A 56,256-nucleotide genomic window follows, 5' to 3' on the forward strand; every position below is an offset into this window, starting at 1 on the left:
ACCCCCGACCCCAGCCATCAGCTCCGGACTTTTTCGACCAAGACGCCGGCGTGTCGGTCGAAGAACTCAGGAGCTGATGGCGACGAACGAAAGGAAACGCGAACGATGGATGGAGCACGACCCGTGAGGGCACCGCGCGGCACGGAGCTCAGCGCGAAGAGCTGGCAGACCGAGGCCCCGCTGCGGATGCTGATGAACAACCTCGACCCCGAGGTGGCCGAGCGGCCCGACGACCTCGTCGTGTACGGGGGGACGGGACGCGCGGCCCGCAGCTGGGAGGCCTTCGACGCGATCGTCGCGACCCTCCGCGACCTCGAGTCGGACGAGACCCTCCTCGTGCAGTCGGGCAAGCCGGTCGGCGTGTTCCGCACGCACCAGTGGGCGCCCCGCGTGCTCATCGCCAACTCGAACCTCGTGGGCGACTGGGCGACGTGGCCCGAGTTCCGCCGGCTCGAGGCGCTCGGGCTCACCATGTACGGCCAGATGACCGCCGGCTCCTGGATCTACATCGGCTCGCAGGGCATCCTGCAGGGCACGTACGAGACGTTCGGCGCCGTGGCCCGGAAGAGGTTCGGCGGCTCGCTCGCCGGCACGCTCACCCTGACCGGCGGCTGCGGCGGGATGGGCGGAGCGCAGCCGCTCGCCGTGACCCTCAACGGCGGCGCCGTTCTGATCGTGGATGTGGACCGCTCCCGCCTGCAGCGCCGCGTCGACCACGGCTACCTGGACGTGCTGGCCGACGACCTCGACGACGCCGTCGCCCGCGCCTTGGCGGCCAAGGATGCGCGCCAGGCGCTCTCGGTCGGCGTCGTCGGCAATGCGGCGGAGGTCTTCCCCGAGCTGCTGCGCCGCAGCGTCCCCATCGACATCGTCACCGACCAGACCAGCGCGCACGACCCGCTCTCCTACCTGCCGATCGGCTACACCGTCGAGGAGTGGCGGGAGCGCGCTGCCGCAGACCCGGACCAGTTCACCGAGGACGCGCGCCGCTCGATGGCCGCCCAGGTGGAGGCGATGGTCGGCTTCCAGGACGCCGGTGCCGAGGTCTTCGACTACGGCAACTCGATCCGCACCGAGGCGCAGCTGGGCGGCTACGGTCGGGCGTTCGACTTCCCCGGCTTCGTGCCCGCCTACATCCGGCCGCTCTTCGCCGAGGGGAAGGGACCGTTCCGCTGGGCGGCCCTCTCCGGCGACCCGGCCGACATCGCCGCGACCGACCGCGCCGTGCTGGAGCTGTTCCCGGAGGACGAGCACCTGCGCCGCTGGATCACCCAGGCGGGCGAGAAGGTGCACTTCGAGGGCCTGCCCGCGCGGATCTGCTGGCTGGGCTACAAGGAGCGACACCTGGCGGGGCTGCGCTTCAACGAGATGGTGGCCTCCGGCGAGCTGTCGGCACCCGTCGTCATCGGCCGGGACCACCTCGACTCCGGCTCGGTCGCGTCGCCGTACCGCGAGACCGAGGCCATGGCGGACGGCTCGGACGCGATCGCCGACTGGCCGCTGCTCAACGCCCTGCTCAACACGGCATCCGGCGCCACCTGGGTGTCGCTGCACCACGGCGGCGGAGTCGGGATCGGGCGCAGCATCCACGCGGGCCAGGTCGTGGTCGCCGACGGGACGCCGCTCGCCGCGGAGAAGATCGAGCGCGTGCTGGTCAACGACCCCGGCACGGGCGTGATGCGTCACGTCGACGCCGGCTACGACCGAGCGGTGGAGGTCGCAGAGGAGCGCGGGCTGCGCATCCCGATGCGCGAGCGGGGAGCCGACCGGCCGTGAGCGCTCTCCTCGTCACCGGGATCGGCGAGCTGGTCACCTTCGATCCGGCGCATGCTGGCCCGGACGGCGTGCTGCACGACGCAGCGCTGCTCGCCGTCGACGGTCGCGTGGCGTGGACGGGACCGACTGCCGCCGCGCCGCACCAGGACGCGGACGAGGTGCTCGACGTCGACGGCGCCGCGGTGATCCCCGGGTTCGTGGACGCGCACACGCACCTCGTCTTCGCCGGCGACCGTGCTGCGGAGTTCGAGGCCCGCATGGAGGGCCGGCCGTATACGGCAGGCGGCATACGGTCGACGGTGGCGGCGACCAGGGCCGCGACCGACGAGGAACTGCGCCGACGGCTCGGCCGGTTCGTGGCCGAGCTGCACGCGCAGGGGACGACGACGTTCGAGGTGAAGAGCGGCTACGGGCTCACCGTCGAGGACGAGGAGCGGCTGCTGCGGCTGGCGGGCGAGGTGACCGCCGAGACCACATTCCTCGGCGCGCATGTGGTGCCGCCGGAGTTCGCGGACGAGCCCGAGGCGTACGTCGACCTGGTCGTGGGGCCGATGCTGGATGCGTGCGCACCGCACGCGCGCTGGATCGACGTGTTCTGCGAGAGGGGAGCGTTCAGCGTCGAGCAGTCGCGTCGCATCCTGACCGCGGGAGCCGCTCGGGGACTGGGTGTCCGCGTCCACGCCTCGCAGCTGGGCCCGGGCGAGGGAGTGGCCCTGGCGGTCGAGTTGGATGCGGCGAGCGTCGACCACTGCACCTACCTCACCGACGACGACGTCGAACGGCTGGCGGCCTCGAACACGGTGGCCGGCCTCCTCCCGGGCGTCGAGTTCTCCACCCGGCACCCGTACCCGTCCGGTCGGCGGCTGCTGGACGCGGGCGCGACGATCGCGCTCGCCAGCGACTGCAACCCGGGATCGTCGTTCACGTCGTCGATGCCGTTCTGCGTCGCCCTCGCCGTGCGCGAGATGGGGCTGACGCCGATGGAGGCGCTGCGCGCCGCGACGCTTGGGGGCGCGGCGGCGCTCCGGCGCGACGACGTCGGCCACCTGCGTCCGGGCGCGCGGGCCGACCTGGTCGTGCTCGACGCGCCCAGCCACATCCACCTCGCCTACCGCCCCGGCGTCCCGCTCGTCGCGCGCACCCTCCGCTCTGCCGCCTGATCCCCTCCGTCGAGTCCGCGAAGACTGCACGCCGCGACGGCGTGTCGCGTGCAGTCTTCGTGGACTCGACGGTGGGGGGGTCGGGTCAGCGCTGGGCGAGGCCGCCGGCGGATTCGAGGATGAGGAGGGCGGCCAGGCGGACCGTGCGCTGGTCGGGGGTGTCGGCCGTGGCGTCCACCTCGGCGATGTCGATCGAGCGCACCCGCGGGGAGGCGGCGGCGAGGCGCGCGAAGCGGCGCAGCTCCCAGGCGGCCAGGCCGCCGGGCACCGACGCCGGGCAGCCGGGCGCAACAGAACGGTCGCACACGTCGACGTCGAGGTCGACGTGCACCGGGCCGCCACCGGCCCCGGCGATCTCCAGCGCCTCCGCCATCACGTCGTCGATCGGGCGGGCGTGGAGCTCGTCGCGCGTCACGACCGTGATCCCGTGGTCGGCCGCCCGCCGCGCGTAGGCGGCCGAGTTGGCGAAGTCGGCGATCCCGATCTGCACCACCCGGCGACCGTCGAGCCCCGCCTCAAGCAGCTCCCGCACCGGGGAGCCGTTCGACCTGCCGTCCCGCAGGTCGTGGTGCGCGTCGAGGGTGATCAGCCCGGCCTGCGGCAGCGCGTCGCCCGCGGCCCCGAGCGCGGCGGGCACGGTGAGGCTGTTGTCGCCGCCGACCGCAACGGTCAGGCGCGAGCCCGCCACCGCCGCAGCGACGGCCGCCCGCGCCCGATCCCGCCCCTCCGGACCGTCGGGCGAGCCGACGTCGCCGGCGTCGGCGAAGCGCAGCGCCTCCACGTCCAGCCCCGGCAGGAAAAGGGAGTAGCGCCGCAGCGCCGCACGCACCGCGGCCGGTGTGGCCTGCGCGCCGGTCGGCGACAGCGACGTCTCGTGCGTCGGGATGCCGAGGATCGTGAGGTCGGAGCCGTCGGGTCCGAGGGGCGGCCAGTCACCCGCTCGAGGCCACAGCGGATCGACGGACAGGCCCTGGTCGCTCATACCCGCGACCCTAGCCGGGCAGCCTCCGACGGCGGACCGGTATCGGCCGGTCCGCCGTCTGGGATCCCGGACGTCAGAGCTGCGAGCCGCCCGCCGGCCGCGGGAAGAGCGGCGGCTCGGGCGTGCGACCCACGGTGCCCGCGGTGCCGACGGGCTCCGGCTCGGCGGCCTTCCCCGGAGCCGGCGTGCCGTCCTGCGGCCCGTCGCCGCCGCCACCCGGCCCCGGCCGACCGCCGGATCCGTCGCCCTCGCCGCCGGCCCGCGCCGCCTTCTTCGCGGCCTTCCGCTCCCGGCGTCCGATCACGAGGTTGTACAGCGTCGGCAGCACGACCAGCGTCAGCACTGTCGAGGAGATCAGACCGCCGATCACGACGATCGCGAGCGGCTGCGAGATGAAACCACCATGGCCGGTCAGCCCGATCGCCATCGGTGTCAGCGCGGCGATCGTCGCCAGCGCCGTCATCAGGATCGGCCGCAGACGGCGGGAGGCTCCGTGCGCCACGGCCTCCGACACCGTCAGCCCACGCCGCCGGTACTGGTTGACCAGGTCGATGAGCACGATGGCGTTCGTGACCACGATGCCGACGAGCATCAGCAGACCGATCATCGAGGCGACGCCGAGCGGGATGCCGGAGGCGATCTGCAGCAGGATCGCGCCGGTCGCCGCGAACGGCACCGACACCAGCAGCAGGATCGGCTGCAGCAGCGACCGGAACGTCGCCACCATCACGATGTAGACGATCAGGATGGCCGCGAGCAGCGCGAGCAGCAGCTGGCTGAACGCGTCCGACTGGCTCGCCGTGACGCCGCCGACCTTGGCGGTCGCCCCGCTGGGCAGCTCGGCAGCCTTGAGGCCGGCCGCGACGTCCGCGTTCGCCGTCGACAGGTTGTCGGTCGCCGGGGTCGCGGTCACGCTCGCTGTGCGCAGCCCACGCTCGGTCGTCACCGTCGCCGGGCCCTTGACCTCCTGCACCGACGCGAGGGTGTCCAGCGGCACCACTCCACCGACGGTCGGGATGCCGAGCTGCGACAGCCCCGCGACGGTCGTCGGCGGGTTCTCCGACTGGAGGTAGATCTTCAGCGTCGTGTTGTCGATCGCCACGGACCCGGCCTGCGTCGGCTGCATCGCCTGCGAGACGAGCGTGCCGACCGCGACCTCGCTCAGCCCCGCCGCCGCCGCCTTCTCGCGGTCGACCTCCACCGCGACGTACGGCAGCGAGGCGCTGAGGTTGTCGGTGACCTGCTTGAGGGACGACTTCTTCCGCAGCTGGGCGACGACCGCGTCGGTCGCCTTCTGGAGGTCCGCGTCGTTGCTGGCGCTCACATCCACCTGGATGTCGGTCGAGCCGCCGAATCCGGACGACGCCGAGAGCGTGATCTCGCCCTGGTCCTTGATGCCGGCCAGCTCGTCCTGGATGGTGTTCTGCAGCTTCTCCTGGTCGGCGTTCGGGTCCGTCGTGATGGAGAACGTGGTGCCTCCGCCGCCGCCGGTGAACGCGTCTCGCAGCGACGAGCCGCTGGAGCCGATGGAGACCTGCACGGTCTTCACGCCGTCCGTGGCGAGCAGCTTCTTCTCGACGACCTTGGCCGCGTCGTCCTTCGACTGCAGGCTCGCGCCGGGGTCCAGTGTCTGCGTCACGGTGAGGGAGTTCTGGCCGCTGGAGCCGAGGAAGTTGGTCTTCACGAACGGCAGCGCGGCGAACGTGAGCACGAGCACGAAGACCGCGGCGAGGATGGTCACCCAGGAGTGCCGGAGCGTCCACCGGATGATGGGCAGGTACCCCTTCTGCAGTCGCGACGGGTGCTCCAGTTCGTCGATGCCCGATGCCGCCGCCTCGTCGACCGAGAGCGCCGACGCGTCGACCTGCTCGACGTCCTCGTGCTTGTGCGCCTTCGGCGCGCGAAGGAACCAGTACGCCAGCACCGGCACGATCGTCAGCGCGACGAGCAGCGACGACAGCAGGGCGATGGTCACCGTCAGCGCGAACGGCCGGAACAGCTCGCCGGTCACGTCGCCGACGAAGGCCAGCGGGAGGAACACGGCGACCGTCGTGATGGTGGAGGCGGTGATCGCGCCCGCCACCTCGCGCACGGCGCGCACGATGGTGACCGCCCGGTCGGCTCCGGGCACCAGCTGCCGTTTGATGTTCTCGATGACGACGATCGAGTCGTCGACGACGCGTCCGATCGCGATGGTCAGCGCGCCCAGGGTGATGATGTTGAGCGTGTAGCCGGTCGCCCACATCACGATGAACGTGATGAGCACGCTGGTCGGGATGGAGATGGCCGTCACGAGGGTGGAACGCACGGAGAGCAGGAACACCAGGATGACGATGACCGCCATCACGAGTCCGAGCAGCCCCTCCTCGGCGAGGGAGTTGATGGACTGGGTGATGAACGGAGCCTGGTCGAACACGACGGTGATCTTGGCGTCCGAGCCGAGCTTCTTCTCCAGCTCCGGGATGAGGGCGTTCACGGCGTGCGAGACGGCGACGGTGTTCGCCGAGGGCAGCTTGGTGACGGCGATCGTGAGCGCCGGTTTGCCGTCGACGCGGGAGAGCGAGGTGATCGGGTCGTCGGTCTCGGCCACGGTCGCAACGGCGCCGATCGTGGTGGGGGTCGCGGGCGCGGCGACGACGGTGCCGCCCCGCGTGCCGGTTGCGCCGGCCGCGGCACCGCCGGCTGCGCCGCTCGATGCGACCAGTGGCAGCGACGCGATGTCCTCCACCGACCCGAGCTGCTTGCCCGACTGGATGGACAGGGTCGAGCCGTTCTCCGTGATGTCGCCGCCCGGGATGAGCACGCCGTTCTGCTGCAGCGCGTCCTTGATCGCGGACGACGAGAGGCCCGCCGCCGCCAGCTTGGCCGGATCCGGGGTGATCGTGATGCGGCGGCCCACCTCGCCGACGAGCTGCGCGTCGTTGACGCCGGTGACGTCCTTGATGTCCGGCAGCGCCAGCTTCGTGATGTCGTCGCCGAGGGTGCGCTGGTCCGTGCCGCCGGTGACGGCGAGCTGGATCACGGGCAGGTCGTCGATGCTGCCGGAGAGCACCTGCGGCTCGACCCCGGACGGAAGGGTCGACTTGATGCGGTTGACCGCTTGGTCGATCTTCTGCTCCGCGGTGGCCAGATCCGTCCCGTAGGTGAACTTCGCGGTGATGATCGACTGGTTCGTGCTGCTCACCGCGGACGTGCTGTCGAGGTCCGGGACGCCCTGGATCGCCGCTTCGACCGGCGTGCTCACGTCGTGGTTGACGACCTCCGGCGACGCGCCGGGGTAGCTGGAGAGCACGACCAGCTGCGGGAAGGAGATCGACGGGGCGAGCTCCTGCTTGAGGTTGGTGAGCGCGAGGCCGCCGAAGAACGCGGCGACGATCGTGATGAGCGCGATCAGGGCGCGGTTCTTCATGCTCAGGACGGCGAGGTTGTGCACAGGAGTTCCCCTCGAGGGCGGATTGCAGGGCGCGCGGCGACGGTGGCGCATCGAAAGTATGTCAGGGCATCATGGGCGGATTCTTCATGCCGTGGTACGACTTCCCGGTACTCCCCGGGGAGTGCCGGGGCGTCAGACGACGCTCGGGAGCGCGCCGGCTTCGAAGTACGGCGCCGGCTCGTTCGCCGCCACTGCCCACGCGCGTTCGAGGGCCGAGAACGCGCGCTCGTACTCCTCCGGCGTGTAGGTGATCGGGATGCGGAGGAACCGCTCGAAGGCGCCGTCGAGCCCGAACCGCGGACCCGCCGCGATGAGCAGGCCCTGGCTCCGGGCGGCGAGGGCGAGCGCCGAACTGACGGGCGCACCGAGTCCGACCCACGCGGTGAGCCCGCCGTGCTGACGCGGGACGGACCACTCGGGGAAGGTCTCGGCGACCAGCGTCCGCACCGTCTCGCGGCCGAGGCGCAGCTGCTCCCGGCGCTCCTCGACGATGGTCTCCAGCTGCGGCATGAGCTTCGCGACCACCAGCTGCTCGAGGATCGGCGTTCCGAGGTCGGTCGAGGGCTTCGCCCCGATCAGGCGCTGGATGTGCGGCCGTTCCGCGCGGATCCAGCCGATGCGCAGCCCGCCCCAGAGCGTCTTGCTGGCGGACCCGATCATGACGATCGGCGCACCGGCCGCATCCGCGTCGGCGTAGCAGGGCAGAGGCAGGTACTCGCCCGGTCGGTCGATGTCGAGTTCCGCGCAGGTCTCGTCGGCGACGAGGATGGTGCCGTGCGCCGCGGCTGCCGCGAGCACCCGGCGCCGGGTGGCCGGCGACATCGTGGCGCCGGTGGGGTTGTGGAAGTCGGGGAGGATGTACGCCAGCGCCGGGTTGGCGCGGCGGAAGGTCTGCTCGATCGCGTCCGCGTCCCAGCCGTCCGGCGCGTCGTCGCCGAGCGGGTGCGGGCGCTCCTCCTGCGCCGTGACCGTCATCGGGACGAGCCGCGCCCCGGCGAGGCGCATGGCCTCGATCGCGTGCGGGTAGGTGGGCACCTCGATCGCGACCCGGTCGCCGCGGCCGAGGAACGTGCGGGCGATGAGCGCGATGGCCTGTTGCGCACCCACGGTGACGAGGATCTGGTCGGCGGTCGTCGGAAGACCGCGCCGGGTGTACCGGGCGGCGATCTCCTCCCGCAGGTGCGGCAGGCCGACCGGGTCGTAGCCGGGGTCGGGGAGGAAGCGCGGCAGCTCCTCCGCGGCGGCGCGGGCGGCGGCGGGCAGGGTCGAGGCCGCGGGCAGCGACGCCTTGGTGAAGTCGAGCATCCCCTCGCCGCCGACGGCCGGGAGCGGCAGGGTGCGGCCGGGCAGCCTGGTCACACTGCCGGAGCCGCGGACGCTGTCGATGAAGCCGCCCTCGCGCAGCTGGCGGTAGGCGGCAGCGACCGTGGTGCGGCTGAGCTCCAGCCGAGCGGCGAGGTCGCGTTCGGCAGGGAGCCGCGTTCCGATCGGGACGCGGCCGTCGAGCACGAGGAGCCGGATGCGGTCGGCGAGGGCCTGGTAGCCGGCCGCCGACGTGCGCCAGGAGCCGAGGAGCTGTTCGAGCGAGCGCGCGGTGAGCTGGGCATCCGACATGCAGGCCACTTTAGGCGAATTGGCATCTTGCCGCCAGTCCAATCGCTGCGATTGGATTGCAGCCATGACCACCCGCCTCCTCCTCACCCGCCGCATCGTGCAGCTGCTGATCGGGCTGTTCCTCTACGGGATCGCCATCTCGCTCATGGTCCGTGCGGGCATCGGGCTGTCGCCGTGGGATGTGCTGGCGCAGGGGGTCTCGCTCAAGACCGGCATCCCGTTCGGGCTCGTCACCAATCTGATCGGCCTGGTGGTGCTGGCGTTCTGGATCCCGCTGCGGCAGAAGCCGGGGCTGGGCACCATCCTGAACGTGCTGCTGGTCGGGCCGAGCGCCCAGCTGGGACTCGACCTGCTGCCGCAGCAGACGGAGCTGTGGGCGCAGGTGCTGTTCTTCGTCGCGGGGCTGGTCCTGCTCGCCGTGGCGACCGGCCTGTACATCGGGCCGCGCCTCGGCCCGGGCCCGCGCGACGGCCTGATGACGGGGCTGCACGCCCGCACCGGCCGGCCGATCTGGATGGTGCGCACCGCCATCGAGGTGACCGTGCTCATCGTCGGGTGGGCCCTCGGCGGCAACGTCGGCATCGGGACGCTGGCGTTCGCGCTGCTCGTCGGCCCGTTGTGCAGCCTCACCCTCCCCTTCTTCGCGATCCGCCTGCCGCAGGACGCTGCAACGGCTGCGGCGGCACTGGAGAGCGAGCTCGAGGGAACGGCCGAGCAGTCGGCCGGCCTCGAGGGCGAGCAGGATGCCGTCCGTTTCGACGTGCGCGACGGCGTCCTGCTCGAGTCCGACCGCGCGGCGCACGACCGCTTCGCCCGGCAGGACTCCCCGTTCGTCCGGGCTCCCCAGCCGGACCGCGAGCCCCCGTCGCCGCGCGACCCGTCCGGATCCCGTGCATCGCGCCCGTCCCGCCCGTCCCGCGTGATCGCCGCCCACTGGCTGGACGACCGCATCACCCGCCGCCCCCGCCACCCCTGACCCCAACCGTCAGCTCCTGAGTTCTTCGAGCGAATCGCCGCGAAACACTCGAAGAACTCAGGAGCTGTTGGCTTGGGAGCGGGTTAGGCGAGGTGGGCGGCGGCGTAGGTGCGGAGGGCGTCGCGCACGAACGCGGCGCCGGAGGCGCCGCCGTAGTTGGCGGCGAAGCGCTCGTCGGCGACGTACATGTCGCCGAGGCCGGTCAGGTACGCCGCGAGCGGCGCGCCGGTGCCGTAGCCCGGGGTGCCCGGGATGTCGGCCAGCCAGTCGGCGTGGCGCTTCGCCAGCGCCTGCGCCTCGGCGGAGTCGGGTGCGACGCCCGAGGCGGCGGCCGCCTGCCAGTCCGCGGCGAGCCGCTCCTGACGCGCCTGCCATTCGGCCCGCTCCTCCGGGGTCTTGCTGCGCCACCAGCGGTCGGATGCCGCGTAGGCGTCCTTCCCCCAGCGCTGCTCGACCTCCTCCTTGTACTGCGTGTGATCGAACCCGTCGAACATCTGCTCAGCCACGAGTTCCTCTCCTTCCTCCACGGCGTGGATCGTCGACTCGACCGACGCGATCTGCCGCGCCAGCCGTTGCCGCTCCGCGCGCAGCCACTGGAGATGGTCGCGCAGCGCGGGCACCGCATCCGTGCGGTCGTCGAGCACGCGGCCGACGGCGTCGAGGCCGAGGCCGAGCTCGCGGAGCAGCAGGATGCGCTGCAGCCGCACAAGGGAGTCGCGGTCGTAGTACCGGTAGCCGTTGCCGCCGACGCGGCTCGGCTTCAGCAGCCCGATGGCGTCGTAGTGGCGCAGCGTGCGGCTGGTGGTGCCGGCGATCCGCGCGATGTCCTGGATGGACCAGTCCATGTTCTCCTCCTGTCGTGCGATGCGTCATCCACGCTAGGAGTTGACGTTACGTCAAGGTCAAGCGCCCGGATACAGTGACCTGGTGACCAGCATCCGCTCGACCACCCGCGTCGCCCCCGGCGTCCTCTTCGTCGAGGGCCCGCTCTCGAACTGGACCGTCTTCCACGGAGACGGCGCCGTCGAGCTGGTCGACTGCGGCTACCCCGCCGACCGGCCGCTGGTCGAGGAGTCGATCCGGATCGCCGGAGCCGACCCCGCCGAGCTGCGGCGCATCCTGATCACCCACGGCCACTCCGACCACCTCGGCGCGAGCGCGTGGTTCGCCGCCGAACGCGGCGTCGTCGTGTCCGCCGCCCTGGAGGAGCTGCCGAACGTGCGCCGCGACGTCACCGAGCAGGTGACCGTGCGCGAACTGCTGCCGTCGATCTTCGCCCGCGGCACCGTGCGCTGGGCGATCGCAGCGCTCCGCGCCGGCGGCAAGGCCGAGGTCGGCGTGCGGGATGCGGTGGCCCTCGACGGCGAGGAGGTGCGGCTGAGCACCGGCCACACCCTCCGGATCGTGCCCGCCCCGGGCCACACCAGCGGGAGTGTGTGCTTCCTGGAGCCGGAGTCGCGCGCCCTGATCACCGGGGACGCGATCGTCAGCGGTCACCCGCTGCTGCGCGAGACCGGCGAGCTGCAGCAGCTGCCCGCGTTCTTCCAGTCGGATGCGGACGAGGCCGCCCGGAGCGCCCGCCGCCTCGTGCTGTGCGACGCCGACCTGATCCTGCCCGGGCATGGCCCGCTGGTCGCCTTCCCCGCGAGCGCTCGGCCCTGACGGCCGCCGGCTCTGACGGAGGCGCGGCCTAGCGCTTGGCGCGCGCCGGTACCCGCTTCTGCTGCGCGCCGGACCCGGCGCCGGCTGCCTCCTGAGGCTCGCGCTCCGGCTCCGGGATCGTCGCGGCGATGTCCTCCGCGGTCTGCTGCGGCTGATCCATCGTGATCGGCACCTCGTGGATGTGGATGCGCGCGTGCGGCCGCGAGGCCGGCACCAGCGGTCGGCGCGCGACGGGGCGCACGGGCTCGCCGCGGCGGTCCTGGCCGGGCAGCGGACGGGACCGGCGGCCGTAGATCAGCGACGAGGAGTCGAGCAGCCACGGCACGAGCGCGACGGTGACGCCGTGGCACAGCATGAGCTGCTTGCTGATGCGGCGGGCGCGGTGGTTGTGCAGCAGCGACTCCCACCAGTGGCCGACGATGTACTGCGGCAGGTACACGGTCACGACCTCGGAGCCGTGCTGCTCGCGGCGGTGCTTGAGGTACTTCACCAGCGGGATTCCGAAGTCGCGGTACGGCGACTCGATGATCGTCAGCGGCACGTGGATGTTCTGCTCCACCCACTGACGCTGCAGCTTCTGCGTCGCCTCCTCCTCGATGGAGACGTGGACGGCCTCGATCGAGTCGTGCCGCGCCGCGATGGCGTAGTCGAGCGCCTTGAGGGCCGGCTTCTGCATCTTGCCGACGAGCACGACCGCGTGGTCGCCGACGGCGCCGAAGGTGGTGACCGGGTCGACCTCGATCTCGCGTTCCACGTCCCGGTAGTACCGGTTCACGCCGAGCATGAGGAACCAGAGGATCGGCATGAAGATGAAGACGAGGTACGCGCCGTGCGTGAACTTCGTGATCGTGACGACGATGAGCACGATGGCCGTCAGGCAGGCGCCGAACGCGTTGATGCACAGCGACCGGACGATGCCGGTGCGCTCCCGGCCGGTCTGCCCGCCGGAGCGCAGCAGCGTGATCCAGTGCTTCACCATCCCGGACTGACCGAGCGTGAACGAGACGAAGACGCCGATGATGTACAGCTGGATGAGCTGGGTCAGGTTGGCCTGGTAGACGACCAGCAGCACCGTGGCCGCGAGGGCCAGGATGATCATGCCGTTCGAGTACACCAGGCGGTCGCCTCGCGTGTTGAGGGCCTTCGGCGCGTAGGAGTCGCGGGCGAGCACCGAGCCGAGCAGCGGGAAGCCGTTGAACGCGGTGTTGGCGGCGAGGAGCAGCACGACGGCCGTCGCGGCCTGCACGAGGAAGAAGAAGAAGGTGTTGTTGCCGAACGTGGCCGCGGCGATCTGGGCGATGAGGCTCCGCTGCGGCGAGGTGGCGCACTGCGCCCAGCCCTGCAGGTCGCAGGGATTCTCGGCGTAGTGCACGCCGCTGATGAGCGCGGTCGCGGTCAGGCCGGCGAACAGCGTGATCGCGATGCCGCCCATGAGGCCGAGGGTGACGCGGGCGTTGCGGATCTTGGGGGTGCGGAAGGCGGGGACGCCGTTGGCGACCGCCTCCACGCCGGTGAGGGCGGAGCAGCCGCTGGAGAACGCGCGCAGCAGCAGGAGGACGACCGCCGCCTGCGTGAGCGAGTCGGCGTGCACCTGGTACCCGGCGGACTCGGCGACGGGAGCGTTGCCGAACGCCGTCCGCACCAGGGCGGTGACGATCATCAGGCCGATGCTGCCGATGAAGATGTAGGTGGGGAGGGCGAACGCCTTCGACGACTCCCGGACGCCGCGCAGGTTGACCGCCGCGATGAGGATGACGCAGAGGATGGCGAGCTCGACCCGCCAGGGTGCGAGGAACGGGAGCGCCGAGATCACGTTGTCGACGCCGGACGCGACCGACACCGCGACGGTGAGCACATAGTCCACCAGAAGCGCGGAGGCGACGATCAGGCCGGCCTTCTCGCCGAGGTTCTTGTGGGCGACCTCGTAGTCGCCGCCGCCCGACGGGTACGCCTTGACCAGCTGGCGGTAGCTGAGCACCACGGTGACGAGCAGCACCACGACGGCTGCGGCGACCCACGGCGCGAAGGTGAGGAACGCCAGTCCGCCGAGCAGCAGGATCATCAGGAGTTCCTGGGGAGCGTAGGCGACGCTCGAGAGTGCATCCGAGGCGAAGATGGGTAGGGCGAGGTGCTTCGGGAGCAGCTGTCCTTCGAGCTTTTCGCTCGGAAGCGGGTCGCCGATCAACCAGCGCTTCGGGGATCTCCCCTCATTTGTCACGAGGTGCGAGCATACTCGCTGGCAATGCACTGTCAAGTCGGCGCGTCGCACCGCCCGATTCCCGGGGATCTGCAAACACTGGGGACTGTTCCGGCGAGGTCGTCTCCGCCGCGGATTGACGCGGAGGCGACACCAGGAGCGGCCTCACTGGGAGCGAGATGAGCATTCGCCGACTCTTCTCCGATGCAGCGACGGCGCCGTCAGCGGCGGCCGATGGCCTCGACGACGGCGCGCCGCACGCGGTCGAGCTCCGACTTCAGGAGCGGCACGACGGACTCGGGGAGCGTCCCGCGCGCGGCTTCCGAGCGCAGGTCGGTCCGCAGCTGCTGACGGAACTCGTTGAGCGCCGCCTCCGCCTCCCGCACCGCCGCAGCCCCGGCCGCGCGCACGTCCCGGCCCGCCTCCCGCGCCTGTTGGCGCGGATCGACCTTCGAGGCGTTGCGCTTGGCCTGCCGCGCCGCGGACGCGAGCTCGGCGCGGAGCGTGCGCATGGCGTCGTCGACGCCGGCCCGCACCTCGTCCGCGAGGCGGCGCACCGAGTCGGTGACCTCCTCCTCGATCGCGTCGAGCTCGGGGCGGCGCGCCTCGAGCTCGGCCCGGCCGGCGTCCGTGATGGCGTACACGGTCTTGCGGCCCTCCGCGGTCTTGGTGACCAGGCCCTCCTCCTCCAGCTTCGCCAGCCGGGGGTAGATGGTGCCGGCGCTCGGGCTGTACGTGCCGCCGAAGCGATCGGTGAGCGCCTGGATCAGCTCGTAGCCGTGCCGGGGCGACTCCTCCAGCAGGCTCAGCAGGTAGAGGCGGAGGCTGCCGTGCGAGAACACGGGACTCACGCGGACGCCTCCTGCGAGCCTGCGCTCGTCGCGGCGCTTCGCAGCACGGCGGCGTCGCCGGAGACGGAGTTGACGTTGATCTCGACCCAGGTGCCGTCGAGGGTTCCCGAGGTGCCGGTGTACCCCTTCCCCATGCCGCCGACCACAGTCATGTTGTCGAGCTGCACCTTGCCGGAGACGGTGTTCACGCGGTACCGGGCCCCGATGGCCTCCGGGATGCGGATGGTCGTGTCGCCGGACACGGTGTTGATCGCGATGTCGTCCGGGGTGCCGGTCACATCCAGCATCACGTCGGCGGAGACGCCGTCGGCCGAGAAGCGGCGGATGGCGCCGGTCGCGGTGACATCGCCCGAGACGGTGTGGGCCGAGATGCGGCCGGTGTGGTCGCGCACCGAGAGCTCGCCGCTGACGGAGTTGAGCTCGATGTCGCCGGTGAGGCCGTCGACGACGATGTCGCCGGAGACCGTGCTGAGGCGCGCATCCGTGTTCAGGCCCGAGACCAGGGCCGTCGCGGAGACGACGCCGAACTTCAGCTCCACGTCGCGCGGGACGAGCACGCTGACGTCGGCGCGGGCGCTCGACCGCATCGACTTGAAGACCTCGATGAAGTTGTCCCAGCGCAGCTGCGGGTGGTCGATCTCCAGCCGGTCGCCGTCGATCACGATCTTGAGGTCGCGCCCGCTGACCGAGTGCACCTCGATGCGGGCGCTCGGCTCGTCATGCCCGACGATGTCGATCTGCCCCCCGATGAAGCCGACCTTGAGCGCGCGGACGACCTCGACGTCGATCGTGCGGCTCTCGCCGGGCTGGATCAGCCACTTCTCCTGTGCCATGTTCGTGCTCCTTGCTCTCCGGTCCGTGCCGGGACCGTCGGTGACTCGCGTTATATCGCGACTGTTGACGGAAATCACGATATATCGCGAGTTGGTACGGCGCAAGCCGTTTTGGCGAAGAACCCCCGGATTCAGGGTGCGCTCAGGGTGAACCCCGAGCGGTCAGCGGCGCAGCCAGGGCTGCAGCAGGCGGGTGACGAACGGCAGCAGCACGTAGGTCATGATCGGGGTGAGGCAGAGGGTCGTGAGGAGCACGGTCGCGAGCGGCCAGAGCGTGTGCCACCCGGGCACGAAGGTCGACGTCAGGTACGCGAAGGCCAGCGACAGCGGGAAGAACCCGAGCCAGATCGTGACCGCCTGCTTCCAGCGCGGCGGCGCGGCGGGAACGCCGGGCTGCGGCTCGTCGAACCAGCCCTCGATGCCGGTGCGGCGCTCCACCCGGGACACCTCCACCAGCTCGCGCCCCTCGTACAGCCAGTCGGCGCGGTCCTCCGACACCTCCCAGGCCTCCAGAGTGTCCGTGTCGGCGAAGCGGTACAGCATGTGCCACTCGTCGGAGTCGGCGTGCGCGCGCACCCAGCCCGAGCCGAGGAAGCCCTCGTGCGTATTGGCGAGGTTGACGCCGGATTGCACCCAGCGGGTCACCTCCGCCAGGCGGTTGCCGTCGACTCGACGGGTGATGGACACGGTGACCGGGAGGCGACGCGCTCGTGACGCGTCCAGCAGAGGCTCTTGTGGAGACATGCCTCCATTGTCTCCGCGTCGCGTTACATGCGGATTTCGCGACGTCGGCCGGTCAGCGGGAGCCGATGAGCGGCGGCCACTCCCGCACGACGAGGTGCGGCGCGACCAGCCGGTGGCGCGTGTCCGGCACCTCGCCCGGCGGCCGCACCCGGCCGCCCTGCTCGCCGGTCAGCAGCTCCAGCACGCCGGCCGCGACCTCGTCGAGCGACTGGGCGACGCTCGAGAAGCCGAGGGAGGCGGCGATCGGGGTGTCGTCGTAGCCGACCACCGGCAGTCGGCCGCCGGTCGCGGTCAGCGCGCCGAGGGCGAGCGAGTCGGAGGTGCAGACCAGTCCGTCGAGCGGACCGGCCGCCGCCTGCAGCCGCCGCACCGCGTCGGCGCCGAGGGTCACCGTGTCCTCGGACGCGACCTCCAGGGTAGAGAGCTCGTCGTCGGAGAGCCCGCTGCCCTCGCGCATGGCCTCCAGCCATCCCGTCCGGCGGTCGTCGCCCGTGCCCGACCCGCTGGGCCAGCCGAGGAAGCCGATGCGGCTGCCCGCCGTCGACAGCAGGTGCCGGGTCGCGTCGCGCAGGCCGGAGCGGCCGTCCACATCCACCCAGAGGTGCTCCGGATCGGTCATGTCGTCGATGCCCCAGGGCCGGCCGAAGGTGACGAACGACCGGCCGTTCTCGATCAGCCACTCCGTGCGCGGGTCGCCGTGGAACGTCGAGGTGAGCACGAACGCGTCGACGTCGGCCCCGTCGGAGAGGCGGCGGAACTGCTCGATCTCGTCCTCCGGGCCCGTGGCCGTGAACAGCAGGACGCGCAGGCCCCGCTGGTCGGCCTGCTCGGTGAGGGCGTGGAGGAAGCGGTCGAGGATGCTGCCGGAGATGCCGTCCTGGGTGATCGGGTCGAGGCGGATCCCGATCGTCGAGCTCCGCTGCGTCCGCAGGCGGCGGGCAGAGGCGTGCGGTCGGTACCCGAGCGAGTGGATGGCGGCCTGGACGCGTTCCCGCGTCTCCGGGCGCACCAGCTCGGGGGCGTTGAGGACGTTGGAGACCGTCTGGCGCGAGACGCCGGCGACGTCGGCGACGTCGCTCACCGTGGGCTGGGCTCCCATCTCGGCTCCTTCCTCGTTCGCCGGATTCGACCCTACTGGTCTGCTTGACACCTTCGGAAGCGCATGGCTAGGGTGGCAGGCATCCCGATTTGATCGTTCAAAGTCACCGTAGCAGGTGTGAATTTGATCGTTCAAACCTTCGGGAGGAGCCACGAGAAGGCCGGACCAGAGGAGGTCGGATGCGCGCATCGCTGCAGAGCACCCCCGCCTCGACCCCGTGTGCCGCTCAGGTGCTCACAGCCGCACCGCCGGACGAGTTCTCCACACTCTCGCCGGCCCTTCACGCGTGCGCCCCACACTGCGGGCACACTCACACCAAGGAGACACGAATGCGCAAGATCACACATCGCTGGCTCGCGGGCGGCGCCGTCGCCGCCGCGGCGGCCCTCACCCTGACCGCCTGCGGTTCCGGCTTCGGCGGCGGCAGCAGCGGCGGCGACACCGGCAAGCTGACCTCGTCAGACAAGGCCCTGACGGTCATGATCGGCTCCTCGGGCGACGCCGAGACGGCGGCGGTCAAGTCCGCGGTCTCCGACTGGTCCAAGAGCTCCGGCACCAAGGCCTCGGTCATCGCGGCGAGCAAGCTCAACGAGCAGCTCGCCCAGGGCTTCGCCGCCAAGAAGCCGGCCGACGTCTTCTACCTCTCCACCGACGCCCTCGCCGGCTACGCCTCCAACGGCTCGCTGCTCGCCTACGGCGACCAGCTGAGCAACAAGAGCGACTTCTACCCGAGCCTGGTCAAGTCGTTCACCTACGACGGCAAGTTCTACTGCGCGCCGAAGGACTTCTCCACGCTGCAGCTCGTCATCAACACCGACGCCTGGAAGGCGGCGGGGCTGACCGACGCCGACATCCCGAAGACGTGGGACCAGCTCGAGGCCGTCTCCAAGAAGCTCACCACCGGCAGCCAGGTCGGCCTCGGCATCTCGGGCGAGTACGCCCGCATCGGCTCCTTCATGGTCCAGGCCGGCGGCAACCTGATGAACGACGACAGCACCAAGGCCACCGCCAACAGCGACGCCAACGTGCAGGCGCTCGACTTCGTCAAGAAGATGCTGAACGGCGGCGAGCTGAAGTACGCGAAGGACCTCGGCGCCGGCTGGGGCGGCGAGGCGTTCGGCAAGGGCCTCGCGGCGATGACCATCGAGGGCAACTGGATCACGGGCGCCCTCAAGTCCGACTTCCCGAACATCAAGTACACGATCGCCGAGCTGCCCAAGGGCCCGGCCGGCCAGGGCACCCTCCAGTTCACCAACTGCTGGGGCATCGCGGCCGACAGCCCCAACCAGGCCGCCGCGCTCAAGCTCGTCGAGAAGCTGACGAGCAAGAGCGACCAGCTCGCCTTCTCCAAGGCCTTCGGCCCGATGCCGTCGATCAAGTCGGCCGCAGACGAGTGGAAGTCCGACAACCCCGACCTGGTGCCGTTCCTGAACGCCGCCGACTACGCCAAGGGCGTCCCGACCGCCAAGGGTTCCGCCGACGTGGTGACCGACCTCAACAGCAAGCTCGAGTCGCTCGCGACGGGCGATCCGAAGAGCATCCTCGACACCACGCAGAAGAACCTCGAAGCGCTCCTCAAGTAAGCGGCGCAGCGGAAGAGTAAGGACCAGCCATGTCTGCAACCACGAGTCGGTCTCGTCGCACCGGAATCCGGCGCGGCGAGACCGCCTCGGGGTGGTTGTTCACCGCCCCGGTCATCCTGCTGCTCGGGGTGTTCCTCGTGATCCCGGTGCTGATGGCGCTGTGGGTGAGCTTCTCCGACTGGGGCGGCCGGGGCAGCCCCTTCTCCTCCGGCGTCCACTTCGTCGGCTTCGACAACTACACGACGCTGCTCGCGGGCGGCGGACTCGCGGAGCAGGACTTCGGCATGTCGCTGAAGAACAACGCCTGGTACGTGGTGCTCGTCGTCCCCATCCAGACGGCCGTGTCGCTCGGCCTCGCGGTGCTCGTGAACCGCGCGGTGCTGCGCGGCCGCGGTTTCTTCCGCACCGCGTTCTACTTCCCGTCGGTGACGAGCTCGGTCGCCATCACCGTGCTCTGGCTGTTCCTGTTCAGCACCAGCGGCGCCGTCAACAAGGTGCTCTCGTGGGTGGGCATCAACGGGCCGAACTGGTTCAACGACCCGAGCGGCGTCGTCCACAATCTGCTCGCCGCCTTCGGCGTGACGCAGGGGCCCGCCGCGCTCACGCAGAACACCGCGCTCGGCGTCTCGTGGTGGGACTGGCTGGGCGGCCCGTCTGTCGCCATGTCGGCATACATCATCATGGCCGTCTTCACGACGAGCGGAACCTTCATGCTGCTGTTCCTCGCCGCCCTGCAGAACCTCGGCGGCGACGTGACCGAGGCGGCGATGATGGACGGCGCGAACGGCTGGCAGCGCTTCTGGCGGATCACCCTCCCCCAGCTGCGCCCGACCCTCTTCACCGTGCTGACGCTCGGCCTGATCGGCTGCTGGCAGGTGTTCGACCAGATCTACACCGGAACGCAGGGAGCACCGGGCAAGACGACCCTGACCCCCGCGTTCCTCAGCTACCAGACCTCGTTCATGAACCAGGAGTGGGGTCAGGGCGCGGCGATCGCGTTCATCCTCTTCGTCATCATCGTCGTGTTCACGCTGTTCCAGCGCTGGGTGCTCCGCGAGCGGCCGGTGTCCAAGCGGCGCATGCGGCTGTACCAGCCGGCGCTCGCGGCCGGCACCGCCGCGGGCGGCGCGCCGAGCAGCGTACCGGCCCAGAAGGAAGACTCTGACAGCAAGGGAGCGCTCCGATGAGCTCGACCACCGTGCAGACCGAGCAGGCCGTCTCCGCGTCCCCCCGCACCGCCCCGGCCCGGCCGGCCAGGCGGCGCCACCGCTCGCGCGGCGCGATCGCCGCGACCTCCGTCACGTACGCGATCCTCGTGGTGCTGGCGGTCGTCTACATCATGCCGTTCCTCATCCAGATCGCCACGTCGTTCAAGACCGACGCCGAGGCAACCGCCAACCCGGTCGCCCTCATCCCGCAGACGTTCACGACGGCCGCGTACGAACGGCTCTTCCTCAACTCCGACTTCCCGGTGTGGTTCGCCAACTCGGCCGTCGTGACGATCGTCGTCACCCTCGGCCGGGTGTTCTTCGACTCGCTCGCGGGCTACGCACTGGCGCGGCTCCGCTTCCGCGGCCGAGGCGTGGTGTTCGCCGCTCTGGTCGCCGTCATGTCGGTGCCGCTGGTCGTGCTGCTCATCCCGAAGTTCCTCGTCATCAACCAGCTGGGCATCTACGACTCGTACACGGGCATGATCGTGCCCTTGCTGACCGATGCGGCCGGCGTCTTCATCATGAAGGGATTCTTCGAGTCGATCCCCGCCAGCGTGGAGGAGCAGGCCCGCATCGACGGCGCAGGCACCTTCCGCGTGTTCTGGTCGATCGTGCTGCCGATGGCGCGGCCCGCCCTGATCACGATCATCATCCTGTCGTTCCAGGGGTCGTGGAACGAGCTCGCCCACTTCATCGTGTCGACGCAGAACCCGGCACTGACCACGCTGACGAAGGGGGTCGCCGGGCTGGCGAGCGGGCAGCTGAGCCAGGGCAGCCAGTACCCGCTGAAGCTGGCGGCCGCGGCCATCATGACCATCCCGGTGGCCGTCCTCTTCTTCGTCTTCCAGCGACGGATCATGAACTCCAGCGACGGGGCGGTGAAGGAGTGACCGCCGCAGAGCCCACCATCCTCGCGACCTGCGGCGGCCTGAACGCGGGAACGTGGACCGACTCGGTCTACGGGCCCCTCCTCCACCACGCGATCGCACTCGCGCGGGTGGAGGGGCGCGCACCCCGCGTCACCCATATCAACACCGCGGGCGGCGACCAGCGCCACGTGGAGGGTGCGGAACTCGAGGCGGCCCGCGCGGCCGGGGTCGAGGCGACGCACCTCCGGTTCTTCCCGCGCCGCAACATCGAGGACGTGCGCGAGCACCTGCTCCGTCAAGACGTCATCTGGGTGAGCGGCGGCAGCGTCGTCAACCTGCTCGCCGTCTGGCGCGCCCACGGGCTCGACGCGCTGCTGGCGGACGCCTGGCGCGCGGGCGTGGTGCTCGCAGGAGGCTCCGCGGGCGCCCTGTGCTGGCACGAGGGCGGCACCACGGCCTCCTTCGGCCCCGGCATCTCCGCCGTCGCCGACGGCCTCGGCTTCGTAAGGGGGTCGCTCGCCGTCCACTACGACTCCGACCCGGCCAGGCGCCCGGCGCACCAGCGCGCGGTCGCCGAAGGCGTCCTGCCCGAGGGCTACGCGCTCGACGAGGGCGTCGGCCTGGTCTACCGCGGCACACGGCTCGACGACATCGTCGCCGAGCGGCCCGGCGTCTCCGCGTGGCGGGTCGCTTGCGGCGACGGGGGCGTCAGCGAGACGCGCCTCGAACCGCGCCTCCTCGACAGGGGCGGGGAGGCGGCATGAGCAGAACGGAGACCTCACCCCCCTCGTCCGGGTCGCCTGGGCCGCCCAACGGCGACCCCGGCATCCGCACCACCGATCCACACCTCCCCGGCGACGCTCCCGCGACGCCGGACCGACACGAAGGCACGACCTCCACGATGACCCAGCCCCTCCAGCCGCTCCTCCACGACAGCGTCGTCGTGCTGACCGCCCCCTCCCAGGCCTGGTCCGCGCCCGACGGGAGGATCGACGGGCACGGCATCCACGGCTTCTACCACTCCGACCTGCGCGTGCTCGACCGCGTGCTGCTGACGGTCGGCGGAGAGACGCCGGAGCACATCGCCACGGCGGGACCGGATGCGGCCACGAGCGTCTTCACGGGCCTCGCGCGAGGGCTGGACGACACGACGGCGGACCCCCGCGTCCGCATCGATCGCACGCGGAGCGTGCGGGCCGGCTCGCTGTCCGAGCGGATCGTGCTGCGCAACGCGCTCCGCACGACCGTGGTCACCACCGTCGAGATGGTGCTCGGCGCCGACTTCAGCCCGATGCAGAGCATCAAGGCCGGGCTGTCCGGGAGCGAGCATCCCGTGACGGTTGAGACCGGTGCGGACGGAGCGGCCGCCGTGCTGCGCAGCGGTCGGGTCGCGGCCCCCATCGTCGCGGAGGGCGCGACCGCGGCCGTCGACGGCGAACGGGTGTCGCTGCGCTGGAGCGTCGAGATCCCCGCGAACGGATCGGCGGAGCTGACCTGGCGCATCGACGTCGACGACCCCACCGCCGTCGTCTCGGGCGCCGAGCCATCCACCGAATGGAGCGCCTTCCGGGCGACCACCGGCGACTCCCGGCTGCAGTCCTGGCTCGGCCGCGCCATCGCCGACCTCCAGGCGCTGCGCATGTCGACCGTCGAGCGCCCGGACGACACGTTCCTCGCGGCGGGCGCCCCCTGGTTCTTCACCCTGTTCGGCCGCGACTCGCTGTGGGCGGCGCGGATGCTGCTTCCGCTCGGCCACGAGATCGCCGCCTCCACCCTGCGGGTGCTCGCGCACTACCAAGGCACGCGGACCGTCGCAGAGACCGCGGAGCAGCCCGGCAAGATCATGCACGAGCTGCGGCCGGCGGCGCTGACGATCCCGGGCGAGGGCGTCGAGCTCCCTCCGCTCTACTACGGCACGGTCGACGCGACCGCGCTGTGGGTCTGCCTGCTGCACGACGCCTGGAAGTGGGGCATGCCGCGCGACGAGGTCGAGCAGCTGCTCCCCCACCTGGAGGCGGCGCTGGCCTGGATGCGCGACGTCGGCGACAGCGACGGCGACGGCTTCCTGGAGTACATCGACACCACCGGGCACGGCCTCGCCAACCAGGGCTGGAAGGACTCCGGCGACTCCATCCAGTGGCGCGACGGCACCCTCGCCGACGGCCCGATCGCGCTGTGCGAGGTGCAGGGCTACGCCTACCAGGCCGCCGTCGGCGGCGCCGAACTGCTGGAGGCGTTCGGGCGCGCGGGCGCTGACGCGTGGCGCACCTGGGCCGCCGACCTCAAGGCGCGCTTCGCCGCGGCCTTCTGGATCGACGAACCGGCGGGCGCGTACCCCGCGGTCGCGCTCGACGCCGCGAAGCGGAAGGTCGACACGGTGACGAGCAACATCGGCCACCTCCTCGGCACCGGCATCCTCGACCCGGAGGAGTCCGCCCTCGTCGCCCGGCGCCTGGTCTCGCCGGAACTGTCGTCGGGCTACGGGCTCCGCACGATGTCCACCGACTCCGCCGGCTACTGGCCGCTCAGCTACCACGGCGGCAGCGTCTGGGCGCACGACACCGCCATCGCGATCTCGGGCCTTGCGGCCGAGGGGTTCCGAGAGGAGGCCGGGCAGCTCGCCGACGGCCTGCTGGCCGCCGCGCAGGGGTTCGCCTACCGGATGCCCGAGCTTCACTCCGGCGACAGCGCCGAGCAGAGCAGCTCGCCCATCCCCTACCCGGCGGCGTGCCGCCCGCAGGCCTGGTCGGCCGCCGCCGCGGTCGCCGTGCTCTCGGCCCGTCTCGGTCTCCGCGCCGACGCCCCCGCCGGGCGACTGGAGGTCGACCCCGACCCGGGTGCCGGCAGCATCCGAGTCGAGGGCCTGCGCTTCGCCGGGTCGCCGCGCGACCTCACCGCGTGAGCGACGGTGCTCGGGGCGAACGCCGCCCCGAGCACCGTCGCTACAGCTGCGCCATGATCTGCCGGGCGATGATACGCCCGGCACGGTTGGCGCCGATCGTCGACGCCTGGGGGCCATACCCCGCGAGGAATATGCGGGAGTCCTGCCAGGACGCCCCCGAGCCGACGGTCAGGCCGCCGGCCTTCTCCCGCAGCTTCAGCGGCGCCAGGTGACGGAGCTCCGGCCGGAACCCCGTCGCCCAGATGATCGCGTCGGCGTGGGTGAACGACCCGTCGGGCCAGCGCACGCCGCGCTCCTCGACCCGCCTGAACATCGGCCGCTCGACCAGCAGCCCCCGCTCGATACCCGCCGCGATGCGGCGCGTGCGGGGCACCCCCGTGCCGCTGACGATCGACGGGAGCGCCTCTCCGGCCCGTGCCGCGGCATCCTGCATCGCGACCGCCGCAACGCCGCCTTCGATCGTCAGCTCCGACTCGTCGCGGAAGTCCACCGGTCGCCTGGTCGCCCAGGTGAGCGACGCCGCGATATCCTCCAGCTCCAGGAGGAAGCCGATCGCGCTCGTCCCGCCGCCCACCACGACGACCGACTGCCCCTCGAATTCCTGAGCCGAGACGTAGGTCGAGGTGTGCACATGCCGCCCGGCGAATGTGTTGACGCCCGGGTAGTACGGGATGAAGGGCGAGCCCCAGGTTCCGGACGCGTTCACCACCACCCGGGTGGCGGTCTCGCCCTCGCTGTGCTGCACGATGAGGTCCGCCCCACGGTCGAAGACGTGCTCGACCGTCACGGGACGCTGCACCTGCAGCCCGAAATGCTCCTCGTAGCGGCGGTAGTAGCCGGCGACGATGTCCCGCGCGGGGAGCGACCGGTCGGCCCTGTCGAAGCTGAGACCGAGCTCCGACATTCCCGGCAGATCGTTCACGTGGTGGGCGCTGCCCAGCTTCAGGGCATCCCAGCGGTGCTGCCACGCCCCGCCGGTGATCGGACCGCGGTCGTAGACGATGAAATCGACGCCGGGAGTGAGCTCGAACCGGCGGAGGTAATAGGCGACGGCGAGGCCCGCCTGGCCCGCACCGATCACCACCACCTGGGTCTCGGTCCTCGTCGTGGTCACGCGCTCATCCCATCACTCCTCGCTGTGCGCGAACTCGGGGGCGGTGGAAGTCAGCATGCTAAACTCCATGCTAGTTTTCACTGTTTCTATTCGATCCCCGGGAAGCCTTTCCTACCCGGGCTGGGACCAAAAGGGGGTCACGCATGGGGCGCGGCCGTCAAAAGGCAAAGCACACCAAGATCGCTCGTCAGTTGAAGTCGTTCAGTCCGAACGTGAACTACGACGCGCTCGAGCGTGAGCTGACCTCTCACTCCCACGATGAAGACGACCAGTACGCGAAGTGGGCCGACTACGAGCCCGAGGACGCGAGCGAGTCCGACGACGCGTACGACTACGAGGACGAGGACGAGGAGACGGGCACGCCGAAGCGCGCCTAGCGATCCGCTGCTCAGAGCCAGCCCTGCCGCGTCGCGATGGCGACGGCGTCCGAACGGTTGCGAGCGCCCGTCTTCCCGATCGCGCTCGACAGGTGGTTGCGCACCGTCCCCTCGCTGAGGTGGACCCGGCGCGCGATGTCGCCGATCGTCCCCCCTTCGCCCGCCACCGCGAGCACCTCCGCCTCGCGTGCGGTCAGCGGCGACGCGCCGGAGGCGAGCGACTCCGCGGCCAGTGCGGGGTCGACGACCCGCAGTCCGGAGGCCACCCGGCGGACCGCGTCCGCCAACTGGCCGGACGGAGTGTCCTTGACCACGAAGCCGGACGCCCCCGCCTCCATCGCGCGCCGCAGGTAGCCCGGCCGGCCGAACGTCGTCACGATGAGCGACCGGCAGGCGGGCAGCGCCGAACGCAGCTGGGCGGCCGCCTGGATACCGTCCGCTCCCGGCATCTCCACGTCGAGCAGCGCGACGTCGGCCCGGGAGGAGCGGGCCGCCTCCACGACCTCGTCGCCGCGGCCCACCTGCGCGACCACGTCGAGGTCCGGCTCCAGGTCGAGCAGCGCAGCCAGGGCGCCGCGGACCAGCGCCTGGTCGTCGGCGAGCAGCAGGCGTATCGGTTCGGTCACTCGTTCCTCCGAACGGTCAGCAGCGTCCCGCCGCGCGTGCCCTGCCCGACCGCGATGCTCGCGCCCGCCTGAGCGGCCCTGGCCCGCAGCCCGGCGAGGCCGGAGCCGGGCGTCCGCGCGGGCGCGACCGACGACCCGACCGGCGCGGGCGTGCCCGCGAACCCCGTCCCCCGCCCGTCGTCCTCGATGTCGAGCCGGTCCGGGCCGACGGTCACCCAGCAGTTCCGCGAGCCGGAATGGCGGATGACGTTGGTCACCCCCTCGCGCAGCACCCAGCCGAACAGCTCGCGCAGGTCGGGATCGACCTCCTCGCCGTTGCGCGGGAGGTGCGCCTCGATGTCGGCGGCGGCCAGGCTCGCCTGCGCGGACGCGAGCTCGGTCGACAGGCTCATCTCGCGGTAGCCGGCCACGGCCGCGCGCAGGTCCGCGAGGGCGGACCGGCTGAGCCGCTCGATGTCGGCGATCTCCTCGGTCGCGCGGGCCGGATCCACGGGGACGAGCCGGCGCGCCAGCTCCGACTTCACCGTGACCACCGTGAGCGAGTGGCCGAGCACGTCGTGCATGTCGCGCGAGAACCGTGCCCGCTCCTCGATCACGGCGAGCCGCGCGATCTCGCCCTGCGCGTTCCGCAGCCGCCGCAGGGCGTCGATCTGACGGGCGAACGCGCTCATCATCACCCCGATGGAGACGGTGACCAGCGCGACGAACCAGTAGTCCTCGACCGTGCCGCCGATCGTGAAGATCACGAGTTGGAGCGCACCGAGCGCCCCGATGATCCCGAACGCCACGGCCGTCCGCGCCACGACCATCCCGGCGACGCACGCGACGTAGACCCAGGTCCAGCACGCGACCGTTCCGAGCAGCGGGAACAGCGCCAGGGTGAGCGCGAAGTAGAGCGCGAGGCCGATCAGCCGGGTCCGCTCCCGCTCCCACCACAGCAGCGGCGGGAGGATCAGGAAGCCGACGTAGACCACGGCGAGCAGTCCGGTGGCGAGCAGCTTCTGCGCGAGCGGGAGGTCGGAGGTCCACAGCCCGACCAGCACCGACACCTGGTACAGCAGGCCGATCGCCGCGCCGGGATACCAGCGGTACGCCGAGGGGTGGACGAGGCGGGCGAGCGGTCCGGCCGGCCGGACCTCCTGCACCTCGCTCGAGAACACGTTGCCCACCTTAGATCAGCCGGGCCCGGCGGATCAGCCGCGGGCCGCGTCGCGCCGGTAGCGCCACACGATGAGGCCGCCGAGGGCGAGCGTCCACGCCGCCAGCACGATCGCCGGAGTGATCGCGTCCCCGCTCTGCAGCGCACCCAACTGGCCGACCCGGTTGAGCCAGTACGACGGCACCGCCTTCGCGACATCCGCCACCCAGGCGGGGAAGAGCTGCAGCGGGACCCACAGTCCGCCCAGCACCGCCATGCCCATGAACACCGCCATGAACAGCGGCTGCGCGAACTCCGGCTTGGCCAGCTGGCCGACCAGGATGCCGAGCAGCGCGAACGGGATGACGCCGCACCAGATCCCGAGCCCGGCGAGCACCCAGCTGCCCATCGGAAGGTCCGGATGGTACAGCGCGATCGAGACGGCGACGATGACCAGGATGCTGAACAGCGCGAGCGCGAGGGCCGCGACGAGCTTCGACACCAGGTAGCCGGTGCCGCTCAGCGGGGTGATCCGCAACTGGCGGTTCCAGCCGATCGAGCGCTCCGTGACGATCTGGAACGCCTGCGACAGCGCGGCCATCATGCCGCCGTACGCGGCGACCTGGATGGTGGTGACGACGATCCACGGCAGGCGCGTGGCCGCATCCACCTGTCCCGCCCCTCCGAACGTGCCGCCGAACGCGAGCAGCATGACGAGCGGCACGGCGAGGGTGAAGATCATGGACCGCATGTTCTTCAGCTGGCGGAGGGACTCCCGCCCCAGGTAGGCGATGCTCATGAGAGGGCTCCTTCGGTGTCGCGCGCCTCGGTGAGGGCGAGGAAGGCCTCGTCCATGGTGTGCGCGGTCACTTCGATGTCGTGCAGGTCGGGATGGGCGGTCAGCAGGGCGCGCAGGGTCGCGTCGGAGTCGTCGCTGACCAGGGTGATCCGGTCGCCGTGCCGCTCCGCGCTGCGCACGCCGGGGAGCGCGAGCAGCTCCGCGCGGGCCGACGGCGTCGCCGGCGAGTCGGAGGTCGCCCGGATGCGTCGCCCGGAGACGACCGCCTTCACCTCGGCCGGGGTGCCGTCGGCGACGATGCGCCCGCGGGCCATCATGACGATCCGGTCGGCGTACTCGTCGGCCTCGTCGAGGTAGTGGGTGGCGAAGACGACGGTGCGGCCGGCGTCGGTGAACTCGCGCATCGACTGCCAGAACGTGCGCCGCGCCTCCACGTCCATGGCGGCGGTCGGCTCGTCCAGGAAGAGCAGGTCGGGGTCGGAGACGACCGCGACGGCGAAGCGGGCGCGCTGGAGTTGGCCGCCGGAGAGCTTCGCGACCCGCTGGCGGGCGATCTCGGTGCAGCGGGCGCGCTCCAGCGCCTCGGCGACGGTCAGCGGATGCCGGTGCGCCGACGCGACAAGGGCGACAGACTCGGCCACGGTGAGGGTCGGCAGCAGCGCGCCGCCCTGCAGCATCGCGCCGACGCGTCCCTCGCGGACCGCGGCGATCGGCGGCGCCCCGAAGAGCTCCGCGTCGCCCGAGGTGGGCCGGGCGAGGCCCAGCGCGAGGTCGATGGTGGTGGACTTGCCGGCGCCGTTGGGTCCGAGCAGGGCGACGACCTCGCCCCGGTGGATGGTCAGGTCGACGCCGTCGACGGCCGTGAGCGCGCCGAAGGTCTTGCGCAGGCCGGTGAGGCGGATGGCGGGTGTCGTGTTCACCCTCTCAGCGTGGCGGCGGCACGCACCGGGTGAGCAGACCGGGTGTCAGGATCCGGGGGTGACGTTTGTCACGGGCGCGGATCAGGGGCGCGCGCCGCGCATCCCCGCTGCCCGGACCAGGCCGAGGATGCCCGCGATGCCGCCGCCGGTGACGAGCACGCCGCCCAGGAGGAACGCGAGGTCCTGTCCTACGTTCGTGAGCGTGCCGGTGGCGGTGGCCGTCGGATCGTCCGCCGGGAGCGCGGAGGACGCGCTCGTCCCGCTCGCGCCGCCTCCGACGCGAGGAGTCCCGGCGGGGGCCGCCGCAGGCGTGGTCGCGGGCACCGCGGGCAGCACGACCGTCGCGGATGCGGTCGCGACGGCGGCGGACGCGCGCTGCAGCAGCACGAAGAAGGTCGCTGCGGGCGAGCCGGCCGGTCGCACGGCCAGCGGCACGCGCACCGTGGCGGAGGTCTGCCCGTCGGCCAGGATCACGGTGATGGCGACGGCGGTGTAGTCCGTGCCGGCGCGGGCCGATCCGTCGGCCGTCATCACGTCGACCGTCACCGAGCCCTCGGCCGTGGCCCGGGAGACGGTGATCAGGACGCTGCTGCTGCCCGTGACGACCGAGTCGGCGGCGACCGTGAGCGGTGCGCTCGATGCCGCGGCCGTGAACGTCGCGGTGGCGGACGAGGCGAGCAGGGCGGAGCCCTGGGTCGGCTGGTAGGTCGCGGTGACCGTGTGCGTGCCCGAGCCGCCGACCGGAAGCTCCGCGCGTGCGACGCCGGCCGCCGAGACCGGCGAGGTCACGGGAGCGGCGCCGTCCAGCCAGAACGCGACCGTTCCGGTGTCCGGAGCGGCGAGCATCATCCGGGAGACCGTTGCGGAGACGACGGCCGTGCCGCCGGAGGCGACCGTGTCGGGAACGCTCAGCGTGACGGAGGTGGCCGCGGTGCAGGCGGGCGCGCCCGCGAAGTCGGCGACGCCGTCGCCGAGGCGCCAGGCGAGGTCGGGCTCGGCCGCGCCGTCCACGGTCAGCAACCAGACACCGTGGTGCTCCCCCGGCGCGAACGAGGTCGGCTGGCCGCGATCCGCGGCACCGGCGGTGAGGTCGTTGCTGCCCGACGCGGCCGGGATGTCGACGGGAGCGGATGCGGTGGACCGGTACCCGAGCACGACGGTGCGGGAGGTGACGGCGCCGAGCGGCGCATCCTGGACGCAGTCGACCAGCGGCACCAGGGCGCTGGCCACCGCGGTTGCGGGCGCTGCGGCCGCGGGTGTCGCGGTCGCGGGTGTCGCGGTCGCGGGTGTTGCGGCCGCGGGGGCGACGCCGAGCAGCGTCGCGATTCCCGCGAGGGTGAGCGAGCACGCCAGGCGGAGGCGGGCGTGCGGTCGGCTCACAGCGTCACTCTAGCGACGACGGGCCCGCGCCGCCCCGCCCAGAAAGGGTGACGCGCCGGATCCGTGGGACGCGACACGCCGCGAGCCGCCGCGCCGGACGGCGTGTTGCGACCCTTCGAGCGTCAGGCGGCGTACGCGCCAACCAGGCGGACCGCCCCGCCGTCGACGCCCTTCGCCCCCTGCTCGAAACCGGTCAGGTCGCGTGCGGCGGTCGAGACCGTTCCCGCACGCCAGGTCGGGATGCCGTCGGCCGTGATCGCGGCAGCCACCGCGTCCGCGGCCTCCGGGGCGACGACCGCGAACATCCCGATGCCGAGGTTCCAGGTGCCCTCGCTCGACTCCAGGCTCGTGCCGGCGAGGCCGCTCAGGATGCGGAACACCGGGGTGGGCGACCACGTCGAGCGGTCCACCTCGACCCACGAGCCGACCGGGAGGACGCGAGCGAGGTTCGCCGCGATGCCGCCGCCGGTGACGTGGCTGAGCGAGTGGACGGCGCCCGCGAGCGACGGGTCCTGCAGCACGCGCAGCAGCGGCGCGGTGTAGAGGCGGGTCGGCTCCAGCAGCGCCTCGCCGACGGTGCCGCCGAAGTCGTCGGAGTGGTCGGTGAAGCCGATGCCGCGGGCGGCGAGGATGTGGCGCACCAGCGAGAAGCCGTTCGAGTGGAGGCCGGACGACGCGAGCGCGAGCACGACGTCCCCGTCCGTCACGCGGTCGGCGCCGAGCACCGCATCCGCCTCGACGGCGCCCACCGCGGCTCCCGCGACGTCGTAGTCGTCCGGGCCCAGAAGGCCGGGGTGCTCCGCCGTCTCGCCGCCGACCAGGGCGGTGCCGGTCTGCTCGCACGCCCGCGCGATGCCCTCGACGATCGCCGCGATCCGCTCCGGCACGACCTTGCCGCAGGCGATGTAGTCGGTCATGAACAGCGGCCGGGCGCCCACGACGACGATGTCGTCGACGACCATCCCCACCAGGTCCTGGCCGATGGTGTCGTGCTTGTCGAGCGCCTGCGCGATGGCGACCTTGGTGCCGACGCCGTCGGTGGACGTGGCCAGCAGCGGGCGCCGGAAGTCGCGCAGAAAGGACACGTCGAACAGCCCCGCGAACCCGCCGACGCCGCCCAGCACCTCCGGGCCGTGCGTGCGGCCGACCGCGGCCTTCATCAGCTCGACGGCGCGGTCACCGGCCGCGGTGTCGACGCCGGCTGCGGCGTAGGAGGCGGAGGAGGAAGCGGTGGAGTCGGTCACCGCTCCATCGTATCGGGGGAGGCTACTCCTGGCGGCCGGGGTCGCCGAAGGAGAGCAGCGGCTCGAGCTCGGCGTCCGGGCCGGGCTCGCACCCGTCGGACGTGGCGTCGGAGCCGTCGTCGGTGGGGGCCACGACCGGGCGCTCGAGCAGGTTCTTGCCGAGGTGGTGCGCGTCGGGAAGCTCGATCGGGTACTTGCCCGTGAAGCACGCGGTGCACAGGCGTTCGCGCGGCTGCTCGGTCGCGTCGATCATCCCGTCTTCGGAGAGGTAGCCGAGGCTGTCGGCGCCGATCGACTGGCGCACCTCCTCGACGCCCAGACCGGTTGCGATCAGCTCGGCGCGGGAGGCGAAGTCGATGCCGTAGAAGCACGGCCAGGTGATGGGCGGGCTGGAGATGCGCACGTGCACCTCGGCGGCGCCGGCCTCCCGCAGCATGGAGACCAGGGCGCGCTGCGTGTTGCCGCGGACGATGGAGTCGTCGACGACCACGAGCCGCTTGCCCTTGATGACCTCCTTCAGCGGGTTCAACTTCAGCTTGATGCCGCGCTGGCGGATGGTCTGCGACGGCTGGATGAAGGTGCGGCCGACGTAGGAGTTCTTGACCAGGCCCTGCCCGAACGGGATGCCGGACGCCTGGGCGTACCCGATCGCCGCCGGGGTGCCGGACTCGGGGGTCGGGATGACGAGGTCGGCCTCGACGGCGTGCTCGCGCGCCAGCTGGCGGCCCATCTCGACCCGGGCCTCGTACACGCCACGGCCCGCGATGGTGGTGTCGGGACGGGCGAGGTAGACGTACTCGAAGACGCATCCGGCGCGCTTCTCGGTGGCGAAGCGCTGCGAGCGCAGGCCGTTCTCGTCGATGGCGATCAGTTCGCCCGGCTCGACCTCGCGCACGAAGCTCGCGCCGACGATGTCGAGCGCCGCCGTCTCGGACGCGACGACCCAGCCGCGCTCCAGGCGGCCGAGCACCAGCGGGCGGACGCCCTGCGGGTCGCGCGCGGCGTACAGGGTGTGCTCGTCCATGAAGACGAGGCAGAAGGCGCCGCGCAGCTTGGGCAGCACCTCCAGAGCGGTCGACTCGAGCGTGTGGTCGAGGTCGCCGGTGAGCAGCGCCGTCACGACCGCGGTGTCGGTCGTGTTGCCGCGGGAGAGCTCGCCGTCGTGCTGCGGGTAGCGCTCGTGGACCAGCTGCATGAGCTCGGCGGTGTTGGTCAGGTTGCCGTTGTGGCCGAGGGCGACGGTACCGCTGGCCGTCGAGCCGAGCGTCGGCTGCGCGTTCTGCCAGCTGGAGGCGCCGGTCGTCGAGTAGCGCGCGTGGCCGACGGCGATGTGGCCGGGCAGCGAATTCAGCGCGTTCTCGTTGAAGACCTGCGAGACCAGCCCCATGTCTTTATAGATGAGGATCTTGTCGCCGTCGCTCGTCGCGATGCCGGCCGACTCCTGCCCGCGGTGCTGCAGAGCGTAGAGGCCGAAGTAGCTGAGCTTCGCGACCTCCTCGCCCGGAGCCCAGACGCCGAAGACGCCGCAGGCGTCCTGCGGCCCCTTCTCGCCGGGAAGAAGATCGTGACTGAGAAGACCGTCGCCTCCGGCCACAGCGGACCCCTTTCAGGAATCGGGATGTTCAGCTCTGCGTGTCGCTCGGGGTGGTGCTGGTGCCGGGCTCCGGCTGCGAGCCGTCCTGCCGCGCGGGCGGCTCGGCGGTCTCGGGGATGCGCACGTCGATTCTATCCGCCTGCACGGTGCGCGCCCGACGGCCGGTGGCCCGGTCGACCAGCAGCGCGACGACGGAGCCGACGGCGACGCCCACGGCCACGCCGATGGCCAGCAGGAACCCGAAGACCGAACCGCGGTCGTACGTCGGGTTCTCCGGGAACGCGAACGTCAGGATGAGCGCGACGATCGCGAAGAGCACGGCCCCGGTGATCATGAAGCGGAAGTACCGCGGCGAGCGCCGCACCCGCACCTCGGCCGGGGTGACCGTCTCCTCCAGCCCGTCGGGCTGCGGCGTCTGCTCCGGGTCGGCCGGGCTGTCATTCATGGGCCCATTTTCCCAGATCGAAACTGAACGCTCGTCGGGCGTCATGGAAGCGGGGGTGCTGCGTCTGTAGGGATAAAGGGGCAATTGGAGGGGACCGGGGTGGCGATGTGTCGGCGGGTTGTCGTGGTGCGCTCGTCGTGGCGCTTGCCGCGGGGGTTACGAGCAGTCTGAGTGGCTGTTGGGTTTTTCGAGGCGTAGTGAACCAGCAGCTGACCACGAAGGAGAACTTAGTGAATCAGCGGAAGGTGGCCGAGCAGATCATCCCGGACTACCCCAATCCGGCGCTCGAATCCATCCGGTTCACGAATGCGGGCCACATCAATGGCAGCGGCGGGTGGTCCGCAAACGCGGTCGTGACGATCGATGGAAAGGAATACCAAGAGATTCTTGGAACGCTCGTTTCCGGAGGCGACGTCTTCCCGACGATTCCGCCGGGGTCGAAACCCGATCCGGTCACGGTCATCTACAGCGACGGCACATCGGAGGTATTGAAGTGACGCACCGCTATCTGTACGGGCGATTAGTCGCGGCAGTGCTTGCCGTAACCATCGCCGCAGGAGCCACGAGCGGCCTGAGCGGCTGTTCGGTCTTTGGAGGAATCGTGAACCAACAGCTATCCACGGAGGGCAACCTCGCGAACCAGCGGAAGGTGGCCGAGCAGACCATCCGCGACTACCCGAGTCCCGAGTTGGAATCCATCCGATTCACAAGTGAGGGGCACGTCAACGGTGCTGGCGACTGGAACGCCAACGCTATCGTCACGATCGAGGGGAAGGAGTATCGAGAACTTCTCGGAATCCACCTGTCCGGGGGCGACATCTTTCCGACACTTCCCCCGGGCTCAATGGCCGGACCGGTCACCGTCACGTATAGCGATGGCACGTCGGAGGTGATGAAATGACCACCGACAAAGACTTCGGCGATATAGCCAATGGTGCTTACAACGCAGACCCTCTTTGGACGAACCCTCCCTGGGAGAAAGGGCAGGGCATTCCTCCGTCCAATCCACGATTTCAGATCGTGGAGGAGCCGGTGAGTGATCCGGTGACGGGTTTTCAGGCGATCACCGTGGCGCCCCTGCTGCCGGATGGGAGGCCTGACCTCTCGCAGATCTACGTCTCCTTCGCCGGGACGAATCCTGCCCATCATGCCGACCTCAACAGCGACGCGCAGACGGTCATCGCGGGCAAGCTGTCGGCGACGCAGGTGGAGCAGGCGTTGAAGTACGCCGAGGCGATACGCGCCCAGTATCCCGGAGCGGACTTCACGGCGGTGGGTCACTCCCTGGGTGGCTTCCTGGCGATGCTGGTCGCCGCGGAGAAGCGATGGTCGTGCACCAGCTTCAACGGCCCCGACCCGTGGGATCAGCTGTCCCCTGAGGCGAGGAAGTGGTTGAAGGAGTTGATCGCCGCGAATCCGGACGCGTTCCGCAACTTCGTGAACGAGTGGGATGCGATCGGCAACTCCCACGGCAACGGCACCGGCGCTGCCATCTATGTCACAGGCAAGCCCTTCCAGGGTCTGTTCGATAACCACAATCTCTCCTCCGGATTCGACTTCGACGAGACCGGCCGGATCGAGGGAGCCGGCGTGGCCGCCCGGAACGGGTACGAGATCATGGAGAACCTCCTCCACGGGGTCCCGCAGAGGCTTCGGGAACCACTCGCCGCCCTCGGCGCCGGGGCCATGGCCGCCCTCCAGATCCCGGTGATCGGGGAAGGCGTCGGCCGGTCCGTGTCCACGGTCATGGTCATGATCGACACCATGGCGGCGACGTCCTTGGCCTCCACCATCGTCAGCGCCGCCGACATCCTGACCAGCATCAAGTCCGTGAACGAGGGACTGGCCGCACGGCTGCAGCTGAACCTGCTGGAGGCCAAGAGCAACGCCTACACGATCCCGTATCTCACCGAGGCCGACATCGAGAACTGCGTCGCCGTCGAACGGCTCCGCGTGGAGGACAACCTCGACCACCAGGCCGTCGACGCGGTCAACCGCCGCCTCGACGACCACGTGGACACCATCCACAAGCTCTACGACGGCATCACCAAAGCGCTCCTCCACGCCGGCGAACAAGACGCACGCTGGGCAAACGCATTCGGCGGACGATAGGAAGACGAGGAACCGACGATGTCCGACTTCACAGACCAGGGCGAACTCGCGCGCCAGAACCTGGAAGACCTGATCGCCGGAATCGGCGAGGGCCTGGAAGGAGCCGCAGAGGCCGTGAGGGCGGGGATCGACGGCCTGATCCATTCCGCCGCGGTAGGAATGCTGCACGCGATGCTGCCGCCGATGGTCCACTTCAAGAACGCCACGACAAGGGCCACCGCGTGGACGGCAGTGCAGGCGCTCACGGCGGAGGCCGCTCTCACCGTGACCGGCGCGCGCGTGCACAACGCCATCCTCGCCGGGCAGGTCGCCCAGAAGGTGGAGCAGGGCGTGGAGCACATCACCGCGAACCTTGACTACGCCGGTGGGGTGAACAGCATCACATGACCGAGCACACCACTTTCCGCGAGCTCGAAGACGCTCACGACCGCGAGGCTTCGGCAGCGCGCGACCGGATCGAGCAGGCGGAGGAGCACATCCACTACTACCGCTCGCAGATGATCCGCATGCAGGAGCACTTCTACGACATCGCACGCTCCGCGGGCGTCCAGGACGACCCCCGGTTCCAGCACGAACTGCGGCGTGTAACCACTCAGATCGATGACAACGTGTCGGAGGCGACCCGGGTGGTCATCCGCTTCGACGATGAACGCACGGAGATGACCACTCGGCACCGGCGAGAACGGGAGGAGCTCCGGGAACGCCTGCGACAGACCGGCGCGGCTCAGTAGCGCAGCGGCACCAGGCCCTCGAGGGAGGCGCGCTGACCCGACGCGTGGATGCTGCCGGTGGCGACCCCCTCGTCCCACGTCAGCGCGCCCGACGCCAGCGCGAGGAATGTCGCGGCGTCGGTCTCGATGACGTTGGGCGGCGTCCCGCGCGTGTGCCGGGGACCGGGGATGCACTGCACGGCGCCGAACGGCGGCACGCGCACCTCGACGGTGTTGCCGGGGGCGCGTTCCGCCAGCAGCTGCAGGAGGTAGCGCACGGCGGTCGCCGTGGTGTTCCGGTCGGCTCCGCCCGCGACGGCGGCGCGCACGGCGGGGCCGCCGACCTCGTCCGCGATCTTCGCTCTGGCCATGTGGACCATCCTTCCACGCGCGAGTTCTCTACCATGGGGGGCGTGAAGATCCTCATCCTCGGTTCCGGTGCCCGTGAGCACGCCATCATCACCGCGCTGCTGGCCGAGGAGGAGCAGCACGACATCGTCGCGGCGCCCGGCAACGCCGGCATCGCGCAGGACGTGCGCGTGGAGCCGGCGCTCGACCCGCTCGACGGCCAGGCGGTGACCGAGTACGCGATCGAGAACGGCATCGAGCTGGTCGTGATCGGCCCGGAGGCCCCACTGGTCACCGGCGTCGCCGACCCGCTGCGCACGCGCGGCATCCCGGTGTTCGGTCCGGGCAAGGCGGCGGCGCAGCTGGAGGGGTCGAAAGCGTTCGCGAAGCGGATCATGGACGCCGCCGGCGTCCCCACGGGCCGTGCGGTGCGCGCGGAGACGCTCGCCGAGGCGGAGCGCGCGCTCGACGAGTTCGGCGCCCCGTACGTGGTTAAGGCCGACGGGCTGGCCGCCGGGAAGGGAGTGCTGGTCACGGAGGAGCGCTCAGCCGCGGTGGAGCACGCGACGCACTGGCTGCGGCACGGCGGCGTGCTGGTGGAGGAGTTCCTCGACGGCCAGGAGGTGTCGCTCTTCCTGGTCAGCGACGGGCACGACGTCCTCCCGCTGTCCCCGGCGCAGGACTACAAGCGGCTGCTCGACGGCGACGCCGGACCCAACACCGGCGGGATGGGCGCCTACTCGCCGCTTCCCTGGCTGCCCGACACCTTCGTCGACGAGGTGATCGAGACCATCGCGCTGCCGACCGTCCGCACCCTGGCGAAGGAGCAGACGCCGTTCATCGGGCTGCTCTACTGCGGCCTCATCGTCACCGACCGCGGCATCCGGGTGATCGAGTTCAACGCGCGCTTCGGGGACCCGGAGACGCAGGTCGTCCTCCCGCGCCTGGTCACCCCGCTGTCGTCGCTGCTGTACGCGGCGGCGACCGGCGGCCTCGGCGGGATGCCGCGTCCCGAGTTCGCACTCGACACCGCGGTCACCGTGGTGCTGGCCAGCGAGGGCTACCCGGAGGCGCCGATCACCGGGCGGCCGATCACGGGCCTCGCCGAGGCGGCAGGCGTTCCCGAAGTGACGATCGCGCACGCCGCGACCGCGCGCGACGAGAACGGCGCACTCATCGCGACCGGCGGCCGCGTGCTGTCGGTCGTCGCCCGCGGCACCGGCTTCGCCGAGGCCCGAGCGCGCGCCTACGAGGCGCTGCACCACATCCACCTCGAGGGCGCCCACTACCGCACCGACATCGCCGCCCGCGTCTCGTGAGCCCTCCCCCGCCGCCGACAGCTCCTGAGTTCTTCGAGCGAAACGCCGCGTGCGGCTCGAAGAACTCAGGAGCTGTTGGCTTGGGGATCAGGCGAGGAGGCGGGTGAGGTACGGGTTGCGGAAGCGGGCGGCGGGGTCGAAGCGCTCGGTGAGGGCGCGGAAGTCGGCCAGGCGCGGGTAGAGGGTCGGGACGACGCGGTCGCGGTCGACGAAGAGCTTTCCCCAGTGCGGCCGCGCGCCGAGCGGGAGGAGCTCCGCCTCGAGCTGCGGGAGCACCGCCTCGACGCCCTGCTGGTCGCGCACCCAGGTGAAGTGGAGGCCGACCACGTCGGTCTCGTAGGCGCTCGACAGCCACAGCTCGTCCGCGGCGACGGTGCGGATCTCGGAGATCTGCAGCAGCGGGGCCACCACGGGCGCGAGCCGGCGCACCGCCTCGATCGCCTCCACCGCCCGCGCCCGCGGCACCAGGTACTCGGACTGGATCTCCTCGCCGTTCGACGGGGTGAACGCGAAGCGGAAGTGCGCCAGCCGCTCGCTCCACGGGCCCACGATGCCGAGCTGATCCGTGGTGTTGCGCACGTCCATCGTCGGGATCATGTGGCGCGGCTCGGTCAGGGCGGGAGCGCCGAAGAAGTCGTCGCCGACGAGCGGCTCGACGCCGTCGAGCTCCTTCAGCCAGGCGAGCGAGACGGCGGGCTCGTCCCACGTCGTGAACAGGCTCACGCTGTACGCGGCCGACGTGACCTCGTCGAAGCGGCCGAGCACGGCATCCCACGGGACACCGCCGAACAGCCGCTGCCGCGCGTCGTAGGTGGGCCGGATGTCCAGGGTCACCTCGGTCACGACGCCGAGCGCGCCGAGACCGACCACCGCGCCGTCGAAGCCCTCGTCGCCGCGTCGCAGGTCGACCAGTTCGCCCGTGCCGTCCAGGATGCGGAGGCCGGAGACCGCGGTCGCCAAGTTGCCGTTGCGGTCGCCCGACCCGTGCGTCGCCGTGGCGATCGCGCCGGCGACCGAGATGTGCGGGAGCGAGGCGAGGTTGTGCAGGGCCCAGCCGGCTTCCTGCAGCCCGTGGGCGAGGTCGCCGTAGCGCACGCCGCCGCCGACGGTCACCGTGCGCGCGGTCTCGTCGATGCGGATCCCGCCGGGCAGGTCGGCCGTGCTGACCAGCAGCCCCGGCGTGTCCGCGAGGTCGTTGAACGAGTGCCGGCTGCCGAGCGCCCGCACCTCCGGGGCGCCGAGGACGAGGTCGCGCAGCTCTTCCACCGACCGCGGCCTCGCGAGTGACGCCGCCCGGTACTCGTAGTTGCCCGCCCAGTTCATCGTAGCCATCGGTCCTCCTCGATCCGCCCGGGAAGCGGCGGTCCGCCTCCTGTCGACTCGTCCCAGTCTAGGGAGGCGGCGGGCGCGGCACGGGCCGTCCGGCGCCTGCGAAAGAGTGCGTAGCCAGGCCCGCCGGGCCCGCAGTATGGTGCCCGTGAACAGCGGGGTGGACCGCGGGAAAGGGGCAGAGATGGCCGAATTCGAGTACGGTCCGGCGGAGTTCATGGTCGCGCAGTTCGACACGGACAGACCGTCGGCGGGGGTCGTGGATGCGATCCTCGAACTGGTCGACAGCGGCACGGTCCGCCTGCTCGACCTGGTCTTCATCGAGCGGCACGCCGACGGCGGTGTCGACATCATCGAGCTGGATGAGATGGACGGCGACATCGGGCTGAGCGACATCACCCTCGACGCGAGCGGCATCGCGGGCGACGAGGACGTGCAGGAGATCGCCCAACTGCTCCAGCCGGGTTCGACGGGCGCGATCCTCGTGATCGAGCACCGGTGGGCGAAGGAGCTGGCGAGCCGCTTCTTCGAGTCGGGCGGCGTCGTCCTGCACAGCGAGCGCATCCCCGCGCCCGTGCTGAACGCGGTCGCCGCGGAGGCGTACGACGAGCTCGAGAGCGACGAGCTCGAGACCACGGAGAGCTGAGGAGGAGACCATGCCGTTGAGACGGATCGGACGCCCGGGATTGATCGGGATGGCGGCGCGCACGGCGGTCGTCGCGGGAACGGCCTCGGCTGTGGCCGGCGGTGTGCAGCACCATCAGCAGCAGAAGTACCAGGCACAGGCCGACCAGCAGGCGGCGGAACAGCAGCAGGCGTACGAGCAGCAGCAGGCCGCGGCCCAGCAGCAGCAGTACGAGCAGCAACAGCAGCAGGCGAAGATGCAGCAGATGGCCCAGGAGGCCGCGGCCCAGCAGCTCGCCGCACAGCAGCAGGCCGCGCCTGCGGCCGGCGGCGGCGACGACATGATGGCCCAGCTGCAGCAGCTCGCCACCCTGCACACGCAGGGCGTGCTCACCGACGACGAGTTCGCCGCCGCCAAGGCGAAGCTGCTCGGCTGACGGCTGCGGCGCCCGCGCGCCCGACGGGCCCCTGCCCGGCGGGCGCCGCTCTGCGCCCGGCCGCACACGGCCGCACACGGCCGCACCGTACGATGGTCGGGTGAGCGAACTTCCGGGATGGGTCCACGTCTACTCGGGCAAGGTGCGCGACCTGTACGTGCCCGAGGGCGCGACGGGCTTGGCCGACACCGACAGCGTCCTCGTCGTCGCCAGCGACCGGGTGAGCGCGTTCGACCACGTGCTCGAGCCGGGCATCCCGGGCAAGGGCGAGCTGCTCACCACGCTGAGCCTGTGGTGGTTCGACCAGCTCGACGACGTCCCGAACCACCTCGTCCCCGACCACGTGCTGGACGGCGAGCAGGTCGTGGAGCGCATCCCGGCCGAGGTCTCGGGACGCTCGATGCTGGTGAAGCCGCTCGACATGTTCCCGATCGAGTGCGTCGTGCGCGGGTACCTGACCGGCAGCGGCTGGGCGGAGTACCGGGCGTCGCAGAGCGTGTGCGGCATCCCGCTGCCGTCCGGCCTGCAGAACGGAGACCGCCTCCCCGAGCCGATCTACACGCCGGCGTGGAAGGCCCCGCTCGGCGAGCACGACGAGAACATCAGCTTCGAACGCACCGTCGAGCTGGTCGGGCCCGACATCGCCGACGAGCTGCGCCGTCTCTCGCTGCACGTGTACGAGCGCGGCGCCGCCATCGCCGAGCGGCGCGGCGTCATCATCGCAGACACGAAGTTCGAGTTCGGGGCCGACCGTGCCACCGGTGAGATCACCCTCGCCGACGAGGTGCTGACCAGCGACTCCAGCCGGTACTGGGATGCGGCCGCGTACGCCGCCGGGGCGACGCCCGAGGAGCGCATGGCGAGCTTCGACAAGCAGATCGTGCGCGACTGGCTGGCGGCGAACTGGGACAAGACCGGCACCCCGCCGCAGCTGCCCACCGAGGTCGTGGAGCGCACCGCGGCACGTTACCGCGAGCTCCTGGAGCGCCTGACCGGGGACTGACCCGGGCGCACCCGCCGCATGCCGAGTTGCGCATACCGGGCGGTATAGCGTCGCGTCATGGCCGCCGAATCCACCACCGAACCCTCCGCAGTGCCCGCCACCGCTGCGATCGCCGACGCCGCCGTGCGTCTCGGGATCGCCGTGCACACGGCTCCCGTGAGCCTGGTCGCGCTGCTCCCGGGCCGCCCGTTCGCCGGGCCGGCCGCCCCGGTCACGCACCTCGGCAGCGTGGATGTGCTGCTGGAGACGATCGACGACGCCCCGCCCGGCGCGGTGCTGGTGGTCGACAACGGCGGCCGCGACGACGAAGCCTGCGTCGGCGACCTCATGCTGCTGGAGGCGCGCGAGGCCGGGATGGCCGGCGCCGTCATCTGGGGCCGTCACCGCGACAGTGCGCAGCTGCGCGAGATCGGGCTGCCCGTGTTCAGCCGAGGGTCGCACCCGTTCGGACCGCGGCGGGTACCGCCCGCCGGCACCGCGATGCGGTCCGCGTTCCTCGACGGGGTGACCGTGACCGCCGACCATTGGGTGGTCGGGGACGACGACGGAGTGCTCGTGCTGGCCGCGGGCGACCGCGAGCAGCTGTTCGCGGAAGCCCTTCGCATCCAGACGGTCGAAGGCGCGCAGGCCGAGCGCATGCGCACGGGATCGTCGTTGCGCGACCAGCTCGACTTCGCCCGCTACCGCCACCGCCAGGCCGAGGACCCGACGCTCACCCTCCGCCGCTACCTCGCCGAGACCGGCGGCGCGATCGAGACATGAAATAGTCCCGGTCGGGCGGGTGTTCTGCTCTACATGTCCGATCTCCTGCCCGCCGACTCCGCCATGGGCGCCGTCACCCTCCGCGTCGCCGACCTCGACGCCATGACCCGCTACTACCGCGACGCCGTCACGCTGAGCGTGCTCGCCGCCGAGGGCGACCGGGTCATCCTGGGCCGCGGCGCGACGCCCGCGGTGATCCTGGTGCACGCGCCGGAGCTGCGGCACGCGTCGCCCGGCCAGGCGGGACTCTTCCACACCGCGATCCTGTTCGACACGCAGGAGGCCCTGGCGGCCGCGGTGTACTCGGTGGCCCGGCGCGCGCCCGGCACCTTCACCGGCAGCGCCGACCACCTGGTGAGCACGGCGTTCTACTTCACCGACCCGGAGGGGAACGGCGTCGAGCTGTACTGGGACCGCGACCGCAGCCAATGGAGCTGGACGCACGGCCAGGTCGAGATGGCGACGCTCTACCTCGACCCCAACGGCTTCCTCGAGGAGCACCTCACCGAGCGCGCGCTCGCCCTCGCCCAGGAGGACGGCGCCACCCCGTTCGGCGACGCGGGCGTCGGCCACGTGCACCTCTCCGTGGGCGACGTCGAGTCGGCCCGCACGTTCTACGTCGACCGGCTCGGCTTCGAGACGACGGCCGCGCTCGGCGGGAGCGCCCTGTTCGTGAGCGCGGGCGGCTACCACCACCACATGGCGATGAACACGTGGAACAGCCGCGGCGCGGGGCGCCGGCAGCTGGCGCTCGGGCTCGGCGAGGTGGAGATCCGGGTGCCGTCCTCGGACGACGTCGGCGAGCTGAGCGAGCGGATGAAGCACTACGGCATCGCGTCGCGCGACGACGGGAGGTCGGTCACGTTCGACGATCCGTGGGCGAACGCGGTAAGGGTGGTCTCGGCGGCCTGAGACGCGGAGGAGGTCGCAGCCGGTTCGGCTGCGACCTCCTTTTCGTGTGCGGGTCAGTCCGCGACGGGTGCGGCGTGCACGCCGTGCGGCGGCTCCTCCCCCGGGGCGGCGTCGGTCGCGGGCGCGATGTCCGCGGCGTGCGATCCGTGCGCGACGGCGTCCACCGGCACCGGGGCGGCGTGCGCGCCGTGCGTCGGCTCGGCGGCCCCGGCAGCGGCGGCTGCCTCCGCCGGAGCACCGGCGGCGGCGGGCTTGGCCCACGCCGGCGGCTTCGGCCGCTCCCACCACACCACGACGAGCGCACCCAGGAACGCGACGGCCGCGGGCAGCAGCAGCGCCTCCGACATCGCCTGCGTGAAGCCGGCGTGCAGGAACTGCGGCAGCTCCGTACCCGCCGCGGCCTCGCTGGCGTTGGCCGCGCCGCCCGGCGCCTTGGGCAGGTCGACGGCGAGGCGGCCCGAGATGAGGGCGGCGATGGATGCGCTTCCCAGCACCGCGCCGATCTGGCGCGTGGTGTTGAAGACCCCCGAACCGGCTCCGGCCTGGTTCATCGGCAGGTTGCGGGTCGCGGTGGTGGAGATCGGTCCCCAGACGCCCGACATCGCGATGCCCATGAGGGCGCTCGGGATGAGCAGCAGGAAGATGTTCACATCCGGCGACAGCATCCTGGAGTAGAGGAACAGCGCGAACGCGAACAGCACCAGTGCAGGGGTGGCGATGTTGCGCGGGTTCACGCGGTCGATCAGGCGGCCGACGAACGGCGCGAGCACGCCGGAGAAGATCGCCGTGGGGGCGAGCATCAGCGCGGACTCGGTCGGGGTCAGGCCTCGCACGGTCTGGAAGTAGAACACCAGCGGGAGCGCCATACAGGTGACGGCGAAGCCGACCGTGGTGATCGCACCGTTCGAGAGCGAGAAGTTGCGGTCGCGGAACAGCGGCAGCGGGAGCAGCGGCTCCTTCTTGTTGAACGCCTGCCAGACGACGAACGCGGCGAGCACCACGATGCCGGCGATGATGAGCCCCCACACCGAGATCGGGCCCCAGATGACGCCCCAGTCGTAGGTGCTGCCCTCCTGGATGCCGAACACCAGCAGGAACATGCCGACGGCCGAGAGGACGACGCCGAGGATGTCGAAGCTGTGGGTGTGCGTCGGCAGCTTCGGCACCAGGCGCATCGCCAGGATGAACGCCACGATGCCGACGGGCACGTTGATGAAGAAGATCCACTCCCATCCCAGGCTGTCGACGAGAACGCCGCCGAGCAGCGGGCCGACCAGGGTGGCGACACCGGCCACGGCGCCCCACAGGCCCATGGCCGCACCGCGGCGCTCGGGCGGGAAGATGCGGGTGATGACGGCCATCGTCTGCGGCGTCATCAGCGCCGCGCCGAGGCCCTGCACGACGCGGGCCGCGATCAGGATGCCGATGTGGCCGGCGAAACCGCACCAGGCGGAGGCCGCGGTGAAGATGACGAGGCCGATCAGGTAGAGGTTCTTCGGGCCGAACCGGTCGCCGAGCCGCCCGGTGATGAGCAGCGGGACGGCGTAGGCGAGCAGGTAGGCGCTCGTCACCCAGATGACGGAGTTGTAGTCGGTGCCGAGGTTCAGGCCCTTCATGATCGACGGGTTCGCGACGGACACGATGGTCGTGTCGATCAGGATCATGAAGAACCCGATGACGAGGGCCCAGAGGGCCGGCCAGGGCTTCAGTTGACGTTCCATGGTTCTTCTCTCAGTGCTCGTCCTCGGACCAGGACACTACGCCCGATTCGAGGTCTGCGATCAGGGATTCCAGCAGATCGGCGTCCGCCGCCGCCAGCGCGCGCTGGTAGCGGACGTCGACCCAGTACTTGGCGGGGACACCGCGCTGGGTGAGGTGCTCGACGGCGTCCTCCAGGACCGCCGTGTCGGCCCGGATGAGCGAGACCCGCTTGCGCAGGAGCGCGACGACGGTCTCGAGCGGGAGGTTGTGCGCCTCGCCCAGACCGAGCGGGAACTCGGGGTACTCGTTGACGGGCGTGCCGATGATCTCGGTGATCCGCTCGCCGAGGGAACGCGTGCCCTCGTCCGTGATCTCGTAGGTGGTGCGCTCGGGCCGGTTGCCCTCGCGTTCGGTGCCGGTCGCGCGGACGAGGCCGTGGGCCTCCAGCCGGTCGACCGTGTGGTACAGCGAGCCGGGGCGCACTTTGACCAGGCGGTCCTCCGAGCGCTGCATGAGCGTCTGGTACATCTCGTACGGATGCGACGGACGCTCGGCCAGCAGCGCGAGCGCGGCGACGGCGAGGGGGGTGAGGGTGTGTGGTTCGGCCATCTCGACTTCCAGTTCGATTATTCCAAGAGGAATATACGGTACGGAACAGTGAACGGTCAAGGGCGGTAGCGTGACATCCGTCCGACAGGAAAGGAATCGCCGATGCTTCTCTCACTCCCCGGAGACCGCGCGCCGCGCGTCGCGGACGACGCCTGGGTTGCACCGAACGCGACCGTCGTCGGCGACGTCACGCTGGCACCGGGCTCGAGCGTCTGGTACGGCGCGGTGGTGCGGGCCGACAACGCGCCCATCGTCATCGGGCGCGACTCCAACCTCCAGGACAACGTGTCGGCGCACGTCGATCCCGCGTTCCCGCTGACGGTCGGGGAGCGGGTGTCGGTCGGTCACAACGCGGTGCTGCACGGCTGCACGATCGAGGACGACGTGCTGATCGGGATGAGCGCGACCGTCCTCAACGGAGCCTGCATCGGTACCGGGTCGCTGGTGGCCGCCGGCGCCGTCGTGACGCAGGGAGCCGACATCCCGCCGCGCTCACTGGTCGCCGGGGTGCCGGCCAAGGTGCGCCGCGAGCTCACCGACGAGGAGCTGCGCGGCATCGCCCAGAACGCCGCCGTCTACCTGGACAAGGTGGCCCAGCACCGCCAGGCCACCCCCCTCGGCTGAGCGGCCGCCCGCCGAGTTGCGACATCTTGTCCCCACTCGGCGAAGATTGCCGCGATTACTCACGTGTCGGCGTCGGGGGCGGGGGTCAGGAATCGCGCATGGCCCGGTTCAGGGCGAGGAGCTGATCGGTGAACATCCGCGCTCCGCCCTGGGCGGGGTGGCGGATCGCCGGCGCCTCGATGCCGGCCTCGGCGAGCGCGCCCTGCGCCTTCCGGCCGACGGCGACCACGGTCTCGATGCCGAGCGACTCGATGAGCTCCAGGGCGACAGGGCCGCCCGCGCGCACCTCGGAGGAGCGCGGCGTTCGGTTCGTCTGCGGCTTCCCCGCCACGAACGGGTGGTGCGGGTAGACCGGCCACGACAGCGGGAGGGGGCCCCGCCACTGCGCCATGGTCTGCCAGAAGACGCGGCTCGACGCCTCCCACGGTGCCTGCGGCTCCGGCGGCAGCTCCAGCCCCGGCAGCACCCCGGCCTCCACCTCGCGGACGGAGGTGAACGGCACGCCGGTGACGGTCATCCCGCGCCAGCCGGGCGCCTCCCCGAGCAGCAGGACGGGCGCGTGCGGCCCCTCCAGGTAGCGCCGGAGGTTGCGCTCCCGCAGCCGCCCGAGCTCGTCGTCGCCGTACAGCAGCTCGGCGTCCGCGGGCTCCGGCACGGCCCGGATGAGATCGAAGAAGCGGTCGAACACCACCCCAGGCTACGGCCGCACCGCGACCCGCGGGTGCGTCGTCGCGGCGAGCGCCCGATCCACCTCGGCCAGCGGGAAGGTCTCCCCGACCTGCTCGGCGAACGGGTAGCGCTGCCACGTCTCGGCGAGGAAGCGGACCGCCTGCTCCAGGTGGCGCGGCGCATAGTTGTGGACGCCGCGGATCGTGAGCAGGCGCCGCACGAGCTGCTCCGGCACGATCCCGAGCTCCGGCCCGGGGCAGACCGACCCCACGAGCACGAGCACCCCGCCGACGTCGACCGCGGCGAGCAGGGAGCGGACGGCGGAGGGGTTGCCGGAGAGCTCCAGCGCGATCGTCGGCGCCGGCGCCCGGCCGCCCGCCTTCGCCAGCACGGAGGCGAGACCGGAGGGGGAGCCGGCGGCGGCGCGCGGGTCGGCCACGCCGATGGCGCCGAAGGCGAGCGCCGCCTCCCTGCGCTCGGGCAGCGGCTCGCTCACGACGACGCGGGCGCCGGCCTCCGTCGCCATCGCGGTCGCGGTGAGGCCGAGCATCCCGGCGCCGGCGACGAGCACGAGCGCGCCCTCAAGCGGGACGATGACGGACGCGGCCTCCAGGGCTGCGGCCACGGTCGCCGTCGAGCAGGAGGCCGGGGCGAGCACCTCCGCCGGGATGTCGTCCGGGACCCGCACGAGCGGGGTCCCGTCGAGGATGTGGGTGTGCGTGGCGAAGCCGCCGGACAGCTCCCAGCCGCGGCGCATCCGCTCGTGGCCGTACTTCTGGAGGCCTGCGCACTTCTGCGGAAGGCCGCGTCGGCAGCGGGCGCAGCGCCCGCACGGCACCGCGACCGACCAGACGACGCGCTCGCCCAGCGAGACGCGGTGTCCGTCGGTCGTCTTCGCGCCGCCGCGGCCGAGCGCGACGACGCGGCCGACCTGCTCGTGGCCGAGCACCAGCGGCGCCTGCGCCTGCCGGTGGCCGAGCACAGTGTGCACGTCGGAGCCGCAGACGGTCGCGAGCTCCACCTCCACGAGCACGTCCCCCGGCGCCAGGCGCACGCCGGGCACGGCGACCGCCTCGTGGGCGTGCCCCTCCCCCGGCCACACCATGGCGGTGGCGGACGGATACACGCTGACCCCCATCCCCAGGCGCGCCGGCGGCTCCACGACGCGCGGGGTCACCGCCTTGACCGTCACCGGGCGCCGAGCCCGGCGAGGTCGTGGTAGCCGAGGAGCTCGGGGAGGTCGGCAACACTGGGCAGCACGGCGTCGGCCCCGGCATCCAGCAGGGTGCGTTCGTCGTGCGCACCGGTCAGCACGCCGACGACGAGCCCGGCACCGGCGGCGATGCCCGACGCGATGTCGGCCGGGGTGTCGCCGACGACGACCATCCCCTCGACGCTGGAGGTGCCGGTGCGCAGCAGGGCCGTCAGAGGGAGATCGGGGAATGGCCGGGCGCGGCCCGCGTCGTCCGCGCTCAGCGCCACGTCGGCGACGTCACGCCAGCCGACGGCGGCGAGCACCGCGTCCTGGGCGGTCTGCGACAGGCCGGTCACGAGGGCGACCTTGACGCCGGTGGCGCGGAGGAGCCGGATGACGTCCTCGGCGCCCGGGACGGCTCCGAGGCCGCCGACGGCGGCGATGTCTGCATATGCGGACGAGAACACGGCGGCGGCGTGCTGCGCCTGGTCGTCGTCGCCCGTCAGGGTGCGGAACACCGCGAGAGGCGACCGGACGACGGCCTGGCGCGCGAAGTCCAGGGCGTCCTGACGGGCGGCCGGGGCCGGAGCGATCCCTGCAGCGTCGGCCGCGCGCTCGAAGGCGCGCTCCACCAGCCCGTCGTCGAGCAGGGTCGTGCCCGCGAGGGAGAGCACGACGAGCTCCAGGTCGGCGAGGTCGTCGTCCCGGCCGTCGTCGCCGCGGTCCTCCGCCCGCACGGCCGCGTCGTCGTCGAGGCCGTCGTCGAAGGCGTCCCAGTCCTCGTCGTCGGTGGATTCCGTCCCGAAGCCCGTCGCCTCCACGGTCACGTCGTCGAACTCGCTGGTGATGCGGCCGTCAGGGGTCATGGTGGTGCCTTTCGTGCGGTGCGGCTAGCGGGCGCGGGCTGCGGAGCCCGCGGAGGTGAGGGACCCGAGGGCGCCGGCGAACAGCTCGTCGACGACCCGGTCGGCGAGGCCGAGACCGGTGGTCATGCCGATGCCCGCCGTCACCGAGACGACACGGACGGCCGGAGCGGGTGAGGCGACGAGGAACTCGTCGGGCGCCGACGCGTACACGCCCTGCCAGCGCTCCCGGACGCGCAAGTCCGCCGTCCCGAATAGCTCCCGTGCCTGCTCCAGCAGCAGGTCGAACGCGCCTTCGAGCTGGAACGGCGACACGTCCTCGCTCCGGTGCTGCGTTCCGCCGATCAGGAGCGCGCCGTCGGCGCGCTGCGTGTACAGCTGGTTCGCGTCGAGCGCGGCGAGCGCCGGGTGCTCGGCCGCGAGCCGGTCGTGCAGGGCGGAGGCGCTCGGCGTGCGCGCGAAGCCGGCGTAGCGCAGGAGCGACCAGCCGGTGAGCAGCGGCGAGGTGAGCGGACGGTCGAGCTCCGCCTCCAGCAGCATCATGTCGACCGCGCAGCGCCGGATCCCGTGATCGTCGGCGAGGCCGGGGAACAGCTGATCGAGGTCGTGATCGACCGCGACGACCACGGCGTCCCCGGCGAGCCGGCCGCGGGTGGTGTGGACGCGTCCCGTCTCGACGCCGACCACAGCCGTCTGCCAGAAGAAGTCGACACCGTGCGCGTCGAGCCACCGGCCGATCGCGGTGGGCGCTTCCCGCGGGTCGACCTGGAGGTCGGCGGGCAGGAACGCACCGCCGACTGCGACGCCGTCGGCGACCGGCACCCGGTCACGCACCTCGGCAGGAGTCAGGATGCGGGCGTCCTGGCCGCCGCGGCGCTCTCGGAACTCCTCCAGCACCGCCAGCTCGTCCTCCGCCCGGGCCACGACCATGGTGCCGGTCTCGCCCAGCCAGAATCCCGCCTCCGGCGCGAGCGTCAGCCACAGCTCGCGCGCCAGCTCCGCGTACGCGCGGGCCTCGCCCTCCTGGCCCGTGACGCAGAGGTGGCCGGAGTTGCGGACGGAGGCTCCGGTGATCCCGGACGCGCGGTCCACCACGGCGACGGTGAGCCCACGGCGGAGTGCGGCGACGGCGTGCCCGAGACCGACGATGCCCGCGCCGACCACGACGAGGTCGTAATGCCTGCCCATCCCGAGCCCCTCTCTCCGCTCCCTGCGACGCCGCAGCACCGCCCGACCGGGGTCGACGGGCTCCGACGTGCACGCTACGCACCGCGCCCAACCCCCCGGTTACGCGCGGGTGAACGTTCGTCCCGCGCCCGGCCCGTTTCGTGGTGCCGCGAGGTGCTCGCAAGTGCGGGCGACACGCCGGGAGGGACAGCAACGGCGAGCACCTCGGCGAAGGGTGTTGCACTTTTCGGGCGGTCGGCGGAAGATTGCAGCATGGTGGATGGCGACAACACCCGCGAGTTCGACCCCGACATCGTCACCGACTTCCGCGAGCGGATGTCGTACGGCTCCTACCTGGACCTCGGGACGCTGCTCAGCGCGCAGCGACCGGTGAGCCGTCCGCCGCACCACGACGAGCTGCTGTTCATCATCCAGCACCAGACCACCGAGCTCTGGCTGAAGCTGGTACTTCACGAGCTGGAGTCGGCCCGCGACCTGCTGCGCGCGGACGACCTCTCGCCCGCCCTCAAGCGCATCGCCCGCGTGAAGCACATCCAGCGCACCCTGACCGAGCAGTGGTCGGTGCTGGCGACTCTGACGCCGACCGAATACGCGGAGTTCCGCGGGTTCCTCGGCAACTCGTCGGGCTTCCAGTCGTACCAGTACCGCGCGGTCGAGTTCGTGCTCGGCAACAAGAACCGCCGCATGCTGAGCGTCTTCGAGAGCGACCCGGACGCGCACGCCCTGCTGGCCGCGCTGCTGGAGGCTCCCAGCATCTACGACGAGTTCCTGCGGTACCTCGCCCGGGCCGGCTTCGCCGTGCCGCGCGCTCTGCTGGAGCGGGACGTCACCCAGGCCCACGTCTTCACACCGGAGCTCGTGCCGGTGTTCCGCGAGATCTACGAGCACGCCGCGGACCACTGGCGCGAGTACGAGGCCTGCGAGGAGTTCGTCGATCTGGAGGACAACTTCCAGCTCTGGCGCTTCCGCCACTTGAAGACCGTTCAGCGCACGATCGGGATGAAGACGGGAACCGGCGGATCCTCCGGAGCCGGCTTCCTCCAGAAGGCACTCGAGCTGACCTTCTTCCCCGAGCTGTACGCCGTCCGCACCGAGATCGGGACACCCGCATGAGCACGCCGGAGCCCACTCCCGCCACACCGCCCGGCGCGACCACACCGTCCGGCGCGACCACACCGCCCGGCGCCGACACCTACCTCACAGTCGACGCCGTCTGGACCGGCCACCGCTTCCTCGGCGAGACCACCTTCCGCTGCGACGGCGAGCGCTTGCATCCACTCGACGACGACCGCGTCCCCGCACGGGCGGCCGCGGACGGCCGCCACCTGCGCATCGACGGCACGCTCTTCCCGCGCCTGACCGACCACCACGTCCACCTCGGCCTGACCGACCAGCACGCGGTCTTCGCCGGCGGCGTGACGCACGCGATCGACCTCGGCTGGGTGCCGGCGGTGGCCGCCGGCTGGCTGACGGACGACCTCACCCGCCCGTCCGTCGCGATCGTCGGCTCGCTCCTCACCTGCCGGGGCGGTTACCCGGTCAATGCCGGGTGGGGACCGCCGGGCTCCTCGACGGAGGTCGGCGGCGAGCGGGAGGCGCGGCTGGCGGTGCGGGCGAATGTCATGCTGGGAGCCTCCCGCATCAAGGTCACCCTCAACACCGAGGCCGGCGAAACTGTGGATGACCGCGTCCTTCTCGGAATTGTGAGGGAGTCGCACGCCCAGGGCGTCCCCGTGACGGTGCACGTCCAGGGCGAGGGCCAGACCGCGCGGGCGGTCGCCGCCGGCGCCGACCAGCTCGCCCACACCCCGTTCACCGAGCGGGTCGGCGACGACCTGATCGCCGAGTGCGTCCGCCGCGGCGTCACCTGGGTCAGCACGCTCGACATCCACGGCTGGGGCGAGCCGACCGAGCAGCACGCCATCGCCTCCGACAACCTCGGCCGGTTCGCCCGCGCCGGCGGACACGTGCTCTACGGCACCGACCTCGGCAACGGCCCACTCCCCGTCGGCGTGAACGCCCGGGAGCTGCGCGGGATGCTCGACGCCGCCGTCCCGGCGCACGCGCTGCTGCGGTCGATCGCCGGCCTCCGGCGTCCCGACGACGGCACCCCGCCGACCATCGGAGCGCGCCTGGCGCTCGTCCCCTCCGCCCCGCCGTCCGACCCGGACGCGCTGCCCGACTGGCTGGCGACCGCCCGCGGCCTGACGGTCGCGCGCCTCGCCGCCGGCGCCGCTCGCCCATGACCCGTCCGACCACCACCGGAGCACGCGCATGACCGACTTCGACCCCGCCCCGCCCGCCTCGCTCTCCCCCGACCCGCTCACCGCCGCGCGGGCGCGGGACGCGGCCGACCCGCTCGCCGCCTACCGACGCCGCTTCGCCGGGATCGACGACGGCAGCAGCTCCGTCGTCGCCTACTTCGACGGCAACTCGCTGGGGCGCCCGACCCGTGCGAGCATCGAGCGCATCCACGAGTTCCTGGTGAACGGCTGGGGCGGCCGCCTCATCCGCGGCTGGGACGAGGAATGGATGGAGCTGCCCTTCGCGATCGGCGACGAGCTCGGCCGTGTGGCGCTCGGTGCCGCCCCCGGGCAGACGTTCATCGGGGACTCGACGACCGTCCTGCTCTACAAGCTGGCGCGCGCGGCGGTCGACAGCCTCCCGGAGCGCAGCGAGATCGTGCTGGACACCGACAACTTCCCGACCGACCGCTACCTGCTCGACGGCATCGCGCGCGAGCGCGGACTGCGCCTGGTCTGGATCGAGGCCGACACCGAAGCCGGGGTCACCCCCGAGCAGGTCGCCGCCGCGGTCGGCCCGCACACCGCCCTGGTGGTGCTGAGCCACGTCGCGTACCGGTCCGGATTCCTCGCCGACCTCGCCACGATCACCCGCATCGTCCACGACGCCGGCGCGCTCGTGCTGTGGGACCTCTGCCACTCCGCGGGCTCGGTCCCGGTCGAGCTGGACGCGGCGGACGTCGACCTCGCCGTCGGCTGCACCTACAAGTACCTCAACGGCGGCCCCGGCTCCCCGGCGCTCGGCTACGTGAACGCGCGGCTCATCCCGGAACTCACCCAGCCGATCCAGGGCTGGATGGGCGTGCGCGACGTCTTCCTGATGGGACCCGAGTACGTCCCCGCCGACGGTGTCCGGCGCTTCCTCAGCGGCACGCCGCCGGTGGTCGGGATGCTCGCCATGCGCGACACCGTCGACATGATCGGCGAGGCGGGCATCGACGCGGTGCGGGCGAAGTCGGTCGCACTGACGGAGTTCGCCATCGCGCTCGCCGACGAGTGGCTGACGCCGCTCGGGGTGACCCTCGCCAGCCCGCGCGACCCGGAGCGGCGCGGCGGCCACATCACCCTCAGCCACCCGGCCATGCGCCGGGTGACGGAGCTGCTCTGGCAGCGCGACGTCATCCCGGACTACCGCGACCCCGACGGCCTGCGCGTCGGCTTGTCGCCGCTGAGCACGAGCTTCGAGGAGGTCTGCGCCGGGATGGCCGCCGTGCGCGATGTCCTGGGCGAGCTCCTCACGCATGACTGACGGGCCGGCCCGCGACGACCTGGAGGCGAGCAGCGGCAGCGCCGCGGCGCTCCTGCGGACCGTCGTCGGCAGCGTTCTGCGGCCCATCGGCGGGTGGATGAGCGCGGCCGGGGCGGTCCGGCTGATGGATGCGCTCGGCGTTCCCGCGGCGACCGCACGCTCCGGCCTCGCCCGGTTGTGCTCGCGCGGGGTGCTCCGGCGCGAGCCGCGCGATGGCGTCGCCGGGTACGCGATAGACCCCGCCGCCCACGCGATGCTGGAGCGCGGGGACGCGCGCATCTTCGGCGAGCGCGTGGAGGCGCCCACGTGGTGCCTGCTGTCGCTGTCGTTCCCGGAGCACGGGCGCGGTGCTCGCGACCGGCTGCGCCGCCGGCTCGCCTCGCTGGGCTGCGGCGCCGTCGCCGACGGGCTCTGGATCGCACCGTCCGCACTGGAGGACGAGCTCGCGTCGGTGGTAGCCGGCCTCGGGGGCGCCATCCAGGGCGCGGGGGCACCGGCCGTCGCGCTCTTCTCGGGCGCGCTCCCGCACGGCGATCTCGCCGCGGGGCTGGCGCGCTGGTACGACCTCCCCGCGATCCGGGCGGCGCACGACGGCTTCCTCGCCCGGTTCGGCGCGGCGGCCGAGACACCTCCCGCCGACGACGCCGCCGCGTTCGCCCTGTGGATCCGCGTGCTCGACGAGTGGCGCATCATCCCGTACCGCGACCCGGGCCTGCCCTCTGCAGCCCTCCCCGCCGACTGGCCCGGCGCCGCCTCCTCCGCCCTGTTCCGGAGGCTGCGGGCGGCGCTCGAGGACCGCGCCGTCGCGCACGCCGCCGCGGTCGCCGCACCGGAACCGGCCACCGTCTCCGCACGGTAGAATCGTCGGGAAACCCCACCCTTGTCGCCCGAGTGAGCGGAGTGTCCCCGTGCCGACCATCGTTGTTGAAGTGATGCCGAAGGCCGAGCTGCTCGACCCTCAGGGCAAGGCCGTCGCGGGCGCGCTCGCCCGGACCGGCCGCGGCCGGGTCACCGGCGTCCGCGTCGGCAAGCGCTTCGAGCTGACCGTCGACGGGCCGATCGACGACGAGGTGCGCGCGACGGTCGAGGAGATCGCGGGCGAGATCCTCTCCAACTCCGTGATCGAGGACGTGGTGGGCATCCACTACCCCGCCGAGGTCGACGCCTGATGCGCATCGGCGTCATCACCTTCCCCGGTTCGCTCGACGACCGCGACGCGCTCCGCGCCGTCCGGCTCGCCGGCGCCGAGCCGGTCGCGCTGTGGCACGGCGAGCACGACCTGAAGGGCGTCGACGCCCTGGTGCTCCCCGGGGGCTTCTCCTACGGCGACTACCTGCGCTGCGGCGCCATCGCCTCCCTCTCGCCGATCATGACCGAGGTCGTGGACGCGGCGGGCAAGGGCATGCCGGTGCTCGGCATCTGCAACGGCTTCCAGATGCTCGCCGAGGCGCACCTCGTCGCCGGCGGCCTGATCCGCAACGACCACGGCAACTTCATCCGCCGCGACCAGCACCTGACCGTCGAGAACGCCGCCACCCCGTGGACGACCGGGTTCGAGCAGGGCCAGGAGATCGTCATCCCGCTGAAGAACGGCGAGGGCGGCTTCATCGCGTCGGCCGAAGAGCTCGACCGGCTCGAGGGCGAGGGGATGGTCGTCTTCCGCTACAAGGACGTCAACCCGAACGGCTCCCTGAACGACATCGCGGGCGTCCGCAACGAGCGGGGCAACGTGGTCGGCCTCATGCCGCACCCCGAGCACGCGGTGGAGCCGGGTTTCGGCCCCGACACCCACGACGCGATGCGCTCCGGCACCGACGGCCTCACCTTCTTCACCTCGGTCATCCGCTCCGCTCTCGTCGAGGCCTGACCCGGCCCCCAGCCAACAGCTCCTGAGTTCTTCGAGTCACGCCCGGCGTGTCGGTCGAAGAACTCAGGAGCTGTTGGCGTCGGGGGCGGGGACGCACGACTTCGTAGAGTTTGGGAACCGGTCGCCCGGCCCGGGACACTACAGAGTGTGAGGGGAATCCAAATCGATGAGCCGGCGGTGCTCGAACGCGTTCGCGACGGTGACGCGGACGCGTTCGGCGCCCTGTTCGACCTGCACCACGACCGCGTGTTCCGGCAGGCGATGCGGCTGACCGCGTCGCTGCACGACGCCGAGGACATCGTCGCCGTCGTCTTCCTGGAGGCCTGGCGGCGCCGGGACGCGATGCGCGTCGTCGACGACTCGGTCGTCGCCTGGCTGCTGGTCACGACGAACTTCGTGTTCCGCAACTTCGTGCGTGCCTCCCGGCGCTACCGGGAGGGGCTGCAGCAGCTGCCGCCCCCGGAGAATGCGCCGGACCACGCGGACGTCGTGGACGACCGCATCGACCGCGACGCGCGCCGCACCGCGCTGCGCGCCGCGCTCGCGCGACTGCCGAAACGCGACCAGGACATCGTCACCCTCTGCGTGCTGGAGGAGCTCAGCACCACCGAGGCCGCCGCTGCGCTCGGCGTCGCCCCCGGGACCGTGAAATCGCGCCTGTCCCGCGCCAAGGCGCGCCTGACCGAACTCATGAACGCCGACCCGATCAACGAAGGAGGAGAGCGATGACCGAGCCCACCTTCGACCCGCGCCGGAAGGCCGCCATCCGAGACCTGATGGTCGCCAACGCCGAGGCGCACCCCGGCCGGGCCACCGGACGCAAGCGGACCGCACTCATCGCCACGCTCGTCGTGCTGGCTGTGTCGATCTCCGGCGGCAGCGTCGCCTACGCTCTGGGCACCG

The 56,256-nt window shown here is 71.7% G+C and carries 56 protein-coding genes (1 of these 56 only partly in view); 30 read left to right on the plus strand and 26 right to left on the minus strand.

Annotated elements, in window-relative coordinates; all coding sequences use genetic code 11:
* Positions 1 to 105: 105 nt before the first annotated feature.
* Together hutU and hutI are read left to right on the plus strand one after the other, a co-directional pair.
* On the plus strand, positions 106 to 1,776 hold the full coding sequence (gene hutU / locus HNO83_RS06545; RefSeq protein ID WP_175336726.1) for a urocanate hydratase: 1,671 nt from the start codon (positions 106 to 108) through the stop codon (positions 1,774 to 1,776).
* Positions 1,773 to 2,936 carry an imidazolonepropionase gene (gene hutI / locus HNO83_RS06550; RefSeq protein WP_175336727.1) on the plus strand — a complete coding sequence of 388 codons (1,164 nt, stop codon included), beginning with the start codon at positions 1,773 to 1,775 and terminating at the stop codon, positions 2,934 to 2,936. Before hutU ends, hutI begins: the two co-directional genes overlap by 4 nt.
* A gap of 85 nt (positions 2,937 to 3,021) precedes the next feature.
* On the opposite strand, the gene HNO83_RS06555 is transcribed toward hutI, so the two are convergent.
* The 3 genes from HNO83_RS06555 to yczR form a co-directional block, all read right to left on the minus strand.
* Entirely contained in the window at positions 3,022 to 3,918 is an 897-nt protein-coding gene (locus HNO83_RS06555; protein ID WP_175336728.1) for an arginase family protein, read from the minus strand.
* Between the two features lie 73 nt (positions 3,919 to 3,991).
* The gene (locus HNO83_RS06560) at positions 3,992 to 7,351 is read right to left on the minus strand and encodes an efflux RND transporter permease subunit (RefSeq protein ID WP_175336729.1); all 3,360 of its coding nucleotides are present in this window, start codon (positions 7,349 to 7,351) and stop codon (positions 3,992 to 3,994) included.
* A gap of 132 nt (positions 7,352 to 7,483) precedes the next feature.
* Positions 7,484 to 8,965, minus strand: a complete 1,482-nt coding sequence (gene yczR, locus HNO83_RS06565; protein WP_175336730.1) for a MocR-like transcription factor YczR — start codon at positions 8,963 to 8,965, stop codon at positions 7,484 to 7,486.
* A 64-nt stretch (positions 8,966 to 9,029) separates the two neighbouring features.
* Here yczR and yczE point away from each other — a divergent pair, with 64 nt between their 5' ends.
* Positions 9,030 to 9,941 (plus strand): membrane protein YczE, encoded by a 912-nt coding sequence (yczE, locus tag HNO83_RS06570; RefSeq protein ID WP_175336731.1) that lies wholly within the window; start codon positions 9,030 to 9,032, stop codon positions 9,939 to 9,941.
* 83 nt (positions 9,942 to 10,024) lie between these two features.
* On the opposite strand, the gene HNO83_RS06575 is transcribed toward yczE, so the two are convergent.
* Positions 10,025 to 10,786 carry a MerR family transcriptional regulator gene (locus HNO83_RS06575; RefSeq protein WP_175336732.1) on the minus strand — a complete coding sequence of 254 codons (762 nt, stop codon included), beginning with the start codon at positions 10,784 to 10,786 and terminating at the stop codon, positions 10,025 to 10,027.
* 82 nt (positions 10,787 to 10,868) lie between these two features.
* Here HNO83_RS06575 and HNO83_RS06580 point away from each other — a divergent pair, with 82 nt between their 5' ends.
* A complete protein-coding gene (locus HNO83_RS06580; protein WP_175336733.1) occupies positions 10,869 to 11,603 on the plus strand; it encodes an MBL fold metallo-hydrolase in 735 nt (244 codons plus the stop codon).
* Between the two features lie 28 nt (positions 11,604 to 11,631).
* Here HNO83_RS06580 and HNO83_RS06585 read toward each other — a convergent pair whose 3' ends face one another.
* From HNO83_RS06585 to HNO83_RS06605, 5 genes are all read right to left on the minus strand, one after another.
* Positions 11,632 to 13,788: an APC family permease gene (locus HNO83_RS06585; RefSeq protein WP_175337006.1), complete on the minus strand. Its 2,157-nt coding sequence runs from the start codon at positions 13,786 to 13,788 to the stop codon at positions 11,632 to 11,634.
* Positions 13,789 to 14,021: 233 nt separating this feature from the next.
* Positions 14,022 to 14,651 (minus strand): PadR family transcriptional regulator, encoded by a 630-nt coding sequence (locus tag HNO83_RS06590; protein WP_175336734.1) that lies wholly within the window; start codon positions 14,649 to 14,651, stop codon positions 14,022 to 14,024.
* Positions 14,648 to 15,484, minus strand: a complete 837-nt coding sequence (locus HNO83_RS06595) for a DUF4097 family beta strand repeat-containing protein (protein WP_175336735.1) — start codon at positions 15,482 to 15,484, stop codon at positions 14,648 to 14,650. The genes HNO83_RS06590 and HNO83_RS06595 overlap by 4 nt, the downstream gene beginning before the upstream one ends.
* A 162-nt stretch (positions 15,485 to 15,646) precedes the next feature.
* Positions 15,647 to 16,228: an antibiotic biosynthesis monooxygenase gene (locus tag HNO83_RS06600; RefSeq protein WP_175336736.1), complete on the minus strand. Its 582-nt coding sequence runs from the start codon at positions 16,226 to 16,228 to the stop codon at positions 15,647 to 15,649.
* A 52-nt stretch (positions 16,229 to 16,280) separates the two neighbouring features.
* Complete coding sequence (locus HNO83_RS06605; RefSeq protein ID WP_175336737.1) at positions 16,281 to 17,327, minus strand: LacI family DNA-binding transcriptional regulator; 1,047 nt, start codon at positions 17,325 to 17,327, stop codon at positions 16,281 to 16,283.
* Between the two features lie 329 nt (positions 17,328 to 17,656).
* On the opposite strand from HNO83_RS06605, the gene HNO83_RS06610 reads away from it, so the two are divergent.
* From HNO83_RS06610 to HNO83_RS06630, 5 genes are all read left to right on the plus strand, one after another.
* Positions 17,657 to 18,910: a sugar ABC transporter substrate-binding protein gene (locus tag HNO83_RS06610; RefSeq protein ID WP_175336738.1), complete on the plus strand. Its 1,254-nt coding sequence runs from the start codon at positions 17,657 to 17,659 to the stop codon at positions 18,908 to 18,910.
* 29 nt (positions 18,911 to 18,939) lie between these two features.
* Positions 18,940 to 20,097 (plus strand): carbohydrate ABC transporter permease, encoded by a 1,158-nt coding sequence (locus tag HNO83_RS06615; protein ID WP_175336739.1) that lies wholly within the window; start codon positions 18,940 to 18,942, stop codon positions 20,095 to 20,097.
* Complete coding sequence (locus tag HNO83_RS06620) at positions 20,094 to 21,011, plus strand: carbohydrate ABC transporter permease (RefSeq protein WP_175336740.1); 918 nt, start codon at positions 20,094 to 20,096, stop codon at positions 21,009 to 21,011. Before HNO83_RS06615 ends, HNO83_RS06620 begins: the two co-directional genes overlap by 4 nt.
* A complete protein-coding gene (locus HNO83_RS06625; RefSeq protein ID WP_175336741.1) occupies positions 21,008 to 21,754 on the plus strand; it encodes a Type 1 glutamine amidotransferase-like domain-containing protein in 747 nt (248 codons plus the stop codon). Before HNO83_RS06620 ends, HNO83_RS06625 begins: the two co-directional genes overlap by 4 nt.
* Positions 21,755 to 21,891: 137 nt before the next feature.
* Positions 21,892 to 23,892 (plus strand): glycogen debranching N-terminal domain-containing protein, encoded by a 2,001-nt coding sequence (locus tag HNO83_RS06630; protein ID WP_249776555.1) that lies wholly within the window; start codon positions 21,892 to 21,894, stop codon positions 23,890 to 23,892.
* Between the two features lie 40 nt (positions 23,893 to 23,932).
* Here the strand turns inward: HNO83_RS06630 and HNO83_RS06635 are convergent, their stop codons facing one another.
* The gene (locus HNO83_RS06635; RefSeq protein WP_175336743.1) at positions 23,933 to 25,006 is read right to left on the minus strand and encodes an NAD(P)-binding domain-containing protein; all 1,074 of its coding nucleotides are present in this window, start codon (positions 25,004 to 25,006) and stop codon (positions 23,933 to 23,935) included.
* Positions 25,007 to 25,149: 143 nt separating this feature from the next.
* On the opposite strand from HNO83_RS06635, the gene HNO83_RS06640 reads away from it, so the two are divergent.
* Positions 25,150 to 25,383 (plus strand): DUF3073 domain-containing protein, encoded by a 234-nt coding sequence (locus HNO83_RS06640; RefSeq protein WP_175336744.1) that lies wholly within the window; start codon positions 25,150 to 25,152, stop codon positions 25,381 to 25,383.
* A gap of 11 nt (positions 25,384 to 25,394) precedes the next feature.
* Here the strand turns inward: HNO83_RS06640 and HNO83_RS06645 are convergent, their stop codons facing one another.
* The 8 genes from HNO83_RS06645 to HNO83_RS06680 form a co-directional block, all read right to left on the minus strand.
* Positions 25,395 to 26,009: a response regulator gene (locus HNO83_RS06645; protein ID WP_175336745.1), complete on the minus strand. Its 615-nt coding sequence runs from the start codon at positions 26,007 to 26,009 to the stop codon at positions 25,395 to 25,397.
* Positions 26,006 to 27,169, minus strand: a complete 1,164-nt coding sequence (locus HNO83_RS20710; protein ID WP_175336746.1) for a sensor histidine kinase — start codon at positions 27,167 to 27,169, stop codon at positions 26,006 to 26,008. The genes HNO83_RS06645 and HNO83_RS20710 overlap by 4 nt, the downstream gene beginning before the upstream one ends.
* 33 nt (positions 27,170 to 27,202) lie before the next feature.
* The gene (locus HNO83_RS06655) at positions 27,203 to 27,946 is read right to left on the minus strand and encodes an ABC transporter permease (protein ID WP_175336747.1); all 744 of its coding nucleotides are present in this window, start codon (positions 27,944 to 27,946) and stop codon (positions 27,203 to 27,205) included.
* Positions 27,943 to 28,866, minus strand: coding sequence for an ABC transporter ATP-binding protein (locus HNO83_RS06660; protein ID WP_175336748.1), 924 nt, complete (start codon positions 28,864 to 28,866; stop codon positions 27,943 to 27,945). The genes HNO83_RS06655 and HNO83_RS06660 overlap by 4 nt, the downstream gene beginning before the upstream one ends.
* Positions 28,867 to 28,947: 81 nt before the next feature.
* On the minus strand, positions 28,948 to 30,246 hold the full coding sequence (locus tag HNO83_RS20715; protein WP_175336749.1) for a Calx-beta domain-containing protein: 1,299 nt from the start codon (positions 30,244 to 30,246) through the stop codon (positions 28,948 to 28,950).
* A gap of 122 nt (positions 30,247 to 30,368) precedes the next feature.
* The gene (gene purM / locus HNO83_RS06670; RefSeq protein WP_175336750.1) at positions 30,369 to 31,490 is read right to left on the minus strand and encodes a phosphoribosylformylglycinamidine cyclo-ligase; all 1,122 of its coding nucleotides are present in this window, start codon (positions 31,488 to 31,490) and stop codon (positions 30,369 to 30,371) included.
* Between the two features lie 22 nt (positions 31,491 to 31,512).
* The gene (gene purF, locus HNO83_RS06675; RefSeq protein ID WP_175336751.1) at positions 31,513 to 33,084 is read right to left on the minus strand and encodes an amidophosphoribosyltransferase; all 1,572 of its coding nucleotides are present in this window, start codon (positions 33,082 to 33,084) and stop codon (positions 31,513 to 31,515) included.
* Between the two features lie 28 nt (positions 33,085 to 33,112).
* Positions 33,113 to 33,529 (minus strand): hypothetical protein, encoded by a 417-nt coding sequence (locus HNO83_RS06680; RefSeq protein ID WP_249776556.1) that lies wholly within the window; start codon positions 33,527 to 33,529, stop codon positions 33,113 to 33,115.
* Positions 33,530 to 33,726: 197 nt separating this feature from the next.
* Between HNO83_RS06680 and HNO83_RS06685 the strand changes: the two genes are divergently transcribed.
* Genes HNO83_RS06685 through HNO83_RS06705 form a run of 5 tightly spaced genes read left to right on the plus strand, consistent with a single transcriptional unit; the run spans position 33,727 to position 36,372 of the window.
* Positions 33,727 to 34,026: a hypothetical protein gene (locus HNO83_RS06685; protein ID WP_175336753.1), complete on the plus strand. Its 300-nt coding sequence runs from the start codon at positions 33,727 to 33,729 to the stop codon at positions 34,024 to 34,026.
* Positions 34,023 to 34,430 (plus strand): hypothetical protein, encoded by a 408-nt coding sequence (locus HNO83_RS06690; protein ID WP_249776557.1) that lies wholly within the window; start codon positions 34,023 to 34,025, stop codon positions 34,428 to 34,430. Before HNO83_RS06685 ends, HNO83_RS06690 begins: the two co-directional genes overlap by 4 nt.
* The gene (locus HNO83_RS06695) at positions 34,427 to 35,641 is read left to right on the plus strand and encodes an alpha/beta hydrolase (protein WP_217498799.1); all 1,215 of its coding nucleotides are present in this window, start codon (positions 34,427 to 34,429) and stop codon (positions 35,639 to 35,641) included. Before HNO83_RS06690 ends, HNO83_RS06695 begins: the two co-directional genes overlap by 4 nt.
* Before the next feature lie 18 nt (positions 35,642 to 35,659).
* Positions 35,660 to 36,028, plus strand: coding sequence for a hypothetical protein (locus HNO83_RS06700; protein ID WP_175336754.1), 369 nt, complete (start codon positions 35,660 to 35,662; stop codon positions 36,026 to 36,028).
* Positions 36,025 to 36,372, plus strand: a complete 348-nt coding sequence (locus HNO83_RS06705) for a hypothetical protein (RefSeq protein ID WP_175336755.1) — start codon at positions 36,025 to 36,027, stop codon at positions 36,370 to 36,372. Before HNO83_RS06700 ends, HNO83_RS06705 begins: the two co-directional genes overlap by 4 nt.
* Here the strand turns inward: HNO83_RS06705 and HNO83_RS06710 are convergent.
* On the minus strand, positions 36,366 to 36,722 hold the full coding sequence (locus tag HNO83_RS06710; RefSeq protein WP_175336756.1) for a sterol carrier family protein: 357 nt from the start codon (positions 36,720 to 36,722) through the stop codon (positions 36,366 to 36,368). The two genes, HNO83_RS06705 and HNO83_RS06710, sit on opposite strands and share 7 nt — an antisense overlap.
* A 42-nt stretch (positions 36,723 to 36,764) precedes the next feature.
* On the opposite strand from HNO83_RS06710, the gene purD reads away from it, so the two are divergent.
* Positions 36,765 to 38,018, plus strand: coding sequence for a phosphoribosylamine--glycine ligase (gene purD / locus HNO83_RS06715; protein WP_175336757.1), 1,254 nt, complete (start codon positions 36,765 to 36,767; stop codon positions 38,016 to 38,018).
* 87 nt (positions 38,019 to 38,105) lie between these two features.
* Here purD and HNO83_RS06720 read toward each other — a convergent pair whose 3' ends face one another.
* Complete coding sequence (locus HNO83_RS06720; RefSeq protein WP_175336758.1) at positions 38,106 to 39,350, minus strand: FAD-binding protein; 1,245 nt, start codon at positions 39,348 to 39,350, stop codon at positions 38,106 to 38,108.
* A 181-nt stretch (positions 39,351 to 39,531) separates the two neighbouring features.
* On the opposite strand from HNO83_RS06720, the gene HNO83_RS06725 reads away from it, so the two are divergent.
* The 5 genes from HNO83_RS06725 (at position 39,532) to HNO83_RS06745 (ending at position 43,085) form a co-directional block, all read left to right on the plus strand.
* The gene (locus HNO83_RS06725; protein ID WP_175336759.1) at positions 39,532 to 39,993 is read left to right on the plus strand and encodes a DUF6325 family protein; all 462 of its coding nucleotides are present in this window, start codon (positions 39,532 to 39,534) and stop codon (positions 39,991 to 39,993) included.
* A gap of 10 nt (positions 39,994 to 40,003) precedes the next feature.
* Entirely contained in the window at positions 40,004 to 40,408 is a 405-nt protein-coding gene (locus tag HNO83_RS06730) for an SHOCT domain-containing protein (RefSeq protein WP_217498801.1), read from the plus strand.
* Between the two features lie 100 nt (positions 40,409 to 40,508).
* Complete coding sequence (locus HNO83_RS06735) at positions 40,509 to 41,411, plus strand: phosphoribosylaminoimidazolesuccinocarboxamide synthase (protein WP_175336760.1); 903 nt, start codon at positions 40,509 to 40,511, stop codon at positions 41,409 to 41,411.
* Positions 41,412 to 41,468: 57 nt separating this feature from the next.
* Complete coding sequence (locus HNO83_RS06740; protein ID WP_175336761.1) at positions 41,469 to 42,173, plus strand: RraA family protein; 705 nt, start codon at positions 41,469 to 41,471, stop codon at positions 42,171 to 42,173.
* A gap of 33 nt (positions 42,174 to 42,206) precedes the next feature.
* Entirely contained in the window at positions 42,207 to 43,085 is an 879-nt protein-coding gene (locus tag HNO83_RS06745; RefSeq protein ID WP_217498802.1) for a VOC family protein, read from the plus strand.
* Between the two features lie 53 nt (positions 43,086 to 43,138).
* Here HNO83_RS06745 and HNO83_RS06750 read toward each other — a convergent pair whose 3' ends face one another.
* Entirely contained in the window at positions 43,139 to 44,806 is a 1,668-nt protein-coding gene (locus HNO83_RS06750) for a DHA2 family efflux MFS transporter permease subunit (protein ID WP_175336762.1), read from the minus strand.
* 10 nt (positions 44,807 to 44,816) lie between these two features.
* On the minus strand, positions 44,817 to 45,395 hold the full coding sequence (locus tag HNO83_RS06755) for a PadR family transcriptional regulator (protein WP_175336763.1): 579 nt from the start codon (positions 45,393 to 45,395) through the stop codon (positions 44,817 to 44,819).
* A gap of 102 nt (positions 45,396 to 45,497) precedes the next feature.
* On the opposite strand from HNO83_RS06755, the gene HNO83_RS06760 reads away from it, so the two are divergent.
* Complete coding sequence (locus HNO83_RS06760; RefSeq protein ID WP_175336764.1) at positions 45,498 to 46,019, plus strand: gamma carbonic anhydrase family protein; 522 nt, start codon at positions 45,498 to 45,500, stop codon at positions 46,017 to 46,019.
* Positions 46,020 to 46,104: 85 nt separating this feature from the next.
* On the opposite strand, the gene HNO83_RS06765 is transcribed toward HNO83_RS06760, so the two are convergent.
* From HNO83_RS06765 to HNO83_RS06780, 4 genes are read right to left on the minus strand one after another with little or no spacing between them, the layout of a single operon-like run.
* Positions 46,105 to 46,707 carry a uracil-DNA glycosylase gene (locus HNO83_RS06765; RefSeq protein ID WP_349627099.1) on the minus strand — a complete coding sequence of 201 codons (603 nt, stop codon included), beginning with the start codon at positions 46,705 to 46,707 and terminating at the stop codon, positions 46,105 to 46,107.
* Positions 46,708 to 46,716: 9 nt separating this feature from the next.
* Positions 46,717 to 47,865, minus strand: a complete 1,149-nt coding sequence (locus HNO83_RS06770; protein WP_349627100.1) for a zinc-binding dehydrogenase — start codon at positions 47,863 to 47,865, stop codon at positions 46,717 to 46,719.
* A gap of 11 nt (positions 47,866 to 47,876) precedes the next feature.
* On the minus strand, positions 47,877 to 48,749 hold the full coding sequence (locus HNO83_RS06775) for an HAD family hydrolase (protein ID WP_175336767.1): 873 nt from the start codon (positions 48,747 to 48,749) through the stop codon (positions 47,877 to 47,879).
* Positions 48,750 to 48,773: 24 nt separating this feature from the next.
* A complete protein-coding gene (locus HNO83_RS06780; RefSeq protein ID WP_175336768.1) occupies positions 48,774 to 49,934 on the minus strand; it encodes a TIGR03364 family FAD-dependent oxidoreductase in 1,161 nt (386 codons plus the stop codon).
* Positions 49,935 to 50,186: 252 nt separating this feature from the next.
* On the opposite strand from HNO83_RS06780, the gene kynA reads away from it, so the two are divergent.
* The 8 genes from kynA to HNO83_RS06820 all read left to right on the plus strand — a co-directional run.
* Complete coding sequence (gene kynA / locus HNO83_RS06785) at positions 50,187 to 51,047, plus strand: tryptophan 2,3-dioxygenase (protein ID WP_175336769.1); 861 nt, start codon at positions 50,187 to 50,189, stop codon at positions 51,045 to 51,047.
* The gene (locus tag HNO83_RS06790) at positions 51,044 to 52,180 is read left to right on the plus strand and encodes an amidohydrolase family protein (RefSeq protein ID WP_175336770.1); all 1,137 of its coding nucleotides are present in this window, start codon (positions 51,044 to 51,046) and stop codon (positions 52,178 to 52,180) included. Before kynA ends, HNO83_RS06790 begins: the two co-directional genes overlap by 4 nt.
* Before the next feature lie 28 nt (positions 52,181 to 52,208).
* Positions 52,209 to 53,486: a kynureninase gene (locus HNO83_RS06795; protein WP_175336771.1), complete on the plus strand. Its 1,278-nt coding sequence runs from the start codon at positions 52,209 to 52,211 to the stop codon at positions 53,484 to 53,486.
* On the plus strand, positions 53,479 to 54,345 hold the full coding sequence (locus HNO83_RS06800; protein WP_175336772.1) for a PaaX family transcriptional regulator: 867 nt from the start codon (positions 53,479 to 53,481) through the stop codon (positions 54,343 to 54,345). Before HNO83_RS06795 ends, HNO83_RS06800 begins: the two co-directional genes overlap by 8 nt.
* Positions 54,346 to 54,394: 49 nt before the next feature.
* Positions 54,395 to 54,655: a phosphoribosylformylglycinamidine synthase subunit PurS gene (gene purS, locus HNO83_RS06805; RefSeq protein WP_175336773.1), complete on the plus strand. Its 261-nt coding sequence runs from the start codon at positions 54,395 to 54,397 to the stop codon at positions 54,653 to 54,655.
* Positions 54,655 to 55,353, plus strand: a complete 699-nt coding sequence (gene purQ, locus HNO83_RS06810) for a phosphoribosylformylglycinamidine synthase subunit PurQ (protein ID WP_175336774.1) — start codon at positions 54,655 to 54,657, stop codon at positions 55,351 to 55,353. Before purS ends, purQ begins: the two co-directional genes overlap by 1 nt.
* 177 nt (positions 55,354 to 55,530) lie before the next feature.
* Entirely contained in the window at positions 55,531 to 56,082 is a 552-nt protein-coding gene (locus HNO83_RS06815; RefSeq protein ID WP_175336775.1) for an RNA polymerase sigma factor, read from the plus strand.
* Positions 56,079 to 56,256, plus strand: partial view of a hypothetical protein gene (locus HNO83_RS06820; RefSeq protein WP_175336776.1) — the 5' portion only. Its footprint extends 596 nt past the window's final position; only the first 178 of its 774 coding nucleotides appear in the window; its start codon is at positions 56,079 to 56,081; its stop codon lies off the right edge, out of view. The genes HNO83_RS06815 and HNO83_RS06820 overlap by 4 nt, the downstream gene beginning before the upstream one ends.

The sequence above is a fragment of the Leifsonia sp. C5G2 genome, assembly GCF_013359685.1.
GTDB lineage: Bacteria > Actinomycetota > Actinomycetes > Actinomycetales > Microbacteriaceae > Leifsonia.

Excerpts from the sequence above, each read along its gene's own strand:
- hutU (WP_175336726.1), top strand. The coding sequence starts at position 106 with ATGGATGGAGCACGACCCGTGAGGGCACCGCGCGGCACGGAGCTCAGC.
- HNO83_RS06555 (WP_175336728.1), bottom strand. The coding sequence starts at position 3,918 with ATGAGCGACCAGGGCCTGTCCGTCGATCCGCTGTGGCCTCGAGCGGGT.
- yczR (WP_175336730.1), bottom strand. The coding sequence starts at position 8,965 with ATGTCGGATGCCCAGCTCACCGCGCGCTCGCTCGAACAGCTCCTCGGC.
- yczE (WP_175336731.1), top strand. The coding sequence starts at position 9,030 with ATGACCACCCGCCTCCTCCTCACCCGCCGCATCGTGCAGCTGCTGATC.
- HNO83_RS06575 (WP_175336732.1), bottom strand. The coding sequence starts at position 10,786 with ATGGACTGGTCCATCCAGGACATCGCGCGGATCGCCGGCACCACCAGC.
- HNO83_RS06595 (WP_175336735.1), bottom strand. The coding sequence starts at position 15,484 with ATGGCACAGGAGAAGTGGCTGATCCAGCCCGGCGAGAGCCGCACGATC.
- HNO83_RS06600 (WP_175336736.1), bottom strand. The coding sequence starts at position 16,228 with ATGTCTCCACAAGAGCCTCTGCTGGACGCGTCACGAGCGCGTCGCCTC.
- HNO83_RS06605 (WP_175336737.1), bottom strand. The coding sequence starts at position 17,327 with ATGGGAGCCCAGCCCACGGTGAGCGACGTCGCCGACGTCGCCGGCGTC.
- HNO83_RS06610 (WP_175336738.1), top strand. The coding sequence starts at position 17,657 with ATGCGCAAGATCACACATCGCTGGCTCGCGGGCGGCGCCGTCGCCGCC.
- HNO83_RS06615 (WP_175336739.1), top strand. The coding sequence starts at position 18,940 with ATGTCTGCAACCACGAGTCGGTCTCGTCGCACCGGAATCCGGCGCGGC.
- HNO83_RS06620 (WP_175336740.1), top strand. The coding sequence starts at position 20,094 with ATGAGCTCGACCACCGTGCAGACCGAGCAGGCCGTCTCCGCGTCCCCC.
- HNO83_RS06630 (WP_249776555.1), top strand. The coding sequence starts at position 21,892 with ATGACCCAGCCCCTCCAGCCGCTCCTCCACGACAGCGTCGTCGTGCTG.
- HNO83_RS06640 (WP_175336744.1), top strand. The coding sequence starts at position 25,150 with ATGGGGCGCGGCCGTCAAAAGGCAAAGCACACCAAGATCGCTCGTCAG.
- HNO83_RS06655 (WP_175336747.1), bottom strand. The coding sequence starts at position 27,946 with ATGAGCATCGCCTACCTGGGGCGGGAGTCCCTCCGCCAGCTGAAGAAC.
- HNO83_RS06680 (WP_249776556.1), bottom strand. The coding sequence starts at position 33,529 with ATGAATGACAGCCCGGCCGACCCGGAGCAGACGCCGCAGCCCGACGGG.
- HNO83_RS06695 (WP_217498799.1), top strand. The coding sequence starts at position 34,427 with ATGACCACCGACAAAGACTTCGGCGATATAGCCAATGGTGCTTACAAC.
- HNO83_RS06700 (WP_175336754.1), top strand. The coding sequence starts at position 35,660 with ATGTCCGACTTCACAGACCAGGGCGAACTCGCGCGCCAGAACCTGGAA.
- HNO83_RS06705 (WP_175336755.1), top strand. The coding sequence starts at position 36,025 with ATGACCGAGCACACCACTTTCCGCGAGCTCGAAGACGCTCACGACCGC.
- HNO83_RS06710 (WP_175336756.1), bottom strand. The coding sequence starts at position 36,722 with ATGGCCAGAGCGAAGATCGCGGACGAGGTCGGCGGCCCCGCCGTGCGC.
- HNO83_RS06720 (WP_175336758.1), bottom strand. The coding sequence starts at position 39,350 with ATGGCTACGATGAACTGGGCGGGCAACTACGAGTACCGGGCGGCGTCA.
- HNO83_RS06725 (WP_175336759.1), top strand. The coding sequence starts at position 39,532 with ATGGCCGAATTCGAGTACGGTCCGGCGGAGTTCATGGTCGCGCAGTTC.
- HNO83_RS06730 (WP_217498801.1), top strand. The coding sequence starts at position 40,004 with ATGCCGTTGAGACGGATCGGACGCCCGGGATTGATCGGGATGGCGGCG.
- HNO83_RS06740 (WP_175336761.1), top strand. The coding sequence starts at position 41,469 with ATGGCCGCCGAATCCACCACCGAACCCTCCGCAGTGCCCGCCACCGCT.
- HNO83_RS06745 (WP_217498802.1), top strand. The coding sequence starts at position 42,207 with ATGTCCGATCTCCTGCCCGCCGACTCCGCCATGGGCGCCGTCACCCTC.
- HNO83_RS06750 (WP_175336762.1), bottom strand. The coding sequence starts at position 44,806 with ATGGAACGTCAACTGAAGCCCTGGCCGGCCCTCTGGGCCCTCGTCATC.
- HNO83_RS06755 (WP_175336763.1), bottom strand. The coding sequence starts at position 45,395 with ATGGCCGAACCACACACCCTCACCCCCCTCGCCGTCGCCGCGCTCGCG.
- HNO83_RS06760 (WP_175336764.1), top strand. The coding sequence starts at position 45,498 with ATGCTTCTCTCACTCCCCGGAGACCGCGCGCCGCGCGTCGCGGACGAC.
- HNO83_RS06775 (WP_175336767.1), bottom strand. The coding sequence starts at position 48,749 with ATGACCCCTGACGGCCGCATCACCAGCGAGTTCGACGACGTGACCGTG.
- HNO83_RS06780 (WP_175336768.1), bottom strand. The coding sequence starts at position 49,934 with ATGGGCAGGCATTACGACCTCGTCGTGGTCGGCGCGGGCATCGTCGGT.
- kynA (WP_175336769.1), top strand. The coding sequence starts at position 50,187 with ATGGTGGATGGCGACAACACCCGCGAGTTCGACCCCGACATCGTCACC.
- HNO83_RS06790 (WP_175336770.1), top strand. The coding sequence starts at position 51,044 with ATGAGCACGCCGGAGCCCACTCCCGCCACACCGCCCGGCGCGACCACA.
- HNO83_RS06795 (WP_175336771.1), top strand. The coding sequence starts at position 52,209 with ATGACCGACTTCGACCCCGCCCCGCCCGCCTCGCTCTCCCCCGACCCG.
- HNO83_RS06800 (WP_175336772.1), top strand. The coding sequence starts at position 53,479 with ATGACTGACGGGCCGGCCCGCGACGACCTGGAGGCGAGCAGCGGCAGC.
- purQ (WP_175336774.1), top strand. The coding sequence starts at position 54,655 with ATGCGCATCGGCGTCATCACCTTCCCCGGTTCGCTCGACGACCGCGAC.